Raw genomic sequence first — 55334 nt, forward strand, 5'->3', positions numbered from 1 at the left:
GGTGTCTGCGGTGTGGCTGATCGCCATCTATCTGCTCCAGTCCTGTGCCGAACTGATCGTGGGCACCGCCGGTCTGGCCGTCACCGCCCAGGTGGCTCCCCGGGGAGCCACCAGCCGGCTGATGGGGTTGTGGTGGCTGGCCGGAGCGATCGGTGCCTTGACCGGCGGCCAGCTTGCCCGGCTTGCCCTGCCGACGGGCTCCGGTCCGCCGCCCGGCTACTTCCTCATCCTGTCACTGCTGCCCATCGTCGTGGCAATCGCCCTGGTGATCGGCCGCACGCGGATCGCCGCTCGCCTCACGTTCGAGGCACCGGTCCTTTCTCACTGATGGAGGTTCAATGACCACGCATCTGCCCGACCTGCCCGCCGAGCCCATCAGCGCCGAACCCCTGTGGCGTCTGGGCACCGCGTACTTCAGCCGCAAGACCGTGCTGACCGCCGCCGAACTCGGGGTGTTCACCACCTTGTCCAGCATCCCGGCCACCGCCGAGGAACTCGGCGATAAGCTTGGGCTGCACCCCCGGGGAACCAAGGACTTCCTGGATGCGCTGGTCGCCCTCGGCATGCTCATCCGAGAGCAGGACCGTTATCACAACACCCCGCTCGCCGAGCACTATCTCAACTCCGAACGTTCCACCTATGTCGGATCGTTTCTTTCTAAAGCCGATGCCCGCTGGAACCAGCTGGCTGAAGCACTGCGCACCGGTGAACCGCAGAACCGCTGGGGCTCGGGCCCCTCGATGTTCACCGAGCAGTACCGGACCACGGCCGCCTGGCGGGACTTCACCGCGGGGATGGACTACCTCAACGGCATGATCGGCCCGGTGCTCGCGGAGGCATTCGATTGGTCTTCAGTGGACTCCGTTGTCGACGTCGGTGGCGCCAGGGGCAATCTGGTCGCTGCGGTCCTGAGACGCCACCCCCATCTGACGGCAGGGGTTCAGGACCTGCCCGGCGTGCAGGCGGTGTTTGACGAGCACATGGCCTCACTGGGGTTGACCGGCAAGGTCACGTTCCATCCCGGTGACTTCTTCACCGACCCCATGCCGAGCGCCCAAGCCATCGTCCTCAGCCATGTTCTGCACGACTGGGGGGTGCCGGAGCGCAGGCAGCTTGTCGCCAGAGTCTTCGAAGCACTGCCTTCGGAGGGCCGGCTACTCATCTGCGACCCTATGATCAACGACGACCGTGCCGGTTCCGCGGGGGCCTTGCTTACCAGCCTCAACATGCTCATGGTGACGCCCCATGGCTCGGAGTACACGCTGGGCGAGTGCCGTTCGTGGCTGGCCGAGGCGGGTTTCGAGGACATCAGCGCCGTCCCGCTCGGCGCGCATAACACCCTGATGTCGGCTCGTCGCCCGTGACGCGCACGCATCGGGAGCACACCGAGGTGCTGGTGGTCGGCGGCGGCATCGTAGGGTTGTCGGCCGCCGCGTTCCTTGCCTGGCACGGCGTGCGCTGCGTACTCGTCGAGCGGCGTGCTGCCCCGTCGTCACACCCCAGGGCCAGGGGCATCAACCCCCGAGCCGTGGAACTGCTGCGCCAGATCGGGCTGGAGCCCGCCATCCGGGAGGCGAGCCGCGGCTTCGCCGACCACACCATACGGGCCCGGGTCGAGAGCCTCGCCGGAAAGGAAGTGTTCCGCGCCGACCTTCCGACTGACGACGGCCTGGACACACTCAGCCCCTCCCGGTGGGCACTGTGCGGCCAGGACAGGCTCGAACCGGTCCTGCGCGGCCATGCTGAAGCACTCGGCGCGGACCTGCGTTTCGGATCCGCGCTGGAGTCCTTCGAGCAGGACGGAGACGGCCTGGTGGCCCACCTGGGCGACGGGCGGCGGATCGAAGCGCGGTATCTGGTGGCCGCCGACGGTGCACACAGCCCGATCCGTCGGCACCTCGGCATCGAGATGAAGGGCACCCGCTCCCTCCCGCACCAGTTCAGCATCGTGTTCCAGGCCGATCTGCGAGGCCCGCTGCGCGGCCGGCGGTTCGCCATCTGTCAGATCCACAACCAGATGGTCGACGGCCTGCTGGTACACGACGACACGCTGCAGCAGGGCACTCTCTACCTCCAGCACACCGGCGGCGTGCCGCCGTACACCGACGAGCGCTGCATGGAGTTGGTGCGGGCCGCGGTGGGGGTGCCGGACTTGCCGACGCGCATTGTCGGCACGCAGACCTGGGAGCTGGCAGCGCTGCACGCCACGCGCTACCGCGACCAACGGATCTTCCTGGCTGGGGATGCCGCACACCTCATGCCGCCTGTCGGCGGCTTCGGCGCCAGCACTGGTATCCAGGACGCCCATAACCTGGCCTGGAAAATCGCGCTTGTACTGCGCGGCCGGGCCGGAGCCGCGCTGCTGGACAGCTACGAGGACGAGCGGGCGCTGGTGGCCGAGTTCACCGTGGACCAGTGCCTGCGTCGGGTGACCACGCGTACCGGGTTCGGCCGACCGAGCCCCGAGGCCGAGCTGGTCGACGATCTAACCCTGACGTTCGGCTACCGCTACCGCACGGGCTTGAGTAACGGGCAGGACGAGACAGCGCCCCTGGTGGTTCCCCCTGACGAGCTAACCGGACAGGTGGGTACCCGGGCGCCGCATCTCGCTCTGCACCCCCCGGGCTCCTCCACGCTCGATCTGTTCGGCCGGTCCTTCACCTTGCTGGCTGGACCCGCGGGTGGGGCCTGGGTCGAAGCGGCCAGCCGGGTGGCAGCGGAACTCAAAGTCGGCATCGCCGCCCGGACGATGACCGAGGAACAGGTGCCGGAAGGAGTCGCCGCGTGGTGCCACCGCTACGGCGTTGGCCCGGACGGCGCATCCCTGATCCGGCCGGACGGGATCGTTGCCTGGCGCCGGCGGTCAGCGCCCACCGCAGCAGAGCAGCCGGCCGCCACGCTGCGCACTGTGGTGCACGAACTGCTGGGTACGGCTTCGGAGCTGTACGGATCATGAGGCCAAGGTGGCTCCAACGGTGCTGGAAATTCCTGCAGTTAGCTGGCGAGGCGCAGATGTTCTGGTGGGTGCCGTACCCCTTGCCCGCACCGGACGACCACGAGGATGACCCATGACGCATACCCACACAGCCCGACCATCCGCTCGGCGACGCGGTCTGGCAGCGCCTCTCACGGCGGTGGTCCTTGCCCAACTGCTGGCCATGATCGACCTCAACATCACGGCCGCCGCACTGCCCGCCATCGTCAGGGAGTTTGGACAGCTGGACCTGTTCGCCTGGGTTACCACGGGCGCCGTGCTGGCCTCCACTGTGACCACCTCGCTGTACGGCAAGCTCGGCGACCTCTACGGGCGCAAGCCCGTGTTCATCGCGGCCCTGGTCATCGTGTCGATCGGCACCGTGCTGTGCGGGCTGGCCGGGTCCATGACGCAGCTCATCGTCTTTCGTGTGGTGCAGGGGGTGGGCGCGGGCGGATTGCTGGTATCGGCTTTCGCCGTATACGCCGAGCTGCTGGATCCACGGCAGCGGCTGCGCTACCAGGTCTACTTCTCCACCGGCCTCAATGGCTGTGCCGCGCTGAGTCCGTTCCTGGCCGGGCTCGTCACCGATGGCCTCGGCTGGCGCTGGACCTTCTTCCTGACACTGCCGGTCGCCCTCATCGCACTCGTCCTGATTCTCACCACTCGCCGTCTGGAGCACCCGGGAAACGGGGCACCGATCGACTACCGCGGTGCCGCGCTGCTCGGCGGGGCGTGCACCTGCCTGGTACTGGCGTCCAACTGGGCCGGAAGTACATACCCCTGGACTTCGCCCATTGTGATCGGCCTGTTCGCAGCCGCACTGATGCTGCTGGTGCTCTGGGTGCGTACCGAACACCGTGCGGTGGAACCGGTCGTGCCGCTGCGCTTGTTCCGCAATCCGGTGCTGGTCGTGGCGAGTCTTCAGGGCTTTTTGACCGGCCTGACGATGTTTGCGGCGCTCACCTTTCTGCCACTACTGCTGATGACCACGGGTGCCAGTGCCACGCGCGCGGGGGCCGCCCTGTTGCCGATCACCGTGGGAACCCTGATCGTCTCCCTCGTCGGAAGCCCGCTGATGGCCAGGGTGGGGCGCCCACAGGGGTTCGGCCTCGCGGGCGTAGCCCTGCTGACCGGCGGAACGGCGGCCCTGGGCGGCGTGGCTGTACTGGGCGCTGACGCGCCAGTGGGGCTGCTGACCGGGTGCACGGTCTGTTTCGGCCTGGGGCTGGGGCTGATGTTCCAGGTCTACTTGGTCGCGGTGATGAACAACGCACCGCGCCGCGACCTCGGTGCGGCCATCGGGGTGCAGTCCCTCAGCCGCCAGCTCGGCGGAGCCATCGGACTCGCCGTGCTCAGCGGAGTCTTCCGGCTCCGCCTGGACGGCGACGGGTACGGCCCGGCGGTCGGAGCCGTCTTCTTTGTCGCTGCGGCGTGTGCGGCGGCGGGCCTGGTGGCCGCCGTCACACTGCGGCTTCCGCCCATCCCCCACCAAGGAAAAGGAGTGCGAAATGAGTCAGTTCACGCTGGAGGATCTGCGTCGGATCATGCGTGAGGCGGTCGGTGAGGCATCCGATGTCGACCTCGATGGGGACATTCTCGACGTCGCCTTCGCCGATCTGGAGTACGACTCGCTGGCCCTACTGGAGATATGCGTACGGGTGGAGCGAGAATACGGGATCAATCTTGCCGAGGAGAGGGCCGGAACATCTCCCCGTGTACTCATCGACGCAGTCAACACCCGGCTCTCCGAGCGGGTTTGACCTTCAGTCCTTGCCCGGCACGGCGGGATGAAGCGGCCAACCGGCCAGCCTTCACCCCGCCGTGTCGGCGCGCGAGTTCGGAGCGACGATGGATCAACTGTTCTTATCGAGGCTGCAGTTCGCCACCACCACATCAATTCACTTCCTGTTCGTGACGCTGTCCCTCGGCCTAGTGGTGTTCGTGGCCGGTATGCAGACGGCGCACATGGTCACGGGAAAGCCGGTCTACGTCCGGATGACCAAATTCTGGGGCAACCTGTACCTGATCAACTACGCCCTGGGGATCGTCACCGGGCTGGTGATGGAGTTCCAGTTCGGTCTCAACTGGTCCGGCCTGTCCAAGGTCGCCGGCAGCGTCTTCGGCCTCCCCTTGGCAGTGGAGGCATTGGCCGCCTTCTTCATCGAGGCCACGTTCCTCGGGATGTGGATATTCGGCTGGAACAGGCTCAACCGGTGGGTCCATCTGGCCCTGATCTGGCTGGTCGCCCTCGCCGCATTTGCCTCGGCGTACTGGATTCTGCTGGCCAATGCCTTTCTGCAGAATCCAGTCGGCTACGAAATGCGTGACGGCACGGTCAGCCTGACCGATTTCGGTGCGCTGCTGGGGAACCCGAGCCTGATCGACGCGATGTTGCACATCGCCTCGGCGGCCCTCTTGGCCGGCGGCCTGTTCGTGGGGGGCATCAGTGCCTGGCACTTCCTCCGGCGTACGGTCGAGACGGACGTCTTCCGCCGCTCGCTGCGTTGGGGGCTGGTGGTGGCCCTCGTCGGGGTGTTCTCAATCATCCACTACGGCTTTCTGCAAGAGGTAGTCATCGAGAAGTACCAGCCGATGAAGCTCGCCGCCATGTACAGCGACCCGGACCGGATGGTGGCCGCCAGGGAGTTGGTCAACAGTCGCTTCGGACCTGGTGACTTCGCACCGCCCGGTTGGATCTCCGCTCCATACCAGATCATGATGAACAGCGCTTTTGTCATGGCGCTCGTCCTCCCACTCTGTCTGGTGCTGCTCCTGGTCAAGGACTGGCTGATACGACTGCGGGTGCCGTTGTACCTGCTGGTCGCGATGATTCCGCTGCCCTTCGCCGTGGTGATCTGCGGCTGGCTGGTCAGAGAGGTGGGCCGTCAGCCATGGACGGTCTACGGCCTGCTGAAAACCGAGCAGGCGGTCTCCAACGTCAGCACCACCACCGTGCTGGTCTCCTTCGTGTGTTTCACCGCGGTGCTCGCTGTGCTGGCTGGCATCGACTACTGGCTGATCGCCAGGTTCGCCCGGCAGGGCCCGGACGACACTCTGTTTGGAACAACCTTGGGATCTGCGCGTTTAGAACCGGTAGCCGACCGAGTGCGAGGGATGCGATGACCGCCGCTTGGACAGTCTGTCTGGGACTGCTCCTCGCCGGACACTTGATCGCTGACGGGTTCGCCCTCGGCACCGGCCTGCTGCTGCGCCGCCTGGGCCCCGACGAGCCTGCGCGCCGTGCCTTGTTAGGCGCGATCGGGCCCTTCTTCCTGGGCAACGAGGTGTGGCTGGTGGCTGCGGGCGGCGTGCTTGCTGCAGCGTTCCCACTGCTGGAGGAGCGGGTAGTCAGTGGTCTGTACCCGCTAGTTGTGGCAGGGCTGCTGATCTGGGTACTGCGGGATGTCTCGGTGTGGTTCCGCAGTCGGAAGGAGTCGGCCCGCTGGCGCGTGGCGTGGGACCGGGGTTTTGTCCTGGCGAGCGGGGCGTTCGCGGTTTTCTGGGGCCTGTTGGTTGGTGCCCTGTTCGGCGGTCTGCCCGCTGAGGGCAGGACCGTCGGCCTCGGCCACCTATTCGGCCCTTACTCCCTGCTGTGGGCAGTGACCGTACCCGTGCTGCTCGCTTCACACGGCGCCGTCTTCCTTGCCGTGCGGCTGTCAGGGGATCACCTTTCGAAGGCCGTTGCCATGGTCCTGCGGCTGCGGTGGCCGTCCATCGGGCTGCTGGCGCTCACTGTCGTCATGGGTATCGTGTTCGTGGTACCCACGCAGGCAGACGTGGTTCTTCCTGTCGGCGGGCTCGGTATCCTTGCTGCCGTCGCGCTGTGGCTCACGGGAGCTGTGCTACGCAAGGGCCGCTACGGGGCGGCACTGGCGCTCAGCTCAATAGCCACGGCCTCCCCCATTTTGATGCTCCTCGCACGCTTGGCCCCTGAGGTTCCCGAGACCCTGGCCGACGCGGCCTCACTCCAGGTGATGGGCACGTTCGCGATGGTGCTGCTGCCGCTGTTGGCGGCGATGCAAGTGTGGATGTGGTGGGTGTTCCGGCGGCGCGTGGACGCCGGGACCTCGGTGTTCTTCTAGGTGCGGGCGGCGGCCGCTCATGTCAGGCGGCGGCCGCCCCGTAGGGTCTCCGCGTAGCAGAAGGCATAACCGGGGCCGACTTCGACCGGGGCGAGCAGCGCCAGGTCGGGGTCGGCTGCGTCAATGCGGAGCGTGGCGGTTCCGGACCAGACCTCGCCGAACTCGACGTCGGTCGTCGTCGATGCCACCAGGTCATGCATCGGGGCCTCGCCCGGAACCCAGGCGGGAAAATACCTGCTGTGCACCAGAGGGACGGTGTGCAGGGCCGGGGGCCCGGCGGGGCCGGTCAGCTGCACACTTGCCTCCGCCAGCCGCCGGTCGTGGACGGCGAGGCTTCCCGAGAGTCGGCCGCTCGCGGCAGCACGCGGGCCCGCCCTACCCACGTGTACCTGGCGGGTTTGGTGGACGGAGCCGAACTGTTTGGGCATCCCTTGGATCCACCCCCGCATCATGGGTACCGGCCGGTCCACCCATGCGTACGGAGAGCGCGCCATGGGCTCGCCCCGGTAGGAGCAGGCCAGCAGGATGAGGAACTCCTTGAACTGGCAACGCACGGGGTCGGCGAGTTCGGCACCAGAGTCCGAGCACCACTGCCAGTCGGCGAACACTGCCGCGGCCGCGCCTGGGTCCGGCCCCAGCTCCAGTTCCGGGGGCAGAAACCGCCTGGCCGCACCAGGGTCCACGCGGAAGTCCACCATCACCACTTCTCCGGAGAAGTGCCACGGAGGTGGCGTGATCATTGCGGAATTCCCGGAAGGCGACAGGGGCAGCGTGTACCCCCGGAGTCCGGCCTGCTGTGTCAGGCGTGTCATGACCGCAGCCTAGGAACGCCGGGCAGCGCAGACAACGCCGCTCGAACTGCTCCCCAACTGCCCTGGAGGCGGTCCCCATTTGTTCTTTTGCCGCTGGGGAGCCTGCCGTCCCGCTGGTTAGTGTGGGCACCATGGGGAGCGGAAGGCGAGTCGAGGGTGGAGCTGCTGGGCCGTGGGAGGAACTGGCCGCAGCACGCTGGCGGATTCTGGGGTCGGCCGTGCCATGGCGCTCCGTCGCGTACCTCCTGACCGGGCCGGCCGTGGCAATGGTCTGGCTGGCCGGGGTGCTGCTCCTGCTCCTGCTGGGGCTGGTGACAGCCCCCCTGGTCATCGGAGTGTGGTTGCTGGGCCGCATCCCTGTGTGGACACGGAGGGTAGGGCACTGGGAGCGTGCCAGGCTGCGGCTGGTGGACCGGCGGTCGGTCGCCTCTCCGCGGTCGGTGCGCGGTGTCCGGGCGCGGGAACTGCTGGCCGACGCCGGGATGTGGCGCGAGACCGGACACGCTCTGCTGCTGTGCCTGTTGGCGCCGGTCGACCTGGCGCTGCTGCTGGTGGTCGGGGCGATGGTGCTCGGCCCGGCATCGGCGCCGCTGTGGAGCCTCGCAGCGGACTCCCACACCGTGAATCCCGCCTGGCAAACGGTAGTCGGCGATCCGGCTCTGGCCTGGTCTGTGGCCGTGTGCGGACTGCTGCTTGCGGTACCGGCTGCAGGAGTGGCCACCGTCGTCGCCACCGCGCAAGCGGTACTGGCCAGAGTCCTGCTGGCCCCCGCCGAAACGCGGGATCTGCAGCTGCGGCTGATCGAGGTGGACCGCTCGCGCGCCCGTCTGGCCGACGCGTTCGACAGCGAACGGCGACGGCTGGAACGGGATCTGCACGACGGCACCCAACAGCGGCTCACCGGCTTGGTCATGACTCTGGGCCTGCTGAAGCTGGAACTCGACGACACGGAAGACGAAGTGGGGACGCTGGCCCAGCGCGCGTACACCGAGGCACAGGAGATCCTGGGCGAACTACAGGACCTGGTGCGTGGTATCCACCCCGCGATCCTCACCGACCGGGGCCTGGCCGGAGCCCTGGCCGAGGCGGCGCGCCGCTGCCCGGTCCCGGTGACCGTATGCAGAGTCAACGGGGATGACAGGCCGCCCGGGGGCGTGGAGTCGGCGCTGTACTTCGCTGGGTGTGAGGCGTTGACCAATGTCGCCAAGCACAGCGGTGCCACCCGGGCCGAGCTGGCCCTGACTGCAGGAACGGCTCCAGGCGGACGGCGATGGCTGACGTTGCAGGTCAAGGACAACGGCCACGGTGGAGCGGACCCGGAGCGGGGGAGCGGCCTGCTGGGCGTGGTGGACCGAGTAGCCGCGCTGGGCGGGACCGTACGGCTGTCGAGCCCGGTCGGCGGTCCCACCGTCGTGCATACGGAAGTGGAGTGGACATCGTGACCGAGGAGGCCGAGTGGACGTGGTGATCGCTGATGATGCGCTGCTGCTGCGCGAGGGGCTGCGGCACATCCTCGAACGGTTCGGACACCGGGTGGTCGCCGCAGTGGGCGATGCGGAGGAACTGCTTACAGCAATTGCCGCGCACCGCCCCGACGTGGCGGTGGTGGACGTACGGATGCCGCCCGGCTTCCGCGACGAGGGGCTGCGTGCCGCCGTGCACATCCGCGGGAAGTGGCCGAAGACCGCGGTACTGGTGCTGTCGCAGTATGTGGAGCGCTCTTACGCCCTGGAGCTGCTGGAGCCGGGGAACGGCCGGGGCGTGGGCTATCTGCTAAAGAACCGGGTCGGTGATGTGGAGGAGTTCTTGGAGGCGGTGGAACGGGTGGCCGCAGGAGGCACCGTGGTCGACCCGGAGGTGGTGGTGCGACTGCTGGAGGACCGCAGAGACCGCGCTGCGCTGGAACGCCTCACCCCGCGCGAGCGTGAGGTACTGGCCCTTATGGCCCAGGGCAAATCCAACACCGCCATCGCCAGGGCGCTGGGGGTGACCGAGGCGGCGGTGCTCAAGCACATCAGGAATCTCTTCGCCAAGCTCCTCCTGGAGCCCGCCGAGGGGGAGCACCGCCGCGTGGCGGCGGTGCTCCACTATCTTCGAGAAGAGGACACCCCCTGACCGCCGAACCGCCGTTGCGGGCCGCTGGGCCCACAGCGACAGGTGGAACCGGGAGGGGCGCCCGGGGAAATTCAGGAGAAGGACAGGCGAACGATGACCCGCTGCTGGGCGGGGTCGTCCATGGAAATCGTGCCTATGCCCACCTCGTTGACAGCGGCGTCCACGTCGCCGACTTCCTGGCCGGTTTCCAGGTCGTAGCCCTTGAAAGCCTTCTCGACGGTGAGGGGGGTGCTGAAGGCACCGTTCTGGTCCACCGTCAGGATGACGTTCTTTTTGCTGCAGGCGAGCCGCTTGGTGAAGTCCATGTCGCACTCGGCGATTCCAAGCTTGCTCCCCGGAACATATCCCGTGCCGGAGACGGTGACCGTCTGACCGTGGGACAGGCCGGAGCTGGGGGTGACGTCGAGGTGGGGCGACGCGGCCATCGCGGGGCCCGCGGCCAGCACGGTGGCGCCCACGGCCATGGCGACGAACGCGCCGGCGCGCAGCGTCTTGGGATGGGTGTTCTCGAGCATGTTTGCCTCCTGGCTGTCGTTCAGGTAGTCCAACTCATCTGACAGAGTTGGAGGTTCATGGATGGGCCGGTCAGTCCTTCGTGAAGCAGAGGATGAAGGCGTCGCCCTGCTCCGCCGGGGTGTAGGCGGTACCGGCGTAGGCGTGGTATTTGTGGCGCTCGACCACGACACGGTCGAAATAGCGCAGATAGCGGTCGAGCATCGTGGCCGTGGACGCGGTGCAGGTCGCCTCCTCGGGCACCAGGCCCTCGACTGAGAACATCGGCACGAACGAGCCACCCCTGCGGAGTGCCCGCACTACCTTCGACATGAGCTCGTCCATGAGCTCCCGGTCCTCGAAGAGCGCCTTGGGCAGCTCGGGGTCGAAGAACACTCCGTCGTAGCTGTTGGGGGCGAGCTGGTCGACGTAGTCGAAGAAGTCGGCATGGACGATTTCCAGGGTCGCCGGCGAGTCCGGGTGCTCGGCTCTGAAGAGCCTGATGACCTCGGGATGCTTCTCGATCACGGTATGCCGGAACGTGTCCACGCGATCAGCGATGCGCAGCGCGGAGTAGCCCAGGCCGAGGCCGACCTCTAGGAATTCCCCGCCGCGCTCACAGAGCAGGTCGGCCGAGCGCCACATCAGCGCGCGCTCCCACCCCTGCATGGCCTGGATCTCGTCGATGTACAACGTCACTTCCCCGCCCGTGGATCGGACCAGCGTGATGTCGGGCTCGTTTGCCATCTCTCTCCCTGTGTCTACGTGATGAGCCGTTGTGGACCGGTTTCAGAAGGCGGAGAGCACATCGAATGTTTCGTACGGCTGTGCTCTCCTGGTGTCGAGATAGGGCCGGAGAGGGCTGGTGCGGCGATGACTACTGCTGTGCACCCAATCCTGTAGGTGGCTGTAGCTTTCCCAGTAACTGGTGACCATTACTGCGGTCTCGTCGTCACGGGATCGCAGCAGTTCGTTGCCCAGCAGCCCGGGTGTACCCACCAGTTGTTGGCTGATCCGCTGGTAGGTCTCGGCGAGGGAAAGCGACTCTTCATCCGGAACCCGGTACCAGAGGATCACTCGTACCCGCTCGCTCACCGGACACTTGCCAGGCTGTGGATACCGTGCATGATGGTCATGGAACCTCCCTGTCGGTACGGCTGGAGCCGTTTGCGGTTTGCGGTGTGTGCGCTGCTGATCTCGAACTCTCGGAATGTCGCCTCGTCGGCCCACTCAGTGAGCACGTAGTAGACGCCGGTTTCCTCCAGGCCCCTCAGCAGCCGCTGCCCCCAATTTCCCGGGTGGCGGGCGATGTCCTGGGCCACCTCCAGCCAGACACGTTCGAACTCAGTCTCGGTGCCGGTCCGTACCCGGATTTCCAGCAGGGCGTGAAAGGTGCCGGTCATCGGGTGTACACCGCCATCACTTCGACATTGCCGAGGAAGACAACCACCGCGAGGACTGTGCGAGCCATGTTCCACCTGCAGAAGGCCGTGCGAGGATCGCGCCGCGCCCAGTCCACCGGCAGTAGGTCCGGGTCCAGCTTCATGACCCTGCGCTTGAGCTTGGCGCTCCTGGTCGCGGAGATTACGATGATCGCTACGAGCGCCGTGGCCAGGATGGACAGCAGCGATCGGGACATGACGGTGGGGGCCAGGAACAGCAGGGCTGCGTCGCAGGCCAGTACCCCGGCGACCATGAGCGGTGCCAATGGATCAAAGCGAGGCGACCAGAACTGGTGCAGCCGTACGTACTCCCCGGCGGGCAGTCGCAGCATCCACGGCACCCCGCCGATCGCTGACCACAGCAGCATGCCCGCTACCAAGCCACTAAGCACGATGGAGATCTGTGACAGGAGGACACTCACGGGGTCAGCACTCCGTCGCGGTGCGTTCGACGATTTCCTTGATCCGCTTCATCTGAACCGCCGTGCCGCGATTGAGCCGGTCCGTCATGGCCGCGTCGTCAAACGGGGCGTTTGGTTTCATCTCGAAGTCCTGGACCCAGCGCAGCCGTACGCCCGCAGGTGTGTCCTGGTACTCCCAGAAAAGGTTCATGTACTTGAACCATCCGGTCTCGACGCGACGGCCGTGTACGGTGCCGGCGGCCTCGTCCTTGACTCTTTGCGAAACCCAATTCCACTGGTTTCCCTGGGAGTCAGGGTGCATGGTCAGTCGGAATCTGATCGTGTCGCCCTCTTCGGCGAGCACTTCCGTGGCAGCGTATTCGCTGAACAAGCGCGGCCAGGAAGGAATGTCGTTGGTCATCGCCCACACGAGGTCGGCGGGGGCGTGGACAAGGATCTCGTTGTCGGTGTGCCCTGCCATGATTCAGCTCGCCTGCCAGGTGTAGAAGGAGGTGGCCATGGCGTCCTTGGGCTCGCGCCAGCCCGTGTCGTAGGGCGAGATGAACTGCGCCAGCTTGGTGTTGATATCGCTGTAGAGCGCGGTACTTCGGGCCGTGTAGAGGTTGTCGGTGATGTCGCCGTTCGCTTCGACGAGGTGGAAGTACAGGTCGTGGAAGCGAAAAAGTGTGCGGCGTGAGACGCCGATTGCGTACGGCAGCTCCGTGCCGTCGGACTCTGCGAAGATCCCGGCTACCGAATCGGCGTCCGACGGGCGCATCCGAGCCACGATCAACGTCCTGTGTGCCTTTTCCACAAGGGGTCCTTCCTAGGCGAGGGAGTTCAATGCGGCCAGCCGGCGCCCGGCCGCCGCCAGTACGTCGGGCGGGTTAAAACTGAAGCTGAGGCGGGCGGCCGCCCCGGCCGGTGCTCCGAACCGCGCGCCGTCGGCCACTAGGACCCCGGCCCGCGCGGCCTCAGCGACGTCCAGATGACGCAGCCACAGGAAGAACCCGCCGTGTGAGATGCCCGGCCCGGTCCCCAGCGCGGTGGCAAGCGCGTCGCGCCGGTCCCGCAGTTCCCCGCGCAGCCACCGCAGGTGGGCGTCGTAGGAGCCGCTGCTGAGCAGCGTCGCAACGGCGAGCGAGGCCAGATGGTTGAGACCGCCGCCGCTCGACAGCAGCCCGTCGGCCGCGATCCGAGCGATCAACACGGGATCCGCGAGCATCCAGCCCAGCCGCAGCCCCGCCCCGAGCGTCTTGGCGAAGGTACACAGCCGGATCACTCGTGCGTAGCTCGCCATGGCGGCCAGCGACGGCGGTATCACGACCGGGTCGAGGTGCAGGTCGCAATAGGCATCGTCCTCGACGATGAGTAGGTTCAAGTCTGCTGCCACTGCTAGCAGCTCGCGCCGACGCCGCGCATCCACCAGCAGTCCCGTGGGGTTGTGGAAGGTGGGGATGAGGTAGGCGAACGCGATCCGCCGCCCGGCGGCGCGGTGCCGCCGGACCGCCTCGGACAGTGCCTGTGGATCCGGGCCCCGGGAGTCCGTGGCGACTGAGTACAGCTGTAGCCCGCAGTCGGCGAGGATACGCCTGCCGAGGTCGTAGCTGATGGTTTCGCACAGGACCACGTCGCCCGGCCGGGCGAGGACCGTGGCCAGCAGGTGCAGGGCATGAGAGGTCCCGGCTGTGATCAGGACATGCTCCGGTCCGCACGGGCTTCCTGCAGAAGCAGTGGCGCGCTCGGCGAGCGCTCGGCGCAGCGGCAGTACGCCTTGGTTTGCACCGTACGTCAGGGCGGCCGGGCCATACTCGGACAGTGCGTCGGCGTAGGCAGTTGCCAGCAGGCCGACAGGCAGCAAGTCGGGGGACAGGTAGCCGGTCGCCAGGTCGGTCGCCCCGGCGGGGGCGACCGACTGCACGATTCCCGGAACCCACCATTTCGGCAGGGAAGACGAGGTGTGCATGACGGTTGCTCAACGGGCCAGGAGGACGGAGCGCAGCTCGCGGGCGGCGACGCGCAGGGTGGTGTGGGGTCGGGCTAGCGCTAGGCGCAGCGAGCCTTCTCCTGAGGCCGGGTCGGCCCAGTGGAACTGGGTGCAGGGCAAGGCATAGACCTGGCGGTCGCGCAGCGCGGACCAGACCTCCGTGCACCGGCGCTCGCCCAGGTCCACACGCTCCACGCTGACCCGGCTGTCCGGGTCCGGAAAAGAGAGGTCCGGCACGTCACGGAGCGTGTCATGGATGATGCGGCGCCCCTCGGCAATGAAGGCGTGGAGTTCGCGGAGCCCGCCGGTCGCCGCGTCCACGGCGAACCGCTCGACCAGTGCCAGGATGAAGGGGGAGACGCCCAGCAGGATGTCCGAGTGGATTTTGGCTATTGGCAGCCGCAGGTGATCGGCGTACGCCAGCATGCCGATCTTGAGGTCGAGCGTTGGCCACAGTTTACCGGTGTCCTCGATGACGACCCAGCGGCAGCCGCTCGACTCCAGAACGGCGTAGTGGTCGTAGTGCGCCCGGTTGTCGAAACCGCGGAAAGACGTGTCCAGCGCCAGCACGATGTCCTTGGCCCGGCATTCCGCCGCCAGGGAGGCCAGCCGGTCTTCTTGGAGCACGCGCCCGGTGGGGTTGTTCGGCGTGGTGACGAAGACACAGCCGATCCCCGACGGGAGCGGTTTGCCCGCGTGCAGGGCCTCCTCCTCCAGGGGAACCAGCTGCAGACCCACACCGCGAAGGATGTCGGGGATGTTGTCGAACGTCGGGTGGATCAGCGCGACGGCATCGGTCGCGGTGACCAGCGACCTGGCCAAGATCTCCATGGCGACCGAGGAGGCGTAGCAGCTGAGCACACGCTCCGCCGGATAGCTGTGCTGGCTGAGCAAGTGGAAGAAGGCCCGGTGTGCCTCCCGCTCGAGTTCCTGGACTGGCTGGGCCGCGGCCTTCTCGAACAGCGTAGGCAGTTCGTCCATGATCCGCTGCTGCCCGGCGCCGAGCTCCTGGCGAGCGTGTCCATCGGCTACGTTGAGTTCACTGTGGAGCGCCATGTGCTCCAGCTGGGTCAGGTTGGCGGTACTCAGTCGGGCTGTGGGCTTGGTCATGTCTGCACCCCGTGGTGTGCGGCAGCGGTCATATGGCGATTCGAATCCGGTACTGGTCGAGCCACTGGTTGATCTGCAGGGCCATCTCTATGTCGGTGAGGTCCCGCCATGCCCGCCGTGGCTCGATCGGCTTGGTTGCCGCTGCGCGGGCCGCGTCGAGATCCAGTAGGGGCAGCACGGGCGAGGCCGGGTCGGCGAGCACCCGTTCCAGCTCGGCCTTGAGCAGCGGGGCGTAGGCAGGGTCACGCCCCGTGGGGAACTGGCTGGGCTCGCGTTTGAGCACCGAGGCGGGAAGCAGGTCGGCAGAGGCCGCCCGCAGCAAACTCTTCGGCTTCCCGTCGAAGTTCTTCATCTCCCACGGAACGTTGAACAGGTACTCCACCAGCCGGTGATCGCAGTATGGCCAGCGCAGTGCCACGCCGCCGGCTATGCTCGCGCCGTCGTCCAGCGCGCAGCCGAACTCCTGCCAGCCGCGCAGGTGCAGATACGAGATCTCTCGCATGCGGCGTGCCTGCGGGCCCTCTCCCGGCAGAGCGGGTGCCTGAGCCAGCTCGTCCCGGCAGGCGTCGGCGCAGTAGCCGGGAACGTCCAGCTCCTTGAGAAGATCCGGGCCGAACAGCCCGGTCCCTAGTCCCTGGGGCGGCAGATGGTGGGCGGTGGCGGCGATCCAGGGATAGGTCGGGGCGGAGACTACAGCCGGGTCGTTCATCCCCATGAAGGAGGCGAACACGGTGTCCGCCTGCTCACCGGACAGGACAATGCCCACCTTGTCGCTAATGCGCCGAGCCAGAGCCCGCAGCGAAGCGGGAAACTGCGGCGCCGCCACCGGCATGTCCTGCTGGGCCCGGATCGCGGTGCGGCGGAGTACGGGGTCGACCACAGCACTGCCGTCCAGCTCGACAAATTCGTGCCGGGAGCCGATGTGTTCGGCCACCTCGCGGGCATAGGGGGTGTCCTCGGCGGAACGCATCGGACCGCTGCTCTGGGACTGGCCGCCTGTGTAGCCAACCGTGAACGTACGCAGCGGCTCTGCGCCACGTCGGCGGAGTATCCCGGCGGCTAGGGCCGCCACGGTACTGGAGTCGATGCCTCCCGACAGCAACACGCCCAGGGGCTCGTTGGCGTCGAGCTGTCTGGCAACCGAGGCTTCCAGGAGTTCGCGCACCCGGCGCACAGTAGCTGGGAGGTCTTCGGTGTGCGGGGCGGCGGCCAGTTGCCAGTACAGCTGCTCGCTCGTGCCTGCTCGCTCGAACGTCACTGCCTCGCCGGGGCGCACCCGCCGCATGCCGACGAGCGGGGAGCGGCCCACCGTGCTGGTGAAGGCCAGCAGTTCGCGCAATCCGTCGGCGTCGACGACGGCGTCGACGAGCGGGTGGGCCAGCACGGCCTTGGGCTCGGAGCCGAAAACCATTCCGGTCCGCGTCAGGTGGTAAAAGAGCGGCTTGATGCCGAGCCGGTCTCGTACGAGCAGCAGGCGGTCGGCCACTGTGTCCCACAGGGCGAAGGCGAGTGCGCCGTCCAGATGGGCAGGGCAGTCCTGGCCCCACTGGGCATAAGCGCGGAGCACCACCTCAGCCTCGTCCCCAGTACGGAAGCTGTGCCCCAGGAGCCGTAACTCCTCACGCAGCTCACGACAGTTGGAGAGATCACCATCGAGCGCCAGCACCGTCGTGCCATCGGCCACCGGGACACTGCTCGTCGGCTCGGCCGCGGCGGTCCGGCGGCGGTGCCCGATCACAGCATTCCGGGTAGCCCAGACTGTCTCGCCGCCCGTGCCCCGCCAAGCCAGCGTGGCCAACTGGGTGAGCACGATGTGCCGGTCGGGAACAAGGTCGCGGTGGAAATCCACCCATCCTGCGATGCCGCCCATCCGTGAACTCCTCCACATGGCTGGTCGAGTGAGAGGTGTCCGACCGGGCACCCGCGAGGAATGCTGGCAGGAAGTGATCGGCGCGGATTCAAGGCTGGATCGGGCGGCGGGCGTGAGAGGGTAGCGTGCGCACTACCTCGAAGTTTCCGGCTTGCACCAGGGACTTCGACCACGGTTGTCGCTTGACTGGGGTCATGACCAAGACTCCTGTGGCGGACGCCGTCGAGCTGATCGACCTGCGCCGGATCTACGGCTCCGGCTCCGGGGCGGTGACGGCGCTGCGTGGTGTCAGCGCGTCCTTTCCCGCCCGCTCGTTCACCGCGATCATGGGGCCGTCCGGCTCGGGGAAGTCCACGCTGCTGCAATGCGCAGCGGGTCTGGATCACCCCGACGGCGGTCGGGTTCGCATAGGCGGGAGCGAACTGGGCGGGCTCTCCGAGCGGCGGCTGACTGAACTACGGCGGGACCGTGTGGGTTTCGTGTTCCAGTCCTTCAACCTCGTTCCCGCGCTGACCACGGCGCAGAACGTCACGCTACCGCTGCGGCTGGCCGGGCACCGGCCGTCGCTGCGGCGTACGGCCGAGGTGTTGGACCTGGTGGGGCTGGCGGACCGGGCCGGGCACCGGCCCGCCCAACTGTCCGGCGGACAGCAGCAGCGGGTGGCGATAGCCCGCGCGTTGATCACCGAACCGGAGGTGATCTTCGCCGATGAGCCCACGGGCGCGCTGGACAGCCGCACTGGCCGGGACATCCTGCTGCTGCTGCGGCGGCTGGTCGATGATCACGGCGCCACAGTGGTGATGGTGACTCACGACCCGCTCGCCGCCTCCCACGCCGACCGGGTGCTGTTCCTGTCCGATGGAGCCCTGGAGGGAGAACTGCGCTTTCCCACGGTGGCGTCCGTGGCCGCCCGGCTGGCGGACTTGGAGGACACCCGGTGATACTCGTCGTCGCATGGCAGACGCTGCGTGCCCGCCTCCCCGGGTTCGCGGGTGCGATCGTGGCGCTTGGGCTGGGCGTCGCCTTCACAGGGTCGGCCGTCTCGGTCCTGGTCGCGAGCGCATCCGCTCCCGAGCCGGTACGGCAGGCTGCCGCGGAGTCTGGAGCGCTGCTGGTGATGCTCGCGGTGATCGGTGCGTTCATCACGGTCTTCGTGGTGGCAGGAACCTTCGCCTTCACTGTGGCTCAGCGGCACCGGGAACTGGCTCTGCTTCGGGCGATCGGAGCGACTCCGGGGCAGGTACGGCGCATGGTCGTAGCAGAGGCGGCGTTCGCCGCAATACTCGCGTCGGCGGTCGGCGCGGTACTCACGGTGCCCTTCACCGCCGCGACGGCGGCGGTGCTGCGCGCCCGGAAATTGCTGCCCGATGGGTTCGAGCCGGGAGTATCAGCGGAGGCGCTGCTGGTGGCGTTCGCGCTGGGGATCGCCGTCGGGGTGATCTCAGCGGCAGCTGCTGCCCGCCGGGCCGCACGGGTGCGGCCCGGGGAGGCGCTGAGGGAGGCGTCGTTGGCCGACCCACCCATCGGCCGGGGCCGGTGGGCCGGCGCGCTGGCCGCCCTTGCCCTGGGAGCTGGCATGCTTGCCCTCGTGCCTGTGGTGCCCCCGGACGGAAAGATGCCGCTGACGATACTCGTCGCGCTCCCTTTGGTAGTGGGGTTCGCGCTACTCTCTCCCGTCTTCGCCTCCTGGGTCTGTGCGGTCATCGCCACGCCTCTGGTTCGCCTCACCGCGGCAACAGGACTGCTGGCCCGGGAAAACATGCGGCAGGCGGTACGACGTACGGCCTCGACGGCCGCGCCAGTATTGATCACCGTCGGGCTGGCTGGCTCGATGGTGGGCGGTACTGCTCTGCTGGGCCGTGCCATGGCCGCAGATGCCCGGCTGACCTGGCGCTCGGACCTGGTGGTCTCTCCAGGGCCGGAGGCACGCGGTCTTCCGGCTCCTTCCCAGATCACCGCACTGCAGGGGGTACGCGCCGTTGTTCCTGTCACCAGGGACGAGGTAGAGGTGCACGCCAACAGGACCGTGCGCAAAATCGCCGCCCTCGGCGTACGCCCGGAGGGCCTGGAGCAGGTCTTGAACCTGTCCCATGTGGAGGGCGATCTGCGGGCTCTGGGCGGCAATGGTGTGGTCGTCGACCGTGCTCAGGTCCGGACATTCGGCTGGAGCGTCGGCAAACCTGTACAGCTGACCTTGGGGGAGGGCAAGCAGACGGAATTCACCTTGGCTGCGGTCTTCGACGGATCGCCCCTGGGTGGCACCGTGCTGCTGCCCATGAACAGGGTGGCGGGCCGTACGGCCGTTCATGTGACGCTGCTACCCGGGACTGACCGAGAAGCCGTGGCTCGCGACATCCGCCAGCGCTGGAGCATGGCGCGTGTACAGGCCACCGACGAGGTCATGGCCACCGCGTCCAAGGCGCGCCAGGAAGGCATGCGGATTGGCGCCGTGGCACTGGCGGCTTTCGCCGTGGTCTACACACTTATCGCGGTGGGTAACACCTCAGTGATGGCCTTCGCGCTGCGGGCGGCCGAGTTCACGCGTCTGATAAGGCTCGGCGCGCGCCGAGCCCAGGTGCTGCGCATGGTGCTGTGGGAGTCACTGGTCACCGCCGCTACCGGCATCCTTTTGGGTGGGGCGGTAACAGGCGTCGCGGTGCTGGGCCTGGGGCAGGTGCTGGAAGGCATGGGGCTCGATATTCCCTTGGGAGCACCGTGGATAGAGACCGGCCTGGTCGCCCTTGCCTGCCTGGTCATGGTGACGCTCTCCAGCCTGGTCCCGGCTGCCCTGTCCCTGCGCCACATGCGGCGGGAGCGTATGGACATGTGAGTTGAGGCTTCTCGATTGGGTGCCGGGTCCTTTGAAGTGAAGGTCGTGGTTACTGAGCTTTCGGTCGTGATGTCGTGAGAGTGAGGCCGGTGGCTGCGAGGCAGCCGTCGATCACCTTGCTCACTACTTCGTGGTGCTTCAGCGCCAACGGAGGGGTTGTCCGAGGACGGCCGCCAGGATGGCTACTGCTGGGGCAAGCAGTAGCGCAGAGCTGCTGCCCTCTGCCATTGCGAGTTGTGCGAACACTGCTGCGCCGAGTGGTGACCTGCGGGCACAGTTGCAGGCCGCCGGCCACACCCTGGTGATCAAGCCGCCGCCGCTGCGCCACGCCATCCCTGGTGGCTTCACCATCGACGACTTCCACATCGACCCAGCGGTCGGCACCGCGACCTGCCCCGCCGGGCACACCGCCAACCTCGGCCAGGTCAAAGCGGACGGCGCCCGCACCGCCCAGTTCAAGCGCCTCTGCACCCACTGCCCCCTGCGCGAGCGCTGCACCACGTCCAAGACCAGACGCACCGTGAACATCCACCCCCAGCACGAACTGCTGGCCGCCGCCCGCCACCAGGCCGCCACCGACCCCGTCTGGCAGGACGAATACCGCCGATGGCGGCCGCCCGTCGAACGCGCCATCGCCTGGCTCGTCGCCAAAGGCAACCGCAGAGTCCCCCACCGCGGCGTCATCGCCAACAATATCTGGCTCCACCACCGCGCCGCCGCCCTCAACCTCCGCCGACTCATCACCCTCGGACTCACCCGCACCAGCAGCACCTGGCGCCTCACCCCGGCCACCACATAACGAAGAGGGGCCACCCGGCCCCACGGCCGGACAGCCCCATAACAAGATTTTCAGCAGCCTTCTAGAAGAGCCCCGGCGTGTCTGACACGCCGGGGCACACCGGAGCTACCGGTTGAGCCACAGGTAGAGGGCGAACTTCCCACCGTTGTACGGACCGCGGCACTGTCCGATGATGTTGTAGTAGTCGCGCATGTAGTTGGCTCGTGCGTCGCATGCGCTGCGGTTCGGGTATTCCCCGGCGTAGACCCACTGCCAGGTCATCACAGACGTGGCAGGGGCGGCGGTTGCGGATGTTTCTGCCTGAGCCGCCGCCGGCAGCGCGAGGGCGGTCGCAGCCGCAATCGCTGTCGCAGCAGCAGCACGTCGGATACGCATCTGACCTCCAGTTATCGAGATGACTGGACAGACGCTTCCCGGCAGGACGGCAGGTGTCCACAGCAATCCCCTGTCCCAGACATGTCCGGGACAGGGACTTAAGTGCGCTGGCGGCGGCCGGTACCCCCGCTCGCCCGGCCCCCACCCGTAGTCATGAGGCTCCGCACCTCGCCATTCGATCCAGGGCCCGTCGACCACAGCCTCGGCATCCTCGACCCCGGCCAGCCGTAGCAGCTCGACCAGGTCGCCGTCCGAGTACGCGATGCCGAGAATCTGCTCCCGCGCGGTGACCCGCCGGCCGCCCCCTCCTCGGGGCGGGTGCACGATGATCGATGATCCGGACATGCCTCCACGGTCACCCCGGACAGGGCCGGACGCATCCGGAAGGCTGGAGGCAGCCATGGCCTCGGTGCGGGAAAATGCCGATATGAACTATCCCGAGTGCGAGCGGTGCGGCATTCCCATTGGCCTTGGCTGTGACTGCCCTCCCGATGGAAGCACCCCAAAGGCACTTGACCCCACGACCACCGGCCCGAGGGCCGCGTGGGACTTCACCTTCGACAGAATCCTGGTTTCCCCACATCGCGTGGCCCACATTCCTGACGCATGCGTACACCGCCCCGATGAGACTCACGAGGAAGCTGGGTGGGGCTGGGTAGACGGTGCTTCCATGGACGACTGGACACGGATCAGCGAAAGCGAACCTCTCACCTCCGCCTCCGGCAACACGAAGCTGATCGCCGCGAAACGCTGCGAGACCTGCATGGAGTACCTCGGTCAGAACTGACCACCAGCACGAAGCCCCGGGCCACTGCTTGAGTTCTAGTGGTTGTCGCAACACCCCAGCTCAGGGGATGCGATGGAGTTCGAGATCCGGAAGGACCGGGGGCTCGGAGGCGGGCGGAACATGGCCCGGGAGCGGGCCGCGTATGTCCTGTTCTACTCCGATGCGGCCGAGAAGGCCCGGCTGGACCTCGGCCCGCGCGAGCGGGCCACCGTCGAGGCCGCCCGGACCTCCCTGGAATCGGACCCCGCCCGAGGCGAGCAGGTCCCCGATTCCGGCCCCGGGTCGTCGTCGTACGTCGTCGAGCTGCTGCCTGAGGAGACCGGCGGGCGGGGGATCAGCATCCTGTACCGGTACGACCACGGCCTCGACGCCGTCCTGATCACGTCCCTGGTGGCCGGACCCTGAACGCACCCATCGAGACGGCGTACGGCGTCGCGTCCTGCGGGCAGTCCCCTCGGTCAGCACCCGGTCCGTGCGATCCGCAGTGGTGCTGCTGCTGAGCCGGAGGTGCCGCTCCTTGGCCGTGGTGTGGTGCTGGCCCAGGGGCCGCATCGGTCGCTTGTGCGGCTTAGGGCCCGGGGTCAGTCGGCGGACGTGTAGCTGAGGCGCTCCGTGACGTTGTCCCTCAACTCGTCCGCGACCTCTTTCCCATTGACCACGAGGCGCATTGCGCCCGAGTCGCCCAGGACGACGTCGATCCGGCCGGTGTCCTTGAACGTCTTGGTCTCGCCCTTCTGCAGGACCCCGTCGTACAGCAGGTATCCCTTGCTGCTCGCCGAGACATACGCGACGCGGTCCTCGGCGGTGACCTCCACCGTGACTACGTCCTTGCCCTCGACCTCCTCGGTAGCGTTCGCATCCTCCGTCGTGGGTGCGGACGGCTGCGACGTCGTGCCCTGGGACGGGTCTGCCCAGCTGGCGACGGAGGGCTTCGTTCCGGCCGGCGGGGAGTCGAGCAGGGCGGCGCCGCCCCACCCGGCGGCGCCCAGAACGACGACGGCGACGACCACGAGGACCAGTCGGGATGCGGGCGTGCGGCGGCCGGCTGCCCCGGCCTGCTGCGATACCGGGGGTTTTCGCGGTGGGGCGGTGACGGTGTCGAGGCGGTGGACTCCGTCTGCGGACGGAGCGGCGGGGGCCGGTGTGGCCTGTACTTGGGCCGGTGCATCGGCTGGGACCGGTGCCGTCGCCCTCTGCGTCGCGTGGGCGGGCGAAGTGCTCTGGTGCTGCCGGATCCGTTCGACCTCGGCCTGCATCGCCGCGGCGTCCGCGAAGCGGTCCTCCGGCGCCTTCGCCAGCGACCGGGCGATCAGCGCTTCAACCGCCGCAGGCACGTGGGCGCCCAGCGAGGCCAGGGCGGGCGGCTCGGCGGTGACGTGCAGGTAGCCGATCCGGAAGCCCGAGTCGGCGTCGAACGGCACGGCCCCGGTGAGTAGTTGGAACAGCACGATGCCGGTCGCGTAGAGGTCGCAGCGCCCATCGACGGCGCGGCCCGGCTCGAACTGCTCCGGCGCCATGTAGTGCGGGGTGCCGATGGTGAAGCCGGTCCCGGTCAGCGCGGTGCGCTGGTGGTCGAGGGCGCGGGCGATGCCGAAGTCCATGACCTTCACCGTGCCGCTGGCCGTGACCATCACGTTGGCCGGCTTGATGTCGCGGTGGACCATGCCGCGCGTGTGGCTGGCGTCCAGCGCGGCGAGGATGCCGGATATGAACCGCAGCACCGTCGACAGGGGCAGTCCGCCCGGTGCGGTCGGCAGCCACTCGGCCAGCGGCTTGCCGTCGAGGTGTTCCATGACGAGGTACGGGACGCTGCCCGTGGCCAGTTCTTCCTCGCCCACATCGTGGATGGCCACGACGTTGGGGTGGTTGATGGCTGCTACGGCCCGCGCCTCGCGCCGGAACCGTTCACGGTTCTGCGGGTCTGCGGCGACGGCGGCGTTCATCGTCTTGACTGCTACGGTCCGGTCGAGTGCCGTGTCCCGAGCACGATGGACGGCGCCCATACCGCCCTCGCCGATCAGCTCGTCGATGACGTACCGGCCCCGGCCCACCGACCAACCTGGTCTGATGCTTGCAGACATGTGCCTCAGCCCCCCGCGACCAGGGAAGGATAGCGGTACCGCCGGACAGGCTCTAGCAGTTCTCTTCCAGCATGGCGGGGCCCAGGTCCTCCAGCGTCTCCGTCCACGTGGGCTGGTCGTTCTCCTCGGTCTGGGGCTCGTTATCGCTGCTCATGCTGCCCCCCCCGGATGTGGCGCTGGGTTCCCCAACGCCACGGAAAGCGAGTTGCTCTTAACGCTCTGTCAATTGTGGGTGTTTACCCGGAGTCGGACCGTGGCGGCCACACCGAGGCGGCCTACGGCCGGAGTGCCGTCGCCGCACCGGCCGGTGACGGATACTGCTGCGAGTCATCAGGTTCTGCCCGTTGCAGAGGCAGCGGAAGATGGCGCCCTCAACTTGTCAAGGTGCAGGGCGGGTTGGCTGCCGGTGCTGTGTCGCCGTGCGGGGGCAGGTCCTAGCATGAGGGGCATGGTCGACCACGAGACGGCGTTCGTTTCCCTGGACGGTACCGCCCTGTCCGGCACGATTTCCCCGGCCGTGGTCCCTGAGGTCGGGGGCGCGGTCCTGGTCCACGGATCCGGGGTCACCCGCGAAGAAGGCGGCTTCTTCACACGGCTGGCCGCCGGACTCGCCGAGGCGGGCATCACCAGCCTCCGGTTCGACCTGCGGGCCCACGGCGCCAGCGGCGGCCGCGAGTCCGAGCTCACCATCGCCGGCGTCACCAACGACGTCCGCGCCGCCAGCGACCACCTGCGCGCCCACAGCGGCCACACCGAACCGGTCCACGTGATCGCCGCGTCGTTCTCCGGCGGAGCCGTATGCCTGCACGCCGCCCACCGCCCCCAGGACGTCGGCCGGCTGGTCCTGCTCAACCCCCGGCTGGACTACCGCGAGCGGTACGTCACCTCCCGGCCCGGCTGGAGCGACGACTACCTGTCCAAGGAGGCCGCCGCGCACCTGGACGAGCACGGGTTCACCGAACGCTCCCCGTTCGAGCTCAACCGGGCGTTGCTGAACGAGGTGTTCTACCTCGACACCGAGACGATCCTCGGAGCCGTGCGGGCCCCGGTGCTCATGGTGCACGGCACCGCCGACACGTTCGTCCCCATCGAGTCCTCCCGCACATTCCGACCGATGTTCGGCGGGCCCGTCGAACTGCTCGAACTCGACGGTGCGCAGCACGGCTTCGCCGTCCACGACGACCCGAAGTACCTGCATCCGCAGTCGCAGGCGTGGCAGGCCGACGTCATCACCCGCGTGCGCCAATTCCTGTCCGCCTAGCTAGTGCTGCTCCGCGAAAGTTAGTGGAGGGGCGCTCGCCTGGTCAGGCCGATGAGTTGAGGTAGAGGTCTCCGGCGCAGTTGACGGAGTCTTCGGGGCTCCCGGCGGGCAGACCCGAGGAGAGGAAGTTGTCCTTGGTGCTGGAGAGGTGGAGGGCGAAGCCCCAGGTGTGTACGACGCCGGTGAAGCGCAGGCGGTACAGCGGGGCGGGTCCGTCCTTGTCCTTCCACTGGGCTTCCGCGTAGGCAACTCCGGCCCGGAAGCGGTTCTCAACGGAGTCGACCTGGGGCGAGCGGACTGACGCCGCCAGCCCGCTCCAAGCAGCCTGAACACCCCTCCATGAACTTTCGCGGACTAGGCGGTTTGGATCTGCTCGCGCAGGATGTCCGCGTGGCCGCAGTGCTGGGCCAGTTCGCGCAGCACGTGGAGGTAGATCCAGCGCATCGGCAGCGGGCCGCGCCGGTTTCCCCGTACGACATCGTCCAGCGACAGCTCCGCGGTGGCCTTCCGCGACTCCTTGCAGGCTTCCCTGTAGGCGAGCTGGACCGAGGCGACGGTATCGCCGTCGTCCAGGTCGAAGGACTCGTCTGGCGTGTCCGGAATACCGATCTCGGCACGCGGCCGGCAGGTGATCGCCTCGTCGAACCAGACCTTCTCCACGAACGTGACGTGCTTGACGAGCCCCAGCAGGGTGGTCTTCGACGCCACCAGCGACCGCCGGGCCTGCTCCTCGGTCAGCCCGTCCAGACTGGCATGGAGAGCGGCCCGGTGCTCATCAAGGAACGTCTCGAACTGCTCACGCAGCGGGGCAGGAAAGGTAGCGGGGGCGGTGGTCGCTCGGAAGTCCATGACTGCAGACCCTAGTGCTGCACCGTGAGTTCGTGGAGGGGAACTCGGTCACTGCGGGAGGGTCCGGAAGCACCCCCGCAGAGGCGAGTAGACGTCCCGGTAGCGACTACCGACGGTGGCTTTGGGCCCTCCACGAACTCACGCGGCGTCGCACTAGACAGTCGTCAGCGTGGTGAGGCGGTCGTGGAGTTCCCGGACGGCTGGCCGGCGGCGGTGGGGGAGCAGGGCGGCGTTGGTGCGGTGGAGTTCGGCCAGGGCCTGGCCGAAGCGGGCACCGGCCGCGAGGGCCAGCGCGCGCAGGGCGGTGGTGGCGGCTTCGTCCGGGTCGCCCGCCGCGACCAGCGCCCCGGCGAGCTGGGCGGTGAAGAAGGCCTGGTCGCGGGCGGCGAAGTGGGGTGTGAGGTGCTGCTGGAAGAGGGTGACGGCCTTCTCCGGCTGTCCGGCCTCGCGGTAGCAGATCGCGCTTTGCACCATGAGACGTTCCGGGGTGTAGCTCTCCCCGAGCGGCCCTGTGCACGTTGCCGGGGCTGAGGGTGGGGCGGCCTGGTCGAGGGCACTGTGCGCACGGTCCAGGGTGCGGGCGACGTCGTCCACGTGCGCGCCGGTGAGGGCCAGCGCGCGGGCTTCCTGCTGGAAGGCCTCGGCGCGGGGGCGCGGGGGCAGGGTCCACGGGCTGTGCGTGGCGGCGTGGGCGAGGTCGAGCATGCGGGCGGGGTCGCTTCGTTCGACGGACTGCGCCTGGCGCAGCAGCACGTAGGCGTGCATCGCGCCGTCGCCGGTGACGGTCGCCCACTCCTTGGCCTGGTGGTGCCAGTACGCGGTCGACGCGGCGGGCGCGCCGGCGTCCCGGTGCAGGAACGCGGCGAGTTCGGCGCCGCGGGCCCCGACGAGCAGCAGCGCGTGACGGACGTCGGGGTAGGCGTCGCGGGCGGCAAGGTGGATCGCGGTCAGGATGCCCAGGGCGGAGGGGAGGGCCTGGTGCGGGCCGGTGAGCCCGTCCGCGCGGGCGGCGTCGTCCAGCGCACTGCGCAGGTGTGCGACGAGTTCGTGGTTGCTGTAGCGGCGGGCGTCGTGGGCGGCGGCGGTGAGGTGCTCCAGTGCGGCCAGGTCGAACAGCGGCGCGCTCCCCAGCACCACACCGCCGCACGACGTTTGCCGGCGCAGGTGCTCCTGCGCTTCCAGCTGCGCGGCCAGCTCGGTACTGCTGCGGCCCGCCGGGCTGGTGGTGGGCACGAAGCCCAACGATTCCAGCGGGCGGTGGAACATGTGCTCCAGCACCCGGCGGGCGTCCCGGTTCGGCCACTTCGAGGTGCCCGACTCCCAGCGTCTGACCTGGCCCACCGAGATCCTGGCGCGCTCGCCCGCCGCTTGTGCGGCCGTGTTGTACGCGTCGACGAAGTCTTCCTGCGTGCGCCACCCCAAGCGGGTCCGGGCAGCGACGAATGCCGCGTTGCCTACCGCTGGTTCAGGCATGGGCACCCCCGGCTTTCAGACCCCACGGTAGCCAGCACCCGGGGTAGTCAGCGAGCGCACACCCTACCGGCCGCCGAAGTGTCCGGCTGTGTGTCCGCCCATCCGGCCTGGTCGCAGCTGAACGCCCTTTGCTGCACTGGATAAAGACCGCCGACTGCATGGCGGCGGTGCCACGAACGAAGGGGCCACACCGTGAGAGGCCAGGGGACGACCGAGACATGCGGCGATGCGCGGGTGGTCAGCACGCTCGACATACGGCGCGATATCCGCCTGGCCCTGATCCACGCCGACCACTGCCCCCGCACCCCTGTCGCGGGGGAACTCCGCGGCCGCCTGGGCACCTACATCGGGCTGCTCGTCGGCCCGGCCGGGGAGTACGTCGCCACCCTCACGAGCGACACCCGCGAACGGGACGTCGCCGAGCACACCGTGCGCTACGCCAAAGCGCTGGCCTGGCAGCACGAGGGAGACCCCGCCGCCCGGCTGCGGCTGCTGGCGAAGTCCATCGACTGCCTCCTGCGGTACGCCCAGTCCCGCCCGCGCACCCCCTGAACCACCGCACCCCGCCCCCCACGCCGACCGGGGCCGGTGCACGACCGGGGGCCGTCCGGCTGCCCACGGAGCGCCGGACGGCCCCCTCTTTTTCCCCCGTGCGCCCGTGCGCACTAGAAGGAGCGTGGAGCAGTGCAGCAGCTCATGCAGTGCCCGATCCCGGTTGCGAGCCTGTTCGCGTACGCCGACGGTCAGATCGAGACCGCCGCCCACGCCCGCTGGCCCGGCGCGCACGTCGAACTCGGCACCCACATCCCGTCCGTGACCTGCTACGTCCGCACTCTCACCGTCGACGGCGTGCCGCTATTCGCGAAGCTGTCCGTCCTCGGCCTGTCCCTGGTGTCGGTAGCGCGCGGCACCCGCGGATTCTGGCCCGCCGTCCAGCAGGCCCAGGCCGCCTACGTGCGACGCCCCGGGGCGCTGCTCGAACGCGAGGCCGCCCAGCTGCGGGCGCTTTCGGCCGCTGGCCTGCCCACCACGCCGCTCGTGGAGTACGCGGGCGGCGTGCTGTTCACCTCCCCCGTGCACGGGCCCACCCTCGGAGAGCTGCTCGTGCAGCACCCGGAGCGCACCGGCGACCTGCGCACCCGGGTGCTGCGGACCGTCGCCCACGGGGCGGGCCGGGCCGGGGAGCAGACGGCGGCCATCGAGGAGCGCAGCATCCCGGCGACGTTCCTGCGGAAGTTCAACGGCCTGTCCGGGCGCGCATCGCCACGCAAAATTCCTCGTCGCAGGTCAGAGCTACCGCGTCAGGGGCGACTCGGTGACACCGGACACACGCCACGCGTGGCGGCGTGTCGCGCAAGACCGCCAGATACCCAGTGCCATGCTGTTTGACGGCCTTTCAGGCAGGCCCTCCTCCGCAGGTACACCGACCGACCCGGTGATGCCGTACACGCTGCGAAGGAAAAGGATCCAGGAACCGCCCCGAGAACACCCCGCGCCCATGCCGTTCTTCACCTGAACCTGTGCGCGCCAGGGGTCGGATGGCGCGAGGAACAGGACAACGCATGACGCACGGCAATGCCCGCACGCAGAAGGCGCGCTACCGTTCCCGCTGCACCGGACTCGCACACGCCACCAGCTGGCAGGACCTCAGCACGGCTGAGCAGGCCGCGGTTCCGGACGCGAACCGTGACCAGGCACGCCTGGAGGCCGCCGTCTTCGAGCGGCTGGGCGGCACGATCGACTACTGCGCCCACCCCGCAGGCGTCGCCTCCGTACGCCCAGGCGGGGCCGATCACCTGACCGTCACTCTGGATTCCCGGCTCGGCCCAAAGCACTCGCTTCCCGAGCACTGCCTCCAGGCCCTCCTACCCACCCAGTACACCGGCCCCGAAGAGACAGAGTGCTCTGAGCCGGGAGGCATCACCGGCGTGAGGGTCCTCCACATCGACAAGAGCGGCCTTCACCTCGGGCTCGCCGCTACCGATGCACACGTCACCCTCAGCGGACCAACCGCCCGCCAGTGGCAGACCCTGCTCACCGACCACCGAAACGAATGCCTGGCCCACGACCTCGTCCCCTCTCTGGGACGCACCCGCGCTGACGGCCTTCGAGGGAAACTACCTGGCCCGGGACACCACCTGGTGGGAAGAACGCGCAGACGTGGCCTGGGTCGCCACCGGACTGCTCCGCCGCATCGCTCTCTTCCACACGATCACCAAGCCCTACTCGATCAAGTACTGGCAGCTCGGCCTGGGATGGAAGTTCGAGCTGCTCTACGAGCACGGCGTTCCCGTCGACCACGAAGCGCTCCTGGCGCACTTGACCCATCCGCACTGGGGGACTTGCCCTCCCGACCGCCCGTGAGCACTGCCAGTGCAAGACATGCACCTGCGACGGGGGAGCGGAGCGACAGTGCTCCTGCAACTTGCGTGTGGACGACACCCGTCACTGCGAGGTAGTGATGATCTTCCGGAGCATGCGGGCCGGGAGAGATGTCACGCGCGAGTACGAGCGTCTCACCAAGGCACGAGCCGAACCTGACTGGCTCGCACACGCGTTGCCCACCCACCACCGGGCAGCCACGCTACTGATCTGACAGCCGGGACAGCGGCATAGAGCGGGACCTCCCCAATTGGGGAAGTCCCGCTTGCCCCATAGCCCCGGCGTCTCATAGGTCACGCGTCGGCGACCGCGTCCAGGAGCCGTGTCAGGTTGTGCAGGACTTCCTCGGTCTCCGGATTGGGTGCAGTTAGCTCTCCAAGGGGAGCAGCGGGGGAGAGAAGGTCGACGAGCCACCCCTCGTGCACGGCGCCTTCGCCAATGCGCAGCTCGGTGCGGATCCCGCCGCCGCGCAGCCCGGTACGGGCGAGAGCCAGGGCAAGCTCCTGCTCGGCAGTGCTGGGGTACCAGGCGCCGCGGTCCAGATCGTCCAGCAGTGCGGCCGTATCGCGGGAGAGGGCCTGGAGTAGTGGGTCGGTAGCCATATCCCGTTCAACGATCCGCGGCGTGCAGGGTGTTTCGCCGTGCGGGGCAACTCGTTGAAGAGGCGTGACCACGACCTCGTACCCCTGCTGCCGCGTCTCCGTCCTGGCCGACACCGCCGCCGATGCGGCGTGCCGACTCGACGACGTCGTCCAGGTGGCGGGCTGGCCCGAGGTAGCAGGCTGCGCCGTCGACGACGCCTTGGAGGGTATCGATGTCCTGGCCGTCGCCCTGGCCCGGCTCGGACCAGAGGCCGAGCAGATCCTCACCCCGGTCCGGGAGGCGACTGCCCGTCTCCGCGAGCACCTGGGTATCCCGTCTTCAGCGGACGATGCGTCCGCAGAGCCCGAGGCGGTGCCTCCCGGTTCCACGCCCGCGCCCGAGCAGGCAGCAACGTCACCAGCCCTTCCGGGCCGGCGTTCCGGACGGGCGGAGAAGCGAAGAGGACTCGGACCGGTGGGTCGCCGGGCCCTGGCTGAACGTGCAGTGAGCGGCTCAGGAACACCCAGAGGGCAACGGTAAGGTCCAGTAGTTGCCACTTGTCGTCTGTTAGCGATCATCTGGTTTGGGCTGCGCGTCCCCTTCGCACCGTTCCGGTACGGCCTCAGAGCACCCAAGAAGGGGCCGTCGCAAGCACAACAGCCTCACTGCCTGGATTCGGTACGTGGACGGGTCGACTCGCGAAGTCCCCTTCACCCTCCCACGGTTGAGGGACTACGACGAGTCGGAACTGTGGCGACGGCACGGCAATGGCCCGCGGGCCACATCGCGCCGTATCGTGGACCAATGCACAGCCATCAAGAGTGGCTCTTGGTCAAGCTTTTGAATGCAGGATCTGTCGAAGAGATCGTGGCTGTCGTCGAACATTTCCCCGAAGTCGTGACCCCGGGATTCGAACGGATGGTCACTGGGGTCGGGCGGACGGCGGCAGCTCAGGGGGACGTCCAACTGGTGGTTGCTCTGGAGCAAGTGAGCCAGGTGTTACGGGCGTTACAGGGGCAGACTTCCATCGGTGCCGATACGCCGCTCACGGAGATATTGACGAGTTCACCGCATGCGTCGGTGCTGGTGAACATGGCCGACCAGGCCGACTGGAGCAACTGGCATCGCCTCCTGGACGGAAATCCCGAAGTCTTCGAGAGTGGATTTCCCGACCAATTGGAGGGGATGCAGCCCAATGTGCATGAGGAAGACACGTGGGTGCTGGGAACACTCGTCGAGTTCCTCAAGGAATGCCGGGCCACCGGCACGGACGCGGCTGTCGCCCGGTGGCGTACGTCCGCGCACGTGGGCGCCGGCGCTGCGCTGCCGTCCGAATACCAGCTCATGGCGACGGCCCACTTCGCCGACCTCCTCGGTGACCGCGAGGACCTGCCCGCAGCGACGGCCCTCGGCAATCTGGGCATCCTGCTCATGCGACGGCAGCTCGGGGACCGGGAGTTGAACCTCCAGCACTCCAGGCAACTACTGGAAGCGGCGGTCGAACTGGCCTCGGTGCACGGCGACGTGCCGTCCAGGGCTCAGTACCAGCAAGCGCTCGCGCACGTCGTACTGCTCGGCGAGAACAATTCCGTACGGTCGCTCGAGATCTGTGAGGCGGCCCTGGAGGGCTGGCGCAAGGAAGACGACCCGGAGCTGTGGGGTCTCGTCATGACAAGCCGCGCGAATTGCCTCGTGAGACTGCATCGGTACAGCGAGGCGATCGAGGACTATCTGGCCTCGCTGACCGTATTCGGACGTGAATCGAGCTCGAAGCGCTGGGCCATCTCCACCTACGGTCTTGGCGGCGCATACGTGAATCGAGGACTGCGGGGCGGCAGTACCGACGACTTCGAACAAGGCCTTGCCGTTCTCGAGGGAGTGGCACGGCTACGGAGCCGTGAGCAGGACGAGATGCGTTGGGCGATTACCGAGGACGGGCTTGGCTGGTGTCGTCTGTTCCGGCTCAGGCCGGCGGAACGTGCTGCTGACCTCGACCGCGCCATCGTCCACTTCACCGCGGCGTTGCAGGTATTCCCACCCAGTCGGCCGGAGCACTCTCACACCCAACACGGGCTGGGACAGGCGTACTTCGAACGACACCAACTGGCCGGGACCCCGTCCGACCTCTTGGCGAGCAGGACGGCTCTGGAAGCGGCGCTGGAGATCGCCGATGTGAGCGAGCGTCGCCAGGTGCACCACCGCCTCGCCGGAGTCTGCCTGCGCTTGGGCGCCACCGACCCCGAGGCCCAGGACGCCGCCGTCGAGCACCGGAGGTCGGCGCTCGCCCTGGTGTCCGTCGACGAAGAGCCGCAGGACTGGGCGGACGAAGCGATGCTCCTTGCCGCGACACTGGTCGCCCACGAGAGCCCCACGCAAGCCGAGGGCCACGAACAGGCTGTTCAGTATCTGATGGCTGCACTCCCCATCTTGGGATCGGGCCCAAAGCTTGCCCGTGCGCTCGCCATCCTCGGAATGGCGTGGGCCGAGCACCCGTTCGGTGGCTTCGAGGAGCTGGCGGCACAGGCTCTCGAGGACGCGCTCGCGGAGATCACCAGGGAGGACGAGCCGTGGCTGTGGTCGCACCTGCAATCCTCGCTCGCCGGATGGGTCATCGACCGGGAATCCGGCTCACAGATCGGTGATGAGGCCAGGCAGGCACGCTACGCGGAGGTCCTCGGCCGTCTCGACGAAGCGCTGGAGAGTGCCACACTTCCCTGGTACACCGCCCATACGAAAGCGATCATCGGTGAGGCGCATTTGACCTATGGACACCGGGAGGCCGCGATCGCGCCGCTCGAGGAGGCCAGGGACGTCTTCAAAGAGCTGAGCCGCGCCGACGACTTCGCCCACGTCCAACTGCGGCTGGCCCGCGCCTACGGCCCGGCCGACCCCCGTTCTTTCCGAGCCGCTCTGACAGCACGCAGGCTCACCCCCGTGGAAGTGTCGCCGCGAGGGTTCGGCATCGCCAGTTACTGGCTGGCACACGCCCATCTGAGCCAGGGCGATCAGGAGCAGGCAGGCCACGCCTACCACGATGTGGTCACCGCCCGCCGCTACGCGTTGCGTGCCGCGCAGCTGCCCACGGACCAGGAGACGGTGCGCGGCTGGTTCCGCGCCAACGTGGCCGAGGAGGCGGGTCTGTGCTTTGCCCGGGCAGCGGAGCAGACGGCGGACGAGGACAAACGACAGCGCCTGCTGACGCTCGCGGTCGAGAGCATCGACTCAGGCAGGCTGAGCGGCTTCCCGGAGTACGCCGCCAGGCACCTCGCTCTGCTGGCGAAGCACGACCCCGGTCTGCACCAGGAGTACACGAACGCGACCGCCCGATTCCAAGCCGCAGGACGCGTCGACCGCACCTCCCTGACCGGCTCGCTCCCCGGAATCGAACCAATCGCCGTCATCCGTGACGCCGAGCACTGGCTGTCCAACCGGGAAGAGGCGCGCGCGGCATGGGCCCAGTACAAGGACGTCCTGACCCGAATCAAGGCCCGCACCGGCCTGGACCTGACGGCCGAGCCACTGACGCTCGCGGAGATCGCCGCTCTGCTCGACGACCGATCCGCGATCGCATACGTCATGTGCGACGACGACGGATCAGTTGGGACGGACCGTCCGCTGATCCTGCTCGTTCTCCCCGATGGAACGGTACGAATGCGCTGGTGCTCCGGCGGGTTGTCCGAAATCTACGACGTCGGCGCCTGGCTCCCGAACCAAGCCGTGCCAGAGTTTGTGCGGCTGCTTCGACAAGCGCTCGACAGGGCGTTCCCCGTCGTTGGTGAGCTGGTGTGCAGGCCGCTGGCCGACGAGTTGAGAGAGCCGGGCATCGAACGGGTACACCTCGTCGCCTGCGGGATCCTCAACACCTTTCCCCTGCACGCCTGCGCGGTCGACGCGGCGGGACAGGTACCCCTCAGTGAGGAGTTCGACATCTCGTACCTCCCGTCCGCGGCCGTACTCCATTCCCTGCGTGCCCGCTCGCACCGAACGGGACGCCCCCACGTGGTCACCGTCGCCAATCCCTTGCCCAACCCCAAGCCCCTCCCCTATGCCGCGACCCAGCAGGCCGAGGTGGCCAAGGCGGCCCACGCCAGCGACGCTGCCCTGGTCGCACTCCCTGAGCACGCTGCGACCGGTGACGCCGTACGCACCGCCGTCGCCGAAGCCACCCATGTGGACTTCGCCTGCCACGGACAGATTCATCACCGATACACCCTCGACTCCGGCATCGAACTGTCCGACGGGCCGATGGTGATACGCGACCTGCTCGACACCCGGCTGCTGGACGGCGTGGCCCTCGTGACGCTCACCTCCTGCCAGAGCGCCGTTCCCGCCGGAACACCGTTCAGGGATGAACCCTTCTCGCTGGCCACGGGGTTCCTCATCGCCGGTGCCCAGGCCGTGCTCGGCACCCTGTGGCGCGTGGACGACCTGGCGACCGCGTTGTACGTCGGCCGGTTCTACCACCACCTCCTGGTGGACCATCACCCGTTGGCGACCGCACTGGGGCAGGCCCAGCGGTGGCTGCGCGAACTGACCCTCGCCGACGTCGCGGCCGAACTAGGCGACGAGACCCCGCCGGCTCCGCTGTGGGCAGCCGTCCGGCCGTTCGACCATTCCCTCTACTGGGCCCCTTTCGTACTCACCGCCGACTGACCCATGATGGCCGCGTGCCCTCTCCACGCACGGTGACCGACGCATGCGGCCAGTCCGCCCCAGTGCTCACGGACAGCATGAGCCCGAACGAAGCCCTCGGTGTTCTCTCCCCCGGTCAATCAGCCGTGCTCGGTGACCCTGCAAGGGGCGTCATCTCAGGCGTCGTACGGTACGAGCGGCTGGCCACCCTCGATGAGGGAACGCCCCTGGACGAGGCGGCTGAGTCTGCGCTCCTGGTACCCGCACACCTCCCCCTGGATCAGGCCTTCCACATCCTGCTCGCCCACTCCGAGATGCTCTGGCTGGTGTCCGAGACCGGCGGCCTGCTGGCCCGGGCGGAGCTGGTGCCGACGTCCCTCGAACGTTTCGCGGGAGCGACGCCTGACCGCGGCGGTCTGTCCGGCGACCCGGTCACACCGGCCAGCGGACTGACCTACCGATGCCCGGCGAAGCCTAGCGAGCACGTCTTCCCGCCGTCGCGTATCGAGGTGTGGACCACCGATCTCCGAGCCCGCTGTCCGCTCGACGGCAGGCTGATGACCGCTTTCCTGCCGCCTGTCGACGACCAGGAGTGATGTGCTCGGCGCCTTCGTCAACCGCTTCGCGAGCCTGCTGGATCGCCGGTTCCTGCTGGGTAGTTGGTTCCCTTCCCTCTGCGGGGCTCTTATGCTCTGTGGCGTCTACGCGCTTGCAAACGGCTGGCGAACGTCCGTCAAGGAATGGAACGGGCTGGGGGCGGTCGCCCAGACCTGGCTGGGCATCGCAGGTGTCGCGGGGGTCACGCTCATCGCATTCCTCCTCCATGTAGCCCCGGTCATCCGCTTGTTCGAGGGCTATCCGCTGCCCTCCAGGATCAAGGATTGGGGCCGGTCGCGGCAGACTCGCCGGCGCGGCCGGCTCTCCGAAGTCGCATCGCTGCGCGCCTACCCGCGCAACAGCGAACTGATCCGCCCCACCCGCCTGGGAAACCTGCTGACCGCCGCCGAGGAGCACTCCTATCAGCGCTACCGGATCGACGCGGTGATCTGGTGGCCGAGGTTCACTCCCGTCCTGCCCCAGACGTTCCGGGACCAACTGGACGAGGCACTTCTGCCGTTGACCTCGCTGACGAGCCTCACGCTGTCCGTCGCCGTCAGCGGCGGCACCGGCACCGCCATTCTCTTCGCCTCCGGCCACTGGACCGCTGCCGCAGTCTTTGGCACGGCCATCATGCTGGTTGCCGTCGTGACGTACCGCGCCGCGCTGGCGCAGGCCGGACAGTACGCGGAGTGCATACGCACCACCTTCGACCTCTACCGCCATGATGTCCTCACGATGATGCGGATCGCTCCGCCGGACGATCTGGTCTCGGAACGGCGGCAATGGGAGCAACTCACTCAGTGGCTCTACCGCGGCGAACCGCCTGCGGATCCGCTGCAGTACACCCATCCGTCGGAGCCCGTGCCGTGCCGTCGAGACGGTGCTCCTGACCCAGAGGCGCGCGGCCAGTGAGCGCCATACAACTCCGTAGATCCTCGCGTAGACCGGCGTTCAACTGCCGAGTCAGGTCACCTTGGATGTGACGTGCCCGGGCAACGCCCGGCCACTCGGCCTGGAGCAACGCACCCTGGAGACACATGCCAAAGCACACTTGGTGCATTGGCTGGACTGACCGCACGCTGCGCTACCCCTGAGCAGCCACGAAGACCCCATTGGGTCTGCTGCAGCTTTAGGTGACAAGTGTGGTCACGCGGCCCGGAGGGCCGGTGGGGTCATGACGGTTTCGTATTCGACGGGGGTCAGCTGGCCGAGTGAGGCTTGTCTGCGGCGTCGGTGGTAGGTCCGCTCGATCCAGGTCACGATCGCGAGCCGCAGTTCCTGGCGGGTGGCCCAGGTGCGGCGGTCGAGGACGTTCTTCTGCAGCAGGCTGAAGAAGGACTCCATGGCTGCGTTGTCGCCTGCCGCCCCGACCCGCCCTATCGATCCGGCCATCCGGTGTCTGCTGAGCGCGTGGACGAATTTCCGGGACCGGAATTGCGATCCTCGATCGCTGTGCAGCACACATCCGGCAACATTTCCGCGCCGGGCAACAGCATTGTCCAGGGCCGTGACGGCCAGGCGGGACTTCATCCGTGAATCGATGGAGTAGCCGACGATCCGTCTGCTGAAGACGTCCTTGACCGCGCACAGATACAACTTTCCCTCGCCTGTGGGATGTTCGGTGATGTCGGTGAGCCAGAGCCGGTTCGGCCCCTCCGCACTGAAGACGCGGCGAACGAGATCGTCGTGCACCGGCGGGCCGGCCTTGCTGACCCTCCCGCGCTTCTTGCCGAACACGCTCCACCACCTGTTGTCCCGGCAGATCCGCCACGCGGTCCGCTCCGCCATAGCCGTCCCCGTGCCGCGGGCCTCGTCGGCCAGGAAGCGGTAGCCGAACTCCGGGTCCTCGCGGTGGGCGTCGAACAACGCGTTCGCGCGGGCGGCCTCCTCGAACTCGGCATCGGTCACCGGCCGTTGAAGCCAGCGGTAGTAGGGCTGTCTGGCGAGCTTGAGCACCCGGCACGCGACCGTGACGGGGCACCCGTCCTCGGCCAGCTCCTTCACGAGCGGGTAGATCCTTTTCCCGGCAGGTTCGCCTGCGACAGATAGGCCGCCGCCCGCCGCAGGACCTCGTTCTCCTGCTCCAGGAGCTTGATCCGCCGACGCGCCTCCCGCAGCTCCACGTTCTCCTGGCTGGTCGTACCAGGTTTCACCCCGTCGTCGATGTCCGCCCGGCGCATCCACTTCGACAGCGTCATCACGTGGACACCGAAATCGGTGGCCACCTGCTCCAGCGTCACACCCGAGCCACGGTTCCTCGCGACCCGCACCACATCGTCCCGGAACTCCTCCGGATAAGGCTTCGGCACAACGGCATCCTTCCCACCCGCCCCACAGGGCAAGCCAGTTCAGATGTCACCCAATCGTGCGGCAGACCCATTAACAACGCGCCCATCCCAGCTACCTGTTGACATTTGTACATGGGCTCCGTGCTCAGGCTCGCTACCGACGGTGATCGGCATTCCCGTTCCAGCAGGTCATTCTGTTCATGATCAGTCGATGCCGTCGGTGCTCATCAGACGCGGAATCGGGCGTTTCTGCAGGAGACAGTGCTCGCGATGTCGCGGTCCCTACACGACGCAAAGCGACCCCCTTGTTCGCCCTCGACTTCACCTTCCGGGCGCAGGCGTCTCTGATCGTGCTGTGGGCGCTGGGAGACGACCACACCCGGCGGGTCATCGAGCGGGCGCACGAGCGGGCCATCGCCACCGTGCTGGTCTGGCTTGAGGACGAGGTCGCAGAGACCCGGTGGTCCTCTGGCCGTCAGCGCGCGAAGCCACCGGGCCTGGTGGTCGCGAAGTGGCGGCACTTCGACAACCGGGACGGCTTCCCCCTGCTCCACGATCACTGTCTGGTTCTCAACCGGGCGCAGCGCCCGGACGGTTCCTGGTACGCACTGGACACGGCCCGCCTCTACCAGAACGCCGTGGCCGCAGGGACGCTCTACACCCTCACGATGACGACCGAGGTGTGCGAGGAGCTCGGGCTGGCGACCGTGCCGCGGGAGGTGACGCCGGGCCTGCGCCCCGTCATGGAAATCGCCGGCGTCGACTCCGAGCTCCTCGACTGGTCGGCCACCCGCCGCCAGCAGATGGCGCCGGTGCTGGAACGCCTCACCGATGAGTACGTCCAGGACCACAAGCGGCTGCCCGGGGAACGCGGCCGCCACGGTCTGGGCTGGTGGGCGGCGCAGGAAACCCGCCGGGCGAAGAAGACCCCCAAGCCCTTGGAGCAACTGCGCGCGTGGTGGCGGGCGTCCGCGATCCTCCGCTTCGGCGCGGCGAGGGTGGACGGACTGCTGGGGCGGTGCCGGGCGGCCGGGAAGGCGATCCGGGCCCGGATCGGCCCGGTGGTGGATACTGCGCTCGCCGCCGTCGACGTCGCGGCGATCGTCTTCACGGTCCGCAACTCCTTCGCCCGCCGCCATGTTCTGGCGGAAGCGCGTCGGCACCTGCTGGAGACCCTGCGCGGCCGCGCGTTCGCGGGCGGCCTGGACGACTACATCGCGGATGCGGCCTTGTCCCGGTACTCCCGTCAGCTCACCGTGCCGCAGCAGGGCCGCCGGGCCCCGGCCCCGGACCGCATCACCTACACCGGCGACTTCGCCTGGCCGCAACGGTGGTGGATCGCGGGTACGGATGGGAAGCCGCCAAGGGAGTCGTCCCGGTACGAGCGTGCCCGGGTCGCCGGCCTCGCCCTGCAGAACGCGATCCGCGACGCCCGGATACTTTCCTTCGTACGGGACGAAGGGCCAGCCGCGACGGCTTCGGCCGCGGCGTACGTTGACGACCAGAACCACGACCAGGCGCTGCCGCACGCCGTCGACCACCCGGACCGGGACACCGCGCTCACCCCGGCGCAGCGGGCCGCCGCCATCCAGGCCCATCAGCAGGCAGCGATGCCGGAGGAGTACCTGGAGGTCCGGACAACGGACCCCGCGACGTGGCAGTTTTCACCGAGAAACCTCGCCCGACTGGCCGCGATCACGCAGGCAGCCGAAGCCCGCAGTCGCACCGTCGCGGGCGGACCGCAGCCGAAGCCGCCGGCCAAAGATGCGGCTGATCCCGCGCGCCAGCAGCACACCACGCAGCCCGATCAGGGCAGGGGAGTGGGCCGGGACCGCTGACAGGGATGCCAACCGGCCAGCGCGTGGCCGATTGGAGACTTCACCCACGAGCCCCGCCAGCCCCGGCTGAGAATCGGGGGCGTTGGCACTCGGCACGGGAGGAATCTTGACCGACCTGCACGAACCCCTGGAACCGCTGGAGAACTACCCCGACGAACTGCCTCCGCCCCGCCAGCGCGGCGACGTGAACCTGGTGGGCCTGCTCAGCGTCGCCGATGACCTCGCCCGCAGCTTGTCGGCGCTGAAGATTCGGGTAGGGCCCCACGGCCCGAAGACCTCGCTCGTCAGCCCGGAGAAGGCCCGCGCGAACACGGAGAGGGAAGTCGACCGGCTCCTGGCCACGGCCGTCTACCTCCAGCGTCATGCCCACGCCGCGATGCTCGGGCGGTGCGTGCTCGGGGCGGACTCCAAGGAGGACTGCTCCACGGAGGGCGCCAACCTCCAGCTCAACGTCTGGGACGACACCACGCGCCGGGACATCGTCGAGGACGGCACCACCGGCTGCGTCGCCCACACCGTCGAAGCCGCCCGCCGCACCATGGCCGACCCCGCCAGCCGCAGGATCCTGCTCGCCTTCGTCCGCGACGACGAAGGCACCGCCGTCGCCCGCGACCTCGGACTCGGGCCGGACGACACCGCGCAGTTCTTCCACCGCGGCCTCACTCTGCGCCCCGAACATCGCGTCTCCTGACCCGCCGCCCCGCAGCAGAGCCCGTATTGGAGTGCCACGTTGACCTACGAGGCCCACGACCTGAACCTGACCGACCCGACGAAGGGCTACCTCAACTTCGTCTTCTCCAGTGACACGAGCCTCGGCATCGTGACGTCACTGAATGCCGAGCTGTCCATCGAGGCGTCCCAGACCCAGACACCTCACTTCCAGGAGTGGCGGGACCGGTTGGTGCCCTGCGAGCCGAGCGCGATGCACTGCATGCTCGTGGAGTCGGCGAAGATCCCGTCCTTGTTCCACCCGTGCGTCACGGAGGACAAGGACAGCCCGTCCGGGGTCAGGGGCTCGGGCTGTACCTGCCGGCGGGCGTTCTACGACCCCGAGTTCGGGATGCCCGTGGTGGCTGAGCACTTCAAGCACGTCGACACCGGCGGCACGGACCAGTGGGCCTACCAGACGTACGCCCCGCTCGATCTGCGTCCTGGCGACACCTTCAGCCGCTTCATCACCGGCCGCAGTCTGTTCTGGGTCCGGACCGAGAAGGGCGCCCTGTCGATTCTTCCGCAGCTCGAGGCCCTCGGGTACAACGTCGGCTACAGCGGCGGCGGCCCGTACACCCTGGCCGCCTACCTCACCCAGGTCGCCATGACCGATGGCCGGAGCACGGCCGCCGGCCCGCTGCACGAGAAGGCGCACCCCGCGATCCTCGCGTGGGCCACGAGCAGCGCGGCCGACCGTGGCACGAGCGAGCTGTCGCTGAGCGAGCTCAAGGACATGCTGCGGAGCTGACCGGCGCACCATCCTGGCGCCCCACGGACCAGTCGTCCGTGGGGCGCCCGCATGTGTGCCTCTTCGGGAGCCGGGACCGCGTGCGCTCCGCCCGGCGGGACGGACAGCGAAGTCGCTGTGCCAGCTGTCGGGACGTGACCGACACCGTGGCCCTGGAGTCGGCCGGAACGGGCGAGGGTGCGGGGGAGTGATCCGCCCGAGCACGGAGGCCCCGATGGTCAACCCGATCCCGATCTACATCTCGCCGGAGCACCTGGAGCACCTGGAGGAGCTCCTCGCCGCGAGTCGGCTGCGTGCGGCGCGGTTCCCGGCCCCGAAGCCGCCGCCGGTCCGGCGCCGCTCCCGGCAGCACCCCGGCGGTCGGCTGAACCCGTGGCGGACCGCTCGCCTGCGCCGACGCCACCAAGGGTGAGCCGACACGGCGAGCACCACCGCGCGTCCGGGACTTCCCCAATTGGGGAAGTCCCTTGCTCTTGCCGGGCCCGGCTACGGCAGCCGAATCTTTACGGCGTAAACCGCGACCGCCTGTGCGGCCCGACGATGCACCACCCGGAGAGTGGAGCCCATCGGGTGGGAGTGGACCCAGCCGCGATGTCCACCGGGTGCCAGTGGACTCCACTCCCGGAGCACCAACTGGTGGGGGCCCGGAACATCCCGACACCCGGTGCACCCACTGGATGTCGCCGATGCCCGGCACCGTGCGCACCGGCGATGTCGATGCCCGCCACCGTGCGCACCGGTGCGCGCACCGACGATGTCGTCCACTCCCGGTCGCCGCACCGGTGCGCATCGTGGTGTGCCAGCACTCGCCCGCCAGCGCACCGTGGTGCGCGCACCGATGCGATGGTGCGCGCACCGAGCGCACCGCCTGCCCAAGCCAGCGCGCACCGGTCGGGCGGCACCCCGAAGGGCGCGCACCGGACCCGCCCTCGCGTCACCCACATGTGATCTGCCTCACGTCCAGATGTTCCATAACGCACATTTGGGACTTCGAGGGGATCGCGGTCAAGGGGGTGTGTGATATGGGGACTTCGACCTTCCGGCCCCTTGCGATGGAGGCGTGGCGTGCTGTTCAGATGAGCACCACGCGCCGTGATACGCGCCGCGGGACGGCCGGTGCGCGCACCATCCCCGCAGTCGCGCCGGTGGTGCGCGCACCGGCCGCGCACCACCTCACCGACCGCGTGCCGGGCGCGCACCGCGAGGCGCACCGCCGCCCCGGGGGTGGATGCCGTCCTGAGGAGTGGACCGCGCCCGATGTGCCACCGCATCCGATGCACGACATCGCGAGGGAGAGTGCACGGCAGCCGATACCCGCCCCTCCACCGGTCTGACCAGCCAGAGACAAGGGGGTGGCATCGTGGGCGGGCGAGTGGTCGATTGGCAAGCCGGGTATTGCTCCTTGGAACGTGTCCGGGGAACGCGTCCGGACGCAGCGACCGCTGGGGGAGTGGTGGGGAAAGCGAGCAGGACGAAGAAGCAGCGAAGCCGCGAGACCACGTCAGGCTGGCAGGCAACCGCAGCAGCCAGAGAAGCGCACCAGCGGCGTCGGAGCACGCTCCAGCTCCTGCCTGAGAATCCCTTCGTACGGGCTCTCTTGATGCAGAACATCAGCACACGTATGTCTGAGTTGCGGACGGTGCTGGCGCACAGCACCGTGCCGGTGCGCGAGCGCGAGAACCTGTCGTTCGCCATGTTGCTGGGTAAGCAAGGCCTCGGCCCGCCGTGGCCGGCGGGACCACAGCAGGCCTCTGAGTGGCAGATCAATCAGATACTGCACGTACTGGAGACGGCAGACGTGTGTGTCATATCGCCGGGCGCCCACGCTGCGGTCATGGCAGCGGCCTCGACACTTGAGCCCGCAGATGTCACCACCTTGGACCGGGACAGCGACATCCACGCACCCACCGGCCTTGTCGTGCTTCCGGAACCGGTCGTCATCGTCAACCGCGGCGGGGCACTGTCGGACACCGTGGCCTTCGGCTGGCAATTCGTCACGCAGCACCAGGTACTCCCCACCGCCACCTACAAAGGCGTGCAGGTCTCCACGTTCATGGATCGCGACGGCCCGATCCAGCCGGCCGACTGGCGCATGGTGGTCGAACAGGCCCGCGCCAACCACATGCCGTTCCCCCCGCTGGTGCCCGACGGCATGTACGGGATGCGCGGAGACCGCGCCTCCGCGGACAAGACCGACGCCGACCTGGCCAACGTCAATGACGAGCACCGCAAGCTCAACCAAGCCCTCAACCGGGCAGCGCGGCCCCAGAGCGTTCCTGACGTCGGCGAATGGGACGGCGGCCGCATCGAGGACATCAACGACGACTTCACCGCCCGCTACATGTTCGCGTTCTGGCGCCTCGCCTCCCACGGCACCACCACGATCGGCCCCATTAACCCGCGCAGGAAAAGCACCACCACCGACTCCGAACAGCGGGACACACAGCGAGACATCCGCATCGTGCGTCTCTCACACCAGATCCCACCGCAGCGCACCGGATCCGACGAAGAAGGCAAGGGCCGCGTCTACAACCGGCGTTGGCCAGTGCGGATGCACAAGGTTCGCCAGTGGTACCCCAGCACGCAGGAGCATCGGCTGATCTGGCGAGGCCCCTACATCAAGGGGCCTGCAGATGCTCCTTTGGTCATGGGAGAGAAGGCTTACCTGATCGACTGAGCTGGACCTCCCGCATCGCGGTGGGCGTGACCTGCATCGCCTGACAGCGGCCACCCGGAGTTCCCCAAGTACGGCCAGCACAGAGGTGACGTTCGGTAGCGATGTGGCGGGACGGTTTGACACGGCCATCGAAGTGATCATGGTGTCCGACGCGGTAGTGATTCGTTTCTTCTCGTGGGGCGGTCATGGGGATCGCCGATCATGGAAAGAGCACTCCTCGATGACGCAGCCTGTTCGCATCGTGTTCCGCTCCGCACTGCATGACGCGCCCGCCGTTGGCGAGGGCCTGCGGGTGGCGCTCTACCAGGGCCAGGGGCCGGTCGGCAGCCGGGAGGCAGTGGCGCAGAACATGGACCGGCTGGACGAGGTCTCCGCTCTGGCCGCGGCCTACGACTGCCAGGTGGTGGTGTTCCCCGAGAAATACACCACCGGCTACGCGATCGACCCCGGCCAGTGCCGGGAACTGGCAGAGCACCGCGAGGGCCCTTCCGTCGACCGGGCCCGCCTGGCCGCCAAGGAGAACAGCCTGGCCCTGGTCCTGCCCTACCCCGAACGCGACGGGAGTGACTTCTACGACTCCATCAGCGTGATCTCCGTCGACGGGCAGGTGGCCGCCAACTACCGCAAGACCCACCTCTACGGAGCGGCGGAGCGACGCAACTACTCCTTCGGCCAGGAACTGCCGCCCCTCGTGACGATCAATGGCATCACGGTCGGCGTGCTGAACTGCTACGAGTGCGAGTTCCCCCCGCTGTACCAGTACCTGGCCGAGCACGGCGCACAGATCGTGCTGGGCCCCACCGCCGCCGACGGCCACTTCCGTCTGGCCGACGGCACCATGAGCCGCGTTCCGTACCAGGACGCCACCCGCCACATCATCCCCGCCATGGCCAGCATCTGGCGTCTGTTCGTCGCCTACGCCAACCGCCGCGGCTGGGAACAGGTCCCCGCCGGCGCCTGGCAGTACCAGGGAAACTCCGGCATCTGGGGACCAGACGGCGAACCCCTGGTGGTGGCCACCGCCGAGGACCGCCACCATGACTGCCTCCTGATCGCCGACTGCCTGCCTGCGACCATCCCGCCTTTCAGCCCCGAAGGCCATCACCCCACCGACAACCGCCTCGCCCTCAATCCCCTCCTACGTCCCGCCCGCTGACCACAGAAGCCAGCAACCTGGCGATCCACACAGCGTCACCATCCATGGCCACATAACTCCCCGCTGCCTGGCCGCCAGTGGGGAGATCCAACTGGCCACTATCAATCGCCTCGGGAGTGCCCGACATCGCGATGGAGAGCACACAGCATCCGATGCCCACGCCGGGCCGGGGCAGAGCTTCGTTCCTTGACTGGGATGGACAAGGGGTGGCGCGCCGAGACGGGACGATGCCCCGGGTGTCTATGAACGGTCCCTTGACCCCGGAAATGATTCGCAGGCTTCCTCTGGATCTTGCAGGGTGGATAGGGTCACCGGATGGGGCGCTTGATACCGATCGAACCGTTGACGGAACCGCTCGCGGATGGGGTGGTTGCTGTGAGATTCCGGCGTGAGTCGGATCTGCATGCGATCGGGGCGGCAAGCCATGACCCCGACACGCGTCGGTGGCTCGATGACACACCGATGGATGAGGCTGCTCGCAGCACGAGCATGTCCCGGGTCGAAGAATCTTGGCGAACGGGGGAGGCGGCCCCGCTGGTGATCGCCGACGCCACGACAGAGGAGCCCATCGGGATCGTCAACCTGCAGTTCCGGGACGATGACACGGCCACCATCGCCTACAGCGTGTTCCCCGCCCATCGCGGCCGGGGCATCGCCCCTCGGGCCGTGCAACTGGTCGCGGGATGGGCCTTGAACGGTCTGGGCCTGACTCAGATCCTGCTTGAGGCCGCCGCGGAGAACACAGCCTCAGTCAGGGTGGCCGAGAAGTGTCAGTTCCAGAAGATCGACAGCCGGGTTGAGGCAAGCGCAGAAGGCCGGCACACGGTGATCGTGTTCGCTTGCACGAAGAACTGATCCTGGAAGCAGGCCACTGGTCGACCTCAACAGGATCAAAATGCTCAAGCGCCAGATGTTCGGCCGCGCAGGCTTCGAACTCCTAAGCCAGCGAGTCCTGTTGGCGTGACCGAGCGGCACCAGGACCCAGAAAGTGGGCCAGAGCCCAAACTCGCCGACATGGACACGGGCAGCTTTCGCGATGTCGTCTCCATCGGTGCCCTCTGCGTACAAGCCGCGCGGCTTGTACGTCCGGCCTGTTGACCACGCCTTCGGAGCCGGGGCCGGTGAGCAGAGGACGGAGCCGGGACAGATGCACCCGCCTGTGGCGTCGCTCACGGACAAAACGTCAGGACAAGGGGTTCAACCGGGCGGAAATGACGGCCGTCGGCGGTGAGCGTTAGACAGCGGACAAGGGGTCACTTTCCACGGTGGCTCCGGCCCGTACGCAGATCCGCGTGCGGGCCGGACAGCGCCGACCCGGCCGTCAGGCCGGAGGAACCGAGGACACCGTGCCCACCGACTTCACGTCTGCCCCCGCCCGCGAACCGCACGACACCGACGACCAGGCGCCCGCCGACGACGTCGACCAGACCTCGCAGACCCCCTCCACGGGCCCCTCCATCGCCCCCTCCACGCCCTCTTCGCCGACCCGCCGTGTCTCCGCAGGTCAGCCCCACCAGAACAGGGCCCCCCACGCGTTCGACAACCCTTCTGTGTCTTCGCAGCAGACCTGGAAGCCGACCCACACCCGGAAGAAGGAAGTACTGAAGGCTCTCGGGATCTTCCAGAGGGCGACCGCGGAACACCTGTGGCGGATGCTGCGCCCCGGCGACCAGCACGACCGGATCACCAGGGACACCCTCAACGCCCTCAAGGGCGAGGGGAAGGTCCGGGTGGAGACGCGGCTGGAGTCGGGACACAAGCTGTGGGTGCTGACCGAGCGAGGACACAAGGAAGCCAAGCAACTGCTCCCGAAGAGCGTGCGGATGTCCGTGCTGCGCAAGCCCGAGTTCGACGACGACGGCGAACCGGTCACCGGCGAGGGCTTCGACGAACACGCGGCCGCCGTCACGATGACCGCCGCAGTCCTCTCCGGGGCCGGGTTCGGCACCCCGCTGTCCTGGCAGACCGAGATCGCCCACCGCCTGCCGTACGGGTACACCCAGTACGCCGACCTGACGATGCGCGCCCCGGACGCTGGGGTGCCCGCGATGCTCCTGGAGGTCGACCGCGCCACCGAGCCCGTCGACGACCTTGTCGCGAAGCTGCGCCGCTACACCGACTGGTTCGAGCTCCTGGCGCCGAAGGCCGACGCGGACAAGGAGAAGGCGGCCCGGCGGCGGGGTGCGGCGGTGCACGACCTCCGGCTGTGGTCGCGGATCTACCCGGCGACCGGCCGCGAGGGGTACGTGCCGGTGGCGTTCGTGTTCACGGGGAAGAGCGCCGCGCAGCGGGAGAGCCGGATGCGGCGCCTGGAGCAGGGCGCCCGCTGCTACTTCGCCGGTACCCCGTATCCGTGGGCCGGATTCACGGCCGTCGACTACCACCAGGCGGTGCCCGTGGTCGTCACCGAGCTGGAGCGGATCACCGCCGACCTGTCCGGGGCAGCGGGCAGGGTGTGGCGGCGGCTCGGACGTGAGGAGTGGCAGACGCTGAACGAGGCGCTGGACAACCCAGACGGCGAGCGCCTGTACCGGGTGGAGGCGGAGCAGTCCCGCAGGCGTCAGACGGAACACGAAGCCGCGGAGCGGGAGGCGCAGCGGCCGGTGTGCGCCCGCTGCGGGACGAAGTTCTCCGATGAACGCTGGCAGTCGGTCCTGCAGACCTCATGGCGGAGCACCGGTGATGACCTGTGCGGGCCCTGCGCGAAGGACGACCGCGACCGGGCGGAGGCTGAGCGCGCAGCTCGCGAGGCGAAGGAGGTCGCGGAGCGGGAAGTGGCCGAAGCGGAGGCGAAGAAGGGCCGCGGCCTGTTCGGGCGTCGCTGGTAGTCGCGGGCAGGCCCGGGGGAGGGCGGGCGGTCTGGGGTGCGTGCCTGCCCTGGGCGGGCGCCACGGCGCGACGCTAACGGGGCAGGTCCTCTACGTTTCCGCCGCTCGGTCGCGCGACCGCGTCTCCATCCGGGAGACCGGCGCGGCCGGGCGGAGAGGACCGTCACGATGACCCTCATCGAGCCTGGCCTGGCCGTACGCAACGGCTTCGTCGAAGGGCCGCTCGCCGACGCCGCGCTGTCCCGCGCGGCCCGCGCCGGGCAGCTCCTGGACGAACTGCAGGAGCAGGTGCCCACGCTGACCGACGGCCAGCTGCGCGACGGCGTGCACCGGGCGATGCGCCGCTTCACCCAGGAGCAGCCGCCCGTGCGCCAGGTCGACAGCATCACCGCGCTGATCCGCCGGGGGGTGCGCATCGACTTGGTTGTCCCCGGCCGTCTGCCCTGTGCCTGATGCCCGCCTCGCGGGAGGGCACCCCCGCGCCCTCCCGCAGGGCGGGAGAGGCCGAACTATCGGTCGCCGCGGGCCTTCCGGTGTCGGTGGTGGCTGGGAGGCTGGCCGGATGAACGAGGGTGACGAGCAGCTGCTGCGCGGCCGGGTGTACGGCCACGACCATGACGATCCCCACTCGGGCCCGCTTCCGCGCCGGACGTACGCCGCCTTGGTCGGCGGACCGCTGGACGGACTGCTGCTCGACATCACAGGCTGGCGGCCTGAGGAGATAGACGACGGCGTCGCCCTGATGACCAAGCTGGGGCGCTGGCCCGGTGGGCGGGCGCTGTACGACCCGCGCCCCGGGGAGCCGCGCCCGGCGGGCGGGCCGGGTGTGGTGTGCCGCTTCCACTACTCCGGCGACACACCCTGACCCACCCAGGCACTGGTCGCGAACTGGCCACGGCGGACCGCGCGATGCACGAGGTCAGCGGTCGGGCAGCTTGCGGCGGAGAAGGTCCATCGCCTTCTTCACGTCTTCCAGCTGGTCTCCGAGTACTCGCATGCGCCAGTCCTCGCGCTCCATCCGGGCAGCGACCGCCAGTGACGCGAACGTCTGCGCCATCACCGCCGCGTCCGCATCGCCCTGCTGCACCTTCTTGGCATAGCTCACAGCGAGACCTTCGTACCGCTTTGCGCGTTTTTCCGCTTCTTCGTGTTCCGGCATGTGATCCCCTCCCAGGTTGTCCTTCCCCCGTTGTACCGACCGCGCTCCGCAGTCGGGGCGTCTGCGGATTCTTTGGGCCGAGACGTTGTCCACAGATCCCAGGTCAGCGCCCACTTCTCGCCTGAATCTGTCCACAGGGAATCCGCTTTACGGTTCGTGTCCGCTTCCGGGTGTGAGGTGCCGGGATGCAGATCGAAAGGGCACGGCCATGGCACAAACCAAGCTCGACAAGCAGATAGAGAAGGACGCTGAATCCCTCGTGCTCGGGATCGGCTGGGTCCTGGGCGGCCGGGACCTGGACGGCGTGAAGCGGACCGACGCCACGTTCTGGCACGCGGGCACCCGGGTGCTGCCGAAGGTGGAGGGCAAGGTCCCGCGCCGCTCCTACAAGCCCGGGTGGCGGCGCCTGTCCTTCCGCCTCGCCCTCGGAGCGGGCGTCGCGGAGAGCGGCTACCTCTCCACCCGGGACCTGGACGCCACCACGAGCACCCTCCAGGAACTGTGGGACAACCGGGAGTCGGCGCTCGCCGCGCTGGAGCCCGGCGGGATCTGCGCAGCCTCTGTCCTGACCGTGGGCAGCGCGGCGTACATGGTGCTGACCCGTGAGCGCCGCGAGCTGATGCGCGAGTGGGTCGGCCCGCTGCACGACGCCCTCCACCGGCCGCTCGGGCTGGCGGAGCAGACCGAGCCGCGCCGCTACCTCCACGTCCCGAAGAACTTCTCCGACGACGACGCGGAGATACGCATCGACCTGCCCCGTCAGCTGGGCTTCTCCCGGGAGGTCGTCGCCGACCTCATCACCCAGAAGCTCGCCCTGGAGGGCGTGAGCTTCGCCTGGCACCCGGAGGGCCGTAAGCCGTACGTGCTGGTGAAGAAGACCCGCAAGCCCCGACTGAACGGCCCTGTCCGCTCCAGCCGACACGATCCCCTCGCCCCGGAGAACACCCGGTTCACCGGGCACAGCACAGAACAGGAACACCGCCACCATGTGGAAGACCACCCAGAAGAGCACCCTCCCGCAGCAGCTGCGCCTTACCGACCCGGGCGTCCACGAGCAGCTGGCCACGGTGATCCTGGCGCGGTTCACGGCCGACACCTGGCAGCGCCTCGCCCCAATGGCGGGCCCCGCCCCGAAGCAGAGCCCGCACACGGGCCGCTTCCACGTCGTCCAGCAGGACACCACCCACGAAACGCAGGCGGTCCTGATGACCGACGTCGACGTCGTCACCTGGCTCACCGACCCGCAGGACACGGAGAGCTGACTGCCGGACATCTGAGAAGGGGGTGCCTGCCTGAGTGGTGGGCACCCCCTTGGTGTCCCGGTGGAAGGCACCTCCGTTGTCGGACCCTGTCCGTAGCCTTGGCTGAAGTACCTGAGACAGGAGCGCACGTGGCCCGCAGCGGAATCAACAAGCGTGAGATCGACAAGTGGGCGAAAGACTTGGTCAAAGAGACCAACAAGAGCCTGGAGCGGGAGCAGCAACGAAACCCGCCCCGTGTATCCGCCCAGCTCGATGCCACCACCGGCGCGGTCCCGGGCGGCGGGGTGACCGAGAGTAACGGCCTTTTGGCGCGGCTGTTGCTGTGGCTGGACGGCCGTGAGAAGGACAACCCGTCGGGCTACATCAACGTGGCCGCCTTCCCCGAGGAGCTCCGGCTGGAGGACGAAGACCCGGTCATCCTGGCTCTTCAGCTGGACCAGCACGGCCTGGTGGAGCTCCTGCGCGCCATGGGGCCACGGACCCATGTCCGTCTCACTGACGCCGGCCGCGTCGCCGCGCGCCAGCTGAAGGACCTGCAGAAGGACCGCGCCGCCCGGATCCGCCACACGATCGACGCCCTGCTGCGGTGGCTCTTCGACGCCGCCAGCGACCAGACACCCGTCAACCCGGCCCTGTTCCTTACGACCCCCAGCTCCTACTTCGCCGGAACAGAGATCAGCGGAACAGATCTGCACCAGGCCCTCGTCTACCTGGCAGAACACGGCCTCATCGACCACAGCGACACCGACCCGGCCACGGCCGCCATCACACCTCAGGGCACGAGCTGCGCCCTGGCAGGAGGAAGCGTGCAGGACCACATCAACCAGCCCCGCCCCGGCACCACGTACAACACCTACCTGCCCAACGCCAAGGGCGTCATCGTCGGCGAGCAGCAGCACTTCACGCAGAACAACACCGACGGCGTCGACCCGGCCTTGTTCATCCAGGCCGCCGGGTACATCGGCCAGGTCAGCACCATCCTGGGGATGCCCGACGAGGACCGGGTGGAACTGGAGCGCGTCGCCCAGGACCTCCACGACGAGGCGACCTCCGGCAACCCCGAGCCCGGCCGTCTGCGCCAGTTCGCCACCCAGCTCAAGACCAAGCTCCTGGAAGGCACCTCCACCATGGCTGCGACGCAGGGCGTCCAGCTCATTGAGCAGGCCCTCGCCGCGCTCACGTAGTAGCCGCGTACACACCCACCACGGGCCCCGGGGAATCAAGCCATGACATCCCCGGGGCCCGGCTCTATGGAGTCACCCGGTCCAACGATCCACACCCAGCAACGTCACCCTGCCAAGCACTGGTTGAACAGGAGCAGGGGGAACAGAGGCAGGGAACTGCGGTAGACCAGAACCATGAACAGCCAAGAAGCGCTCTGCGTCCGCTGCGGCAGCGCAGACACCCGAATCACCCGCATCGACCAGACCAGCGCGGACGGCGACTGCTTCCGCTGCGACAAACCCTTCCAGGCCACGCCCTGCCAGAACTGCGGCGGCTACCGCATCGACGGGTCCTTCGGAGTCTCCGGCAGCAGGTTCGAGAGCCTTCCCGAAACCGTGACGTGCTGGGACTGCGGCCACGCCAACCCGCTGCGCGATCCCGGCCCGGAGAGCGTGACCGCGTGACGCCTACCCCGCCCGGCACTGTCGGTACCGAGGACACGCGCCTGATCGTGGTCCGGGGCAACAGCGCCTCGGGGAAATCGTCCGTTGCGGCCGGCCTGCGCGAGCAGTTCGGCCGCAACCTCGCCATCGTCGGCCAGGACAACCTGCGCCAGACCATGCTGCGCGAACGCGACCGGCCCGGCGGCGCCAACATCGGCCTGATCGACCTCACCGCCCGCTACGCCCTGGACAACGGCTTCCACGTCGTAGTCGAAGGCATCCTGTACGCCGACCGCTACGGCCTCATGCTCCAGAACCTGGTGCGTGCCCATCGTGGTGTCTCGCGCTGCTACTACCTCGACGTGCCGTACGCGGAGACGGTGCGGCGGCACGCGACGAAGCCGGATGCCGAGTACCTCACACACGTCACGCCCGATCACCTCAGCGACTGGTACCGGGCGGAGGACCTGCTGCCCGACGAGTTCGAGAGCGTCATCGGCGTGAAGAGCACCCTGGACGACACCATCCAGCAAATCCTGCGAGAAAGCGGGCTGGACCAGATCCCCCCGATCGACCGCTGACGATGGTTGGGCGGTCTCTCGGCTCCTGCTGCACACAGGCAGAACATCCCCGGGGGCCCGACTGCGGAGCTGCGGGCCCACCCTTCCGTGCCCGGGGAGCCCTCGCCCACACCACCGCCCCAGATCCCGCTGATCCGCCCACCGCGAAGGAGCTGACTGCCGCATGGTGACCCTGCGCGCACTGCGCCCCGCCGACGCCGCCGCCCTCACCCGCATATACTGCGGCGCCTCCATCCGGCGTACCACCGGCAAGCCCCTCACTCTCGACCAGGCCCACGAGAAGATCCGCGCAGCCCTAGCCCGAGCCGCCGAAACCCCACGTGCGCAATGGAGTTGGGGCATCCTCGACGAAGCCGAAATGATCGGCCTGATCTCCCTGCGCCGACGCACCCCGACCATGGGCACCCTCAGCTACATCCTTCGGGACGACAGCTGGGGCCACGGTTACGCCACCCACGCCGCCCGCCAGGTCGTCATCGTCGCCTTCACCACCGTCGGCCTCAACCGGCTAGAGGCGATGCACCACCCCGACAACCCCGCCTCCGGCCGCGTCCTGACCAAGGTCGGCTTCACCCGCGTCGGAACGGCCGCCCAGAACACCGGGACCGTCCCCTACGAGCTGTACGCGCTGGAGACCAGCGGCATCTGAACCAGCGCAGGCGCAGGGCCCGAACGGCTGCTCCTGATCGACCGGTGACGGCCCATGAGGCCCGCCACCGCAGGTACGGTCAGCTTCACGGCACGCAAGACGGCACACACCACCGGACCCAGGGGGGCCAATGGGCGTGGAGAGCGAACCGCAGAGCATCCGTGGGGCGGCGAGTGGCGGCGCCATCTCCGCTCCGATGCCGAGACGGATCTTGTGCGCTCGTGGAAACGCCGTGTCGAATGCCCGACGTGCAAGGCAGCCGCAGGGCGGGCCTGCCGCACCGCCGGTGGCCGCCCGACCAACGAACACCGTGCACGCCGTGACGCGGTCGGCCCCATCCCGTACGCGAAGTGGCGAAAGGAGGGCCGCATCCCGGAGCAGCGGACATACACGATCCCGGCCGTGCTCAAGGAGTCGGAGAAGGCCCGCGTCGACTTCCATGTGGACACCGCCCTGGCCGACGGTGTGGCGGTCGTCCGCATGTTCCTCGCCGAACGGCTCGGGTTGTTCCTCCAGGGTGAGGAGGCCATGGACCGCATCGACGACGCCGTGCGCAAGCTGATCGAGGTCCGCGGCCCGGAGGGGACGGCCGACGTGGTCACAGTCCTCGCCAGCCAAGTCGTCTCGCTGCTGGCCGCGGGCGCCGGTCCCGACGGCGATCCGGAAGCCCTGTTCGACACCGTGATCCGCACGCAGATCAACATGGCCCGCAAGATGCAGAAGTTCCAGAAGGAGCGCGCCGAGGGCTGACCCGTCCGGCTCGCTACGCGTGGCTCTCACCGGCAGCGGCGTAGCGGGTGAGGTCGATACCGGCCGTACGGGCTTCCTTGAGCCGGGTCGACACCAGGCCGGCGGATACGGACAGCTCGCGGGCGATCTCGTACCCCTTGAGCCCCTGGCGGTGGAGTTCGATGATCCGGTCCCGGCGCTGGCGGGACCGCTCCTCGTACGTGGTGCGGTCCTCGAAGCGGCCGGCGAGTTCGCGGGCCGTCATGGTCCGGCGCTCACGGTGGGGTTCGTACGTCACGGCGTCCCCCTCATGTAGTCGAGCATCGCTGCGGCGCGCTCCTGCCGGTGTGCGGACCGGGCCGCCCCCGCCCCCGCGCCGCCCTTCTTGCCGCGGGCGGACTGGATGGCGATGAAGGTGGCCTCGTAGACGGCCGGACCGTCCTTCCACATCCTCGACCGGGTCGTGATCCACCGGTGGATGCTGTTGGCGATGGCACGCGCCTCGCCGGTCGGCAGCGGCTCCGCGAACTCGGCGTTCCGGGTGTGGACTTCTGCAAGGATGGCCGTGTGCAAAGTGTCAGGGCTGCCGAAGTGATGGCGGACCTCGCGGTACGCCCAGGGTTCGGGCCGTCTCGAAAACCGAGCAGTGGTGCTCCAGCCCGTTGACCTCGAACACGTCGGTAGCATCATGGACATGCCCGATGTATGGATCGGCTTCAATGCGCGTGACCGGCATAGGTACTGGTGGCGGAATGTCATTGGGACGTTGTTCCTCGCCGGTGTGGTGGTGGCGATGATCTTGACCGCGCATGAGCCCGGCAAGTGGTGGTGGGTCGGCGGCTTCGGGATCCTCGTTGTTGCTCTGTTTCTCGGCACGGTCAACGTGATCTATGGCCGGACCCTGCTGACTGCGAGAGGGCTGGAGTTCCGCACCTTCGTCAGCAGGCGAGCCATCTCCTGGAGCGAGGTCGCCGACATCGAGGAGCGACAGCGCGTGACAGGGGGCGGGATCTGGTGCGACCTACGGGTCGTCAGGATCCGTGGGCGTTCGCTCGGGATTCCAGGGACGGCCACCAACCGGATCATGGACGCCGAGCTTGAACGGAAGCACGCGGCCATCCAGGAGTGCTGGTCCCGCACGGTCGGCGACTGACGGGGATCA

At 68.3% G+C, this 55334-nt stretch carries 58 protein-coding genes and 1 pseudogene; 38 read left to right on the forward strand and 21 right to left on the reverse strand.

The annotated features are described in order from the left end of the window. The 7 genes from ACZ5PB_RS40110 to ACZ5PB_RS40140 all read left to right on the forward strand — a co-directional run. A partial coding sequence (locus tag ACZ5PB_RS40110) for a POT-type proton-dependent oligopeptide transporter (RefSeq protein ID WP_468698331.1) occupies positions 1-328 on the forward strand: 328 nt, incomplete at its 5' end. A 10-nt stretch (positions 329-338) separates the two neighbouring features. Continuing rightward, the gene (locus ACZ5PB_RS40115) at positions 339-1364 is read left to right on the forward strand and encodes a methyltransferase (RefSeq protein WP_468698333.1); all 1026 of its coding nucleotides are present in this window, start codon (positions 339-341) and stop codon (positions 1362-1364) included. Beyond that, complete coding sequence (locus ACZ5PB_RS40120) at positions 1361-2956, forward strand: FAD-dependent oxidoreductase (RefSeq protein ID WP_468698335.1); 1596 nt, start codon at positions 1361-1363, stop codon at positions 2954-2956. Before ACZ5PB_RS40115 ends, ACZ5PB_RS40120 begins: the two co-directional genes overlap by 4 nt. 112 nt (positions 2957-3068) lie before the next feature. After that, positions 3069-4529, forward strand: a complete 1461-nt coding sequence (locus tag ACZ5PB_RS40125; protein ID WP_468698337.1) for an MFS transporter — start codon at positions 3069-3071, stop codon at positions 4527-4529. Next, positions 4486-4737 (forward strand): acyl carrier protein, encoded by a 252-nt coding sequence (locus ACZ5PB_RS40130; protein ID WP_468698338.1) that lies wholly within the window; start codon positions 4486-4488, stop codon positions 4735-4737. Before ACZ5PB_RS40125 ends, ACZ5PB_RS40130 begins: the two co-directional genes overlap by 44 nt. An 88-nt stretch (positions 4738-4825) precedes the next feature. Next, entirely contained in the window at positions 4826-6100 is a 1275-nt protein-coding gene (locus ACZ5PB_RS40135; protein ID WP_468698340.1) for a cytochrome ubiquinol oxidase subunit I, read from the forward strand. Continuing rightward, complete coding sequence (locus ACZ5PB_RS40140) at positions 6097-7059, forward strand: cytochrome d ubiquinol oxidase subunit II (RefSeq protein WP_468698342.1); 963 nt, start codon at positions 6097-6099, stop codon at positions 7057-7059. The genes ACZ5PB_RS40135 and ACZ5PB_RS40140 overlap by 4 nt, the downstream gene beginning before the upstream one ends. Positions 7060-7076: 17 nt before the next feature. Here ACZ5PB_RS40140 and mppR read toward each other — a convergent pair whose 3' ends face one another. Beyond that, entirely contained in the window at positions 7077-7871 is a 795-nt protein-coding gene (mppR, locus tag ACZ5PB_RS40145; RefSeq protein WP_468698343.1) for an enduracididine biosynthesis enzyme MppR, read from the reverse strand. 218 nt (positions 7872-8089) lie between these two features. On the opposite strand from mppR, the gene ACZ5PB_RS40150 reads away from it, so the two are divergent. Continuing rightward, the gene (locus ACZ5PB_RS40150; protein WP_468698345.1) at positions 8090-9313 is read left to right on the forward strand and encodes a sensor histidine kinase; all 1224 of its coding nucleotides are present in this window, start codon (positions 8090-8092) and stop codon (positions 9311-9313) included. A 19-nt stretch (positions 9314-9332) separates the two neighbouring features. Next, the gene (locus ACZ5PB_RS40155) at positions 9333-9986 is read left to right on the forward strand and encodes a response regulator transcription factor (protein ID WP_468698347.1); all 654 of its coding nucleotides are present in this window, start codon (positions 9333-9335) and stop codon (positions 9984-9986) included. 71 nt (positions 9987-10057) lie between these two features. On the opposite strand, the gene ACZ5PB_RS40160 is transcribed toward ACZ5PB_RS40155, so the two are convergent. The 10 genes from ACZ5PB_RS40160 to asnB all read right to left on the reverse strand — a co-directional run bounded on the left by ACZ5PB_RS40160 (position 10058) and on the right by asnB (position 17288). After that, positions 10058-10501 carry an enediyne antibiotic chromoprotein gene (locus tag ACZ5PB_RS40160; protein WP_468698348.1) on the reverse strand — a complete coding sequence of 148 codons (444 nt, stop codon included), beginning with the start codon at positions 10499-10501 and terminating at the stop codon, positions 10058-10060. Between the two features lie 70 nt (positions 10502-10571). Further along, positions 10572-11225 carry a methyltransferase domain-containing protein gene (locus tag ACZ5PB_RS40165; RefSeq protein ID WP_468698350.1) on the reverse strand — a complete coding sequence of 218 codons (654 nt, stop codon included), beginning with the start codon at positions 11223-11225 and terminating at the stop codon, positions 10572-10574. 42 nt (positions 11226-11267) lie between these two features. Further along, a complete protein-coding gene (locus ACZ5PB_RS40170) occupies positions 11268-11573 on the reverse strand; it encodes an antibiotic biosynthesis monooxygenase family protein (RefSeq protein WP_468698351.1) in 306 nt (101 codons plus the stop codon). Continuing rightward, positions 11570-11881 (reverse strand): antibiotic biosynthesis monooxygenase family protein, encoded by a 312-nt coding sequence (locus ACZ5PB_RS40175; RefSeq protein WP_468698353.1) that lies wholly within the window; start codon positions 11879-11881, stop codon positions 11570-11572. Before ACZ5PB_RS40175 ends, ACZ5PB_RS40170 begins: the two co-directional genes overlap by 4 nt. After that, positions 11878-12288, reverse strand: a complete 411-nt coding sequence (locus ACZ5PB_RS40180) for a DUF1772 domain-containing protein (protein WP_468698354.1) — start codon at positions 12286-12288, stop codon at positions 11878-11880. The genes ACZ5PB_RS40175 and ACZ5PB_RS40180 overlap by 4 nt, the downstream gene beginning before the upstream one ends. 58 nt (positions 12289-12346) lie before the next feature. Next, complete coding sequence (locus ACZ5PB_RS40185; protein WP_468698356.1) at positions 12347-12802, reverse strand: SRPBCC family protein; 456 nt, start codon at positions 12800-12802, stop codon at positions 12347-12349. 3 nt (positions 12803-12805) lie between these two features. After that, positions 12806-13135, reverse strand: coding sequence for a TcmI family type II polyketide cyclase (locus tag ACZ5PB_RS40190; RefSeq protein WP_468698357.1), 330 nt, complete (start codon positions 13133-13135; stop codon positions 12806-12808). A 12-nt stretch (positions 13136-13147) separates the two neighbouring features. Further along, on the reverse strand, positions 13148-14287 hold the full coding sequence (locus ACZ5PB_RS40195) for an aminotransferase class I/II-fold pyridoxal phosphate-dependent enzyme (protein WP_468698358.1): 1140 nt from the start codon (positions 14285-14287) through the stop codon (positions 13148-13150). A 9-nt stretch (positions 14288-14296) separates the two neighbouring features. Next, positions 14297-15418, reverse strand: a complete 1122-nt coding sequence (gene mppP / locus ACZ5PB_RS40200) for an enduracididine biosynthesis enzyme MppP (RefSeq protein WP_468698359.1) — start codon at positions 15416-15418, stop codon at positions 14297-14299. A 28-nt stretch (positions 15419-15446) separates the two neighbouring features. Then, positions 15447-17288 (reverse strand): asparagine synthase (glutamine-hydrolyzing), encoded by a 1842-nt coding sequence (gene asnB, locus ACZ5PB_RS40205; protein ID WP_468698360.1) that lies wholly within the window; start codon positions 17286-17288, stop codon positions 15447-15449. 194 nt (positions 17289-17482) lie between these two features. Here asnB and ACZ5PB_RS40210 point away from each other — a divergent pair, with 194 nt between their 5' ends. The 3 genes from ACZ5PB_RS40210 (at position 17483) to ACZ5PB_RS40220 (ending at position 20917) form a co-directional block, all read left to right on the forward strand. Next, on the forward strand, positions 17483-18229 hold the full coding sequence (locus ACZ5PB_RS40210) for an ABC transporter ATP-binding protein (protein ID WP_468698361.1): 747 nt from the start codon (positions 17483-17485) through the stop codon (positions 18227-18229). Continuing rightward, entirely contained in the window at positions 18226-20118 is a 1893-nt protein-coding gene (locus ACZ5PB_RS40215) for an ABC transporter permease (protein ID WP_468698363.1), read from the forward strand. Before ACZ5PB_RS40210 ends, ACZ5PB_RS40215 begins: the two co-directional genes overlap by 4 nt. Positions 20119-20395: 277 nt before the next feature. Continuing rightward, complete coding sequence (locus ACZ5PB_RS40220; RefSeq protein WP_468698365.1) at positions 20396-20917, forward strand: transposase; 522 nt, start codon at positions 20396-20398, stop codon at positions 20915-20917. 105 nt (positions 20918-21022) lie between these two features. Here ACZ5PB_RS40220 and ACZ5PB_RS40225 read toward each other — a convergent pair whose 3' ends face one another. Next, positions 21023-21178: a hypothetical protein gene (locus ACZ5PB_RS40225; protein ID WP_468698366.1), complete on the reverse strand. Its 156-nt coding sequence runs from the start codon at positions 21176-21178 to the stop codon at positions 21023-21025. 973 nt (positions 21179-22151) lie between these two features. On the opposite strand from ACZ5PB_RS40225, the gene ACZ5PB_RS40230 reads away from it, so the two are divergent. Then, positions 22152-22484 carry a hypothetical protein gene (locus tag ACZ5PB_RS40230; RefSeq protein ID WP_468698368.1) on the forward strand — a complete coding sequence of 111 codons (333 nt, stop codon included), beginning with the start codon at positions 22152-22154 and terminating at the stop codon, positions 22482-22484. A gap of 176 nt (positions 22485-22660) precedes the next feature. Here the strand turns inward: ACZ5PB_RS40230 and ACZ5PB_RS40235 are convergent, their stop codons facing one another. After that, positions 22661-24160, reverse strand: a complete 1500-nt coding sequence (locus ACZ5PB_RS40235; protein ID WP_468698370.1) for a RodZ domain-containing protein — start codon at positions 24158-24160, stop codon at positions 22661-22663. A gap of 448 nt (positions 24161-24608) precedes the next feature. On the opposite strand from ACZ5PB_RS40235, the gene ACZ5PB_RS40240 reads away from it, so the two are divergent. Further along, positions 24609-25421, forward strand: a complete 813-nt coding sequence (locus ACZ5PB_RS40240) for an alpha/beta hydrolase (RefSeq protein WP_468698371.1) — start codon at positions 24609-24611, stop codon at positions 25419-25421. A 354-nt stretch (positions 25422-25775) separates the two neighbouring features. Here ACZ5PB_RS40240 and ACZ5PB_RS40245 read toward each other — a convergent pair whose 3' ends face one another. Together ACZ5PB_RS40245 and ACZ5PB_RS40250 are read right to left on the reverse strand one after the other, a co-directional pair. Beyond that, a complete protein-coding gene (locus ACZ5PB_RS40245) occupies positions 25776-26270 on the reverse strand; it encodes a DinB family protein (RefSeq protein WP_468689268.1) in 495 nt (164 codons plus the stop codon). A 153-nt stretch (positions 26271-26423) separates the two neighbouring features. Then, positions 26424-27743, reverse strand: coding sequence for a helix-turn-helix domain-containing protein (locus ACZ5PB_RS40250; protein ID WP_468698373.1), 1320 nt, complete (start codon positions 27741-27743; stop codon positions 26424-26426). Positions 27744-27935: 192 nt separating this feature from the next. Between ACZ5PB_RS40250 and ACZ5PB_RS40255 the strand changes: the two genes are divergently transcribed. The 3 genes from ACZ5PB_RS40255 to ACZ5PB_RS40265 all read left to right on the forward strand — a co-directional run bounded on the left by ACZ5PB_RS40255 (position 27936) and on the right by ACZ5PB_RS40265 (position 30107). Further along, positions 27936-28295, forward strand: coding sequence for a DUF6415 family natural product biosynthesis protein (locus ACZ5PB_RS40255; RefSeq protein ID WP_468698375.1), 360 nt, complete (start codon positions 27936-27938; stop codon positions 28293-28295). A 132-nt stretch (positions 28296-28427) separates the two neighbouring features. Beyond that, a complete protein-coding gene (locus tag ACZ5PB_RS40260) occupies positions 28428-29132 on the forward strand; it encodes a hypothetical protein (protein ID WP_468698377.1) in 705 nt (234 codons plus the stop codon). Between the two features lie 771 nt (positions 29133-29903). Further along, complete coding sequence (locus ACZ5PB_RS40265; protein ID WP_468698379.1) at positions 29904-30107, forward strand: hypothetical protein; 204 nt, start codon at positions 29904-29906, stop codon at positions 30105-30107. 311 nt (positions 30108-30418) lie between these two features. Here ACZ5PB_RS40265 and ACZ5PB_RS40270 read toward each other — a convergent pair whose 3' ends face one another. Together ACZ5PB_RS40270 and ACZ5PB_RS40275 are read right to left on the reverse strand one after the other, a co-directional pair. Next, a complete protein-coding gene (locus ACZ5PB_RS40270) occupies positions 30419-30727 on the reverse strand; it encodes a hypothetical protein (protein ID WP_468698380.1) in 309 nt (102 codons plus the stop codon). A 7-nt stretch (positions 30728-30734) separates the two neighbouring features. Further along, the gene (locus ACZ5PB_RS40275; RefSeq protein WP_468698382.1) at positions 30735-31031 is read right to left on the reverse strand and encodes a hypothetical protein; all 297 of its coding nucleotides are present in this window, start codon (positions 31029-31031) and stop codon (positions 30735-30737) included. Between the two features lie 480 nt (positions 31032-31511). On the opposite strand from ACZ5PB_RS40275, the gene ACZ5PB_RS40280 reads away from it, so the two are divergent. The 3 genes from ACZ5PB_RS40280 to ACZ5PB_RS40290 all read left to right on the forward strand — a co-directional run bounded on the left by ACZ5PB_RS40280 (position 31512) and on the right by ACZ5PB_RS40290 (position 36851). After that, a complete protein-coding gene (locus tag ACZ5PB_RS40280) occupies positions 31512-35360 on the forward strand; it encodes a CHAT domain-containing protein (RefSeq protein ID WP_468698383.1) in 3849 nt (1282 codons plus the stop codon). Positions 35361-35437: 77 nt separating this feature from the next. Continuing rightward, a complete protein-coding gene (locus ACZ5PB_RS40285) occupies positions 35438-35935 on the forward strand; it encodes a hypothetical protein (protein ID WP_468698385.1) in 498 nt (165 codons plus the stop codon). A gap of 1 nt (position 35936) precedes the next feature. Beyond that, positions 35937-36851 (forward strand): hypothetical protein, encoded by a 915-nt coding sequence (locus tag ACZ5PB_RS40290; protein ID WP_468698386.1) that lies wholly within the window; start codon positions 35937-35939, stop codon positions 36849-36851. 234 nt (positions 36852-37085) lie between these two features. Here the strand turns inward: ACZ5PB_RS40290 and ACZ5PB_RS40295 are convergent. Further along, positions 37086-38248, reverse strand: a protein-coding gene (locus tag ACZ5PB_RS40295) for an IS3 family transposase (protein WP_468698387.1) whose coding sequence is annotated in 2 segments (ribosomal slippage) — positions 37086-37961 and positions 37964-38248 — 1161 coding nt in all. Because the reading frame shifts where the segments join, the coding sequence is not laid out codon by codon here. Between the two features lie 284 nt (positions 38249-38532). On the opposite strand from ACZ5PB_RS40295, the gene mobF reads away from it, so the two are divergent. From mobF to ACZ5PB_RS40345, 10 genes are all read left to right on the forward strand, one after another. Beyond that, positions 38533-40065, forward strand: a complete 1533-nt coding sequence (mobF, locus tag ACZ5PB_RS40300; protein WP_468698388.1) for a MobF family relaxase — start codon at positions 38533-38535, stop codon at positions 40063-40065. Between the two features lie 106 nt (positions 40066-40171). After that, complete coding sequence (locus ACZ5PB_RS40305) at positions 40172-40756, forward strand: hypothetical protein (protein WP_468698390.1); 585 nt, start codon at positions 40172-40174, stop codon at positions 40754-40756. Between the two features lie 39 nt (positions 40757-40795). Beyond that, positions 40796-41524: a hypothetical protein gene (locus ACZ5PB_RS40310; RefSeq protein WP_468698392.1), complete on the forward strand. Its 729-nt coding sequence runs from the start codon at positions 40796-40798 to the stop codon at positions 41522-41524. Positions 41525-41738: 214 nt separating this feature from the next. Further along, the gene (locus ACZ5PB_RS40315; protein WP_468698394.1) at positions 41739-41936 is read left to right on the forward strand and encodes a hypothetical protein; all 198 of its coding nucleotides are present in this window, start codon (positions 41739-41741) and stop codon (positions 41934-41936) included. A gap of 1188 nt (positions 41937-43124) precedes the next feature. Further along, the gene (locus ACZ5PB_RS40320; protein WP_468698395.1) at positions 43125-44201 is read left to right on the forward strand and encodes a hypothetical protein; all 1077 of its coding nucleotides are present in this window, start codon (positions 43125-43127) and stop codon (positions 44199-44201) included. Positions 44202-44421: 220 nt separating this feature from the next. Continuing rightward, positions 44422-45357 (forward strand): nitrilase-related carbon-nitrogen hydrolase, encoded by a 936-nt coding sequence (locus tag ACZ5PB_RS40325; RefSeq protein WP_468698397.1) that lies wholly within the window; start codon positions 44422-44424, stop codon positions 45355-45357. 315 nt (positions 45358-45672) lie between these two features. Continuing rightward, positions 45673-46212 carry a GNAT family N-acetyltransferase gene (locus ACZ5PB_RS40330; RefSeq protein WP_468698398.1) on the forward strand — a complete coding sequence of 180 codons (540 nt, stop codon included), beginning with the start codon at positions 45673-45675 and terminating at the stop codon, positions 46210-46212. Between the two features lie 491 nt (positions 46213-46703). Next, complete coding sequence (locus tag ACZ5PB_RS40335) at positions 46704-48185, forward strand: replication-relaxation family protein (RefSeq protein ID WP_468698400.1); 1482 nt, start codon at positions 46704-46706, stop codon at positions 48183-48185. 168 nt (positions 48186-48353) lie between these two features. Further along, positions 48354-48638 carry a hypothetical protein gene (locus ACZ5PB_RS40340; RefSeq protein ID WP_468698402.1) on the forward strand — a complete coding sequence of 95 codons (285 nt, stop codon included), beginning with the start codon at positions 48354-48356 and terminating at the stop codon, positions 48636-48638. Positions 48639-48747: 109 nt separating this feature from the next. Continuing rightward, entirely contained in the window at positions 48748-49050 is a 303-nt protein-coding gene (locus ACZ5PB_RS40345) for a hypothetical protein (RefSeq protein ID WP_468698404.1), read from the forward strand. 54 nt (positions 49051-49104) lie between these two features. On the opposite strand, the gene ACZ5PB_RS40350 is transcribed toward ACZ5PB_RS40345, so the two are convergent. Then, positions 49105-49344: a hypothetical protein gene (locus ACZ5PB_RS40350; RefSeq protein ID WP_468698406.1), complete on the reverse strand. Its 240-nt coding sequence runs from the start codon at positions 49342-49344 to the stop codon at positions 49105-49107. A gap of 986 nt (positions 49345-50330) precedes the next feature. Between ACZ5PB_RS40350 and ACZ5PB_RS40355 the strand changes: the two genes are divergently transcribed. The 7 genes and pseudogenes from ACZ5PB_RS40355 to ACZ5PB_RS40385 all read left to right on the forward strand — a co-directional run bounded on the left by ACZ5PB_RS40355 (position 50331) and on the right by ACZ5PB_RS40385 (position 54193). Beyond that, a complete protein-coding gene (locus ACZ5PB_RS40355; RefSeq protein ID WP_468698407.1) occupies positions 50331-50606 on the forward strand; it encodes a hypothetical protein in 276 nt (91 codons plus the stop codon). A 128-nt stretch (positions 50607-50734) separates the two neighbouring features. Continuing rightward, the gene (locus ACZ5PB_RS40360) at positions 50735-51790 is read left to right on the forward strand and encodes a hypothetical protein (RefSeq protein WP_468698408.1); all 1056 of its coding nucleotides are present in this window, start codon (positions 50735-50737) and stop codon (positions 51788-51790) included. 174 nt (positions 51791-51964) lie between these two features. Beyond that, positions 51965-52234, forward strand: a complete 270-nt coding sequence (locus tag ACZ5PB_RS40365) for a hypothetical protein (RefSeq protein ID WP_468698409.1) — start codon at positions 51965-51967, stop codon at positions 52232-52234. Continuing rightward, positions 52231-52794 carry an AAA family ATPase gene (locus ACZ5PB_RS40370; RefSeq protein ID WP_468698410.1) on the forward strand — a complete coding sequence of 188 codons (564 nt, stop codon included), beginning with the start codon at positions 52231-52233 and terminating at the stop codon, positions 52792-52794. Before ACZ5PB_RS40365 ends, ACZ5PB_RS40370 begins: the two co-directional genes overlap by 4 nt. A 163-nt stretch (positions 52795-52957) precedes the next feature. After that, the gene (locus tag ACZ5PB_RS40375) at positions 52958-53443 is read left to right on the forward strand and encodes a GNAT family N-acetyltransferase (protein WP_468698411.1); all 486 of its coding nucleotides are present in this window, start codon (positions 52958-52960) and stop codon (positions 53441-53443) included. A 54-nt stretch (positions 53444-53497) separates the two neighbouring features. Next, positions 53498-53740 (forward strand): annotated as a pseudogene (locus ACZ5PB_RS40380) (zinc finger domain-containing protein); the annotation flags it as partial. A 105-nt stretch (positions 53741-53845) separates the two neighbouring features. Then, positions 53846-54193: a hypothetical protein gene (locus ACZ5PB_RS40385; RefSeq protein WP_468698422.1), complete on the forward strand. Its 348-nt coding sequence runs from the start codon at positions 53846-53848 to the stop codon at positions 54191-54193. Between the two features lie 13 nt (positions 54194-54206). On the opposite strand, the gene ACZ5PB_RS40390 is transcribed toward ACZ5PB_RS40385, so the two are convergent. Together ACZ5PB_RS40390 and ACZ5PB_RS40395 are read right to left on the reverse strand one after the other, a co-directional pair. Further along, the gene (locus ACZ5PB_RS40390) at positions 54207-54470 is read right to left on the reverse strand and encodes a hypothetical protein (RefSeq protein WP_468698412.1); all 264 of its coding nucleotides are present in this window, start codon (positions 54468-54470) and stop codon (positions 54207-54209) included. Continuing rightward, a complete protein-coding gene (locus ACZ5PB_RS40395) occupies positions 54467-54745 on the reverse strand; it encodes a hypothetical protein (protein ID WP_468698413.1) in 279 nt (92 codons plus the stop codon). Before ACZ5PB_RS40395 ends, ACZ5PB_RS40390 begins: the two co-directional genes overlap by 4 nt. 121 nt (positions 54746-54866) lie before the next feature. On the opposite strand from ACZ5PB_RS40395, the gene ACZ5PB_RS40400 reads away from it, so the two are divergent. Next, positions 54867-55325 (forward strand): hypothetical protein, encoded by a 459-nt coding sequence (locus ACZ5PB_RS40400; protein ID WP_468698415.1) that lies wholly within the window; start codon positions 54867-54869, stop codon positions 55323-55325. The last annotated feature ends 9 nt before the right edge of the window (positions 55326-55334 follow it).

Source organism: Streptomyces sp. NPDC032721, from assembly GCF_055579625.1.

Excerpts from the sequence above, each read along its gene's own strand:
- ACZ5PB_RS40115 (WP_468698333.1), top strand. The coding sequence starts at position 339 with ATGACCACGCATCTGCCCGACCTGCCCGCCGAGCCCATCAGCGCCGAA.
- mppP (WP_468698359.1), bottom strand. The coding sequence starts at position 15,418 with ATGACCAAGCCCACAGCCCGACTGAGTACCGCCAACCTGACCCAGCTG.
- ACZ5PB_RS40160 (WP_468698348.1), bottom strand. The coding sequence starts at position 10,501 with ATGCTCGAGAACACCCATCCCAAGACGCTGCGCGCCGGCGCGTTCGTC.
- ACZ5PB_RS40320 (WP_468698395.1), top strand. The coding sequence starts at position 43,125 with ATGCAGAACATCAGCACACGTATGTCTGAGTTGCGGACGGTGCTGGCG.
- ACZ5PB_RS40345 (WP_468698404.1), top strand. The coding sequence starts at position 48,748 with ATGAACGAGGGTGACGAGCAGCTGCTGCGCGGCCGGGTGTACGGCCAC.
- ACZ5PB_RS40180 (WP_468698354.1), bottom strand. The coding sequence starts at position 12,288 with ATGCTGCTGTGGTCAGCGATCGGCGGGGTGCCGTGGATGCTGCGACTG.
- asnB (WP_468698360.1), bottom strand. The coding sequence starts at position 17,288 with ATGGGCGGCATCGCAGGATGGGTGGATTTCCACCGCGACCTTGTTCCC.
- ACZ5PB_RS40230 (WP_468698368.1), top strand. The coding sequence starts at position 22,152 with ATGGAGTTCGAGATCCGGAAGGACCGGGGGCTCGGAGGCGGGCGGAAC.
- ACZ5PB_RS40195 (WP_468698358.1), bottom strand. The coding sequence starts at position 14,287 with ATGCACACCTCGTCTTCCCTGCCGAAATGGTGGGTTCCGGGAATCGTG.
- ACZ5PB_RS40365 (WP_468698409.1), top strand. The coding sequence starts at position 51,965 with ATGAACAGCCAAGAAGCGCTCTGCGTCCGCTGCGGCAGCGCAGACACC.
- ACZ5PB_RS40210 (WP_468698361.1), top strand. The coding sequence starts at position 17,483 with ATGACCAAGACTCCTGTGGCGGACGCCGTCGAGCTGATCGACCTGCGC.
- ACZ5PB_RS40135 (WP_468698340.1), top strand. The coding sequence starts at position 4,826 with ATGGATCAACTGTTCTTATCGAGGCTGCAGTTCGCCACCACCACATCA.
- ACZ5PB_RS40315 (WP_468698394.1), top strand. The coding sequence starts at position 41,739 with ATGGTCAACCCGATCCCGATCTACATCTCGCCGGAGCACCTGGAGCAC.
- ACZ5PB_RS40185 (WP_468698356.1), bottom strand. The coding sequence starts at position 12,802 with ATGGCAGGGCACACCGACAACGAGATCCTTGTCCACGCCCCCGCCGAC.
- ACZ5PB_RS40240 (WP_468698371.1), top strand. The coding sequence starts at position 24,609 with ATGGTCGACCACGAGACGGCGTTCGTTTCCCTGGACGGTACCGCCCTG.
- ACZ5PB_RS40400 (WP_468698415.1), top strand. The coding sequence starts at position 54,867 with ATGCCCGATGTATGGATCGGCTTCAATGCGCGTGACCGGCATAGGTAC.
- ACZ5PB_RS40235 (WP_468698370.1), bottom strand. The coding sequence starts at position 24,160 with ATGTCTGCAAGCATCAGACCAGGTTGGTCGGTGGGCCGGGGCCGGTAC.
- mppR (WP_468698343.1), bottom strand. The coding sequence starts at position 7,871 with ATGACACGCCTGACACAGCAGGCCGGACTCCGGGGGTACACGCTGCCC.
- ACZ5PB_RS40330 (WP_468698398.1), top strand. The coding sequence starts at position 45,673 with ATGGGGCGCTTGATACCGATCGAACCGTTGACGGAACCGCTCGCGGAT.
- ACZ5PB_RS40140 (WP_468698342.1), top strand. The coding sequence starts at position 6,097 with ATGACCGCCGCTTGGACAGTCTGTCTGGGACTGCTCCTCGCCGGACAC.
- ACZ5PB_RS40125 (WP_468698337.1), top strand. The coding sequence starts at position 3,069 with ATGACGCATACCCACACAGCCCGACCATCCGCTCGGCGACGCGGTCTG.
- ACZ5PB_RS40225 (WP_468698366.1), bottom strand. The coding sequence starts at position 21,178 with ATGACCTGGCAGTGGGTCTACGCCGGGGAATACCCGAACCGCAGCGCA.
- ACZ5PB_RS40285 (WP_468698385.1), top strand. The coding sequence starts at position 35,438 with ATGAGCCCGAACGAAGCCCTCGGTGTTCTCTCCCCCGGTCAATCAGCC.
- ACZ5PB_RS40270 (WP_468698380.1), bottom strand. The coding sequence starts at position 30,727 with ATGGCTACCGACCCACTACTCCAGGCCCTCTCCCGCGATACGGCCGCA.
- ACZ5PB_RS40130 (WP_468698338.1), top strand. The coding sequence starts at position 4,486 with ATGAGTCAGTTCACGCTGGAGGATCTGCGTCGGATCATGCGTGAGGCG.
- ACZ5PB_RS40340 (WP_468698402.1), top strand. The coding sequence starts at position 48,354 with ATGACCCTCATCGAGCCTGGCCTGGCCGTACGCAACGGCTTCGTCGAA.
- ACZ5PB_RS40375 (WP_468698411.1), top strand. The coding sequence starts at position 52,958 with ATGGTGACCCTGCGCGCACTGCGCCCCGCCGACGCCGCCGCCCTCACC.
- ACZ5PB_RS40350 (WP_468698406.1), bottom strand. The coding sequence starts at position 49,344 with ATGCCGGAACACGAAGAAGCGGAAAAACGCGCAAAGCGGTACGAAGGT.
- ACZ5PB_RS40325 (WP_468698397.1), top strand. The coding sequence starts at position 44,422 with ATGACGCAGCCTGTTCGCATCGTGTTCCGCTCCGCACTGCATGACGCG.
- ACZ5PB_RS40355 (WP_468698407.1), top strand. The coding sequence starts at position 50,331 with ATGTGGAAGACCACCCAGAAGAGCACCCTCCCGCAGCAGCTGCGCCTT.
- ACZ5PB_RS40245 (WP_468689268.1), bottom strand. The coding sequence starts at position 26,270 with ATGGACTTCCGAGCGACCACCGCCCCCGCTACCTTTCCTGCCCCGCTG.
- ACZ5PB_RS40280 (WP_468698383.1), top strand. The coding sequence starts at position 31,512 with ATGCACAGCCATCAAGAGTGGCTCTTGGTCAAGCTTTTGAATGCAGGA.
- ACZ5PB_RS40175 (WP_468698353.1), bottom strand. The coding sequence starts at position 11,881 with ATGACCGGCACCTTTCACGCCCTGCTGGAAATCCGGGTACGGACCGGC.
- ACZ5PB_RS40250 (WP_468698373.1), bottom strand. The coding sequence starts at position 27,743 with ATGCCTGAACCAGCGGTAGGCAACGCGGCATTCGTCGCTGCCCGGACC.
- ACZ5PB_RS40165 (WP_468698350.1), bottom strand. The coding sequence starts at position 11,225 with ATGGCAAACGAGCCCGACATCACGCTGGTCCGATCCACGGGCGGGGAA.